Below are 54958 nucleotides of genomic sequence, written 5' to 3'. Positions count from 1 at the left end.
TCAACGCCTTCACCGCGGCCGCTGAAGTCATGATCCCGATCCAGTGCGAGTATTACGCGCTCGAGGGCCTGAGCCAGCTGCTCGGCAGTGTGCGGATGATCCAGAAGCACCTCAACCCCGGGCTGCACGTCTCCACGATCCTCCTCACGATGTATGACGGGCGTACCCGATTGGCGCAGCAGGTTGCCGAGGAAGTTCGGTCGCACTTCGCGGAGCAGGTGCTGCGGACGGTGATTCCGCGGTCCGTGCGCGTGTCTGAGGCGCCGAGTTTCGGGCAGACCGTCATCGCCTACGATGGGCAGTCCGCCGGCGCTGTGGCCTACCGGGAAGCGGCCGTAGAGATCATCCAGCGGGACGACACACACAACAGCGAAGGAACATCCTGATGGCGAAACGAACTGGTCTCGGTCGAGGCATCGGGGCGCTCATTCCCACGGCAGAGCCGTCGGAGGCCCGGCCGGTCGACGTGTTCTTCCCCGGCGTCTCCAGGAGGGCGGTCGCTGAGGCAGCTTTGCTCGAAGCGGATGCCGCGAAGAATGCGGATGCCACGGACGGCACCCCCGGCAGTAACGGCAGCGACGCCGCCACCGCGTCCACCGACGTGACCACGCCCGATACCGCGGACCCCGACGCGGCGGGCACCGACGCCCCCGACGCCCCCGACGCCCCGGAGGGCGCCGCCAACGGTTCCGCGCCCGAGGCGCCGGCCCCAGAGCTTCTCCCGATCCCCGGCACCCGGCTGATCCACGTCGACCCGAACGACATCGTTCCCAACCCGCGCCAGCCGCGCACGAACTTCGACTCGGACGACCTCGCTGAGCTCGTGCACAGTGTGCGCGAGTTCGGTGTGCTGCAGCCGGTCGTGGTGCGCACCAACGAAGACGGCCAGTACGAGCTGATCATGGGTGAGCGCCGCACCCGCGCGTCCCGTGAGGCCGGCCTCACCTCGATCCCTGCGATCGTGCGCGACACCGAGGACGAGCACCTGCTGCGCGACGCGCTGCTGGAGAACCTGCACCGCTCGCAGCTCAACCCGCTCGAAGAGGCATCCGCGTACCAGCAGCTGCTCGAGGACTTCGGCATCACGCAGGAGGAGCTGGCCACGCGCATCGGTCGCTCCCGGCCGCAGATCAGCAACACGATCCGCCTGCTGAAGCTCCCCATGCCGGTGCAGCAGCGGGTGGCAGCGGGCGTGCTCAGCGCGGGTCACGCACGGGCGGTGCTGTCACTCGAGGACCCCGAGGCGATGCAGCGCCTGGCAGACAAGATCGTCAACGAGGACCTCTCCGTGCGGGCCGCGGAAGCTGCCGCGAAGTCGGTGGATGCCGGTTCGACCCGTCGCGGCGCGACGAAGGCCGGAGCGCGTCGCGCTCACCTGGACGAGGTGGCCGAGCGACTGGGTGACCGCCTGAACACCAAGGTCAAGATCAACATCAGCGCACGAAAAGGCCAGGTCGTGATCGATTTCGCCACGATCCAGGACCTGAACCGCATCCTCGAGGAGATCGGCGAGACCGAGTTCGGCGCGCGCTGACGCCGACCCCGCCGGCCCCACGTAGGCTTGAAGAATGACAGCCCACGAGCACAACGTCCCTCGCCGGGCGAGCCTCGAGCTGCTGCGCGCCGAGGCGACGGACGAGCTGTCCGTGCTGGTACACGAACGGCTGCGCGCGGGCGAGGATCCCTGGGATTTCATGGAGGACCTGCCCAGTGTCGATGAGCTCGTGGTGCTGATCCTGCGCGCCGAGAACATCGCCGCAGACGGCGGCACGCGCCCCACTGAAGCGCGCAATTACCGGGTGCTGCGCCAGATCGCCCTGGACTATCCAGAGCTCACCCGCGCGGTGTGGCGGCTGCTCGGGTCCGAGCCGCATCGCCGGTGGGATGCCACGGTGCGCGCCGAGGCATCCTGACTCTGAGACAACGAAAAGGCCCGATCAGATTGAATCTGACCGGGCCTTCGCCGTGCGGCTGAATCAGCCGATGTAGGACGCGAGGTCCTGCTCGAGCGCGAACTTCGGCTTGGCGCCGATGATCGTCTTCTCGACCTCACCCTTGCGGAACACCTTCATCGCGGGGATCGACGTGATCTGGTACTTCATCGCCAGCTCGGGGTTCTCATCGACGTTGAGCTTGAGGATCGTGATCTTGCCGGGGTGCTCCGACTGGATCTCGTCCAGGATCGGCGAGACCATGCGGCACGGGCCACACCATTCCGCCCAGAAGTCGACGAGCACGGGGCCGTCGGCGTCGAGCACGTCCTGCTGCCAGTTGTCGGTGGTGGTGGCCTTGGCGGTCATGATGTCTCCTTCGGAAGTCTGTCTGTGAGGTAACGCCGACGTGCGGCGGATTGTTCCGTCAGGCGCCGACTGTGGCGGCGTCGGGGAGTCCGTCGATCTGCGCCGCGTCCGTCTCGGGCAGGGACGCCTCACCGCGCGCGGCGAGGAAGTGCTCGACGTCCAGGGCCGCCACCGTGCCGCTGCCGGCTGCCGTGACCGCCTGGCGGTAGGTGGGGTCGATCACGTCGCCGGCGGCGAAGACGCCGGGCACCGAGGTGCGCGAAGACCGGCCGTCGACCCACACGGTGCCTTCCGGCGTGAGCTTGAGCTTGTCGTGCACGAGGTGGGTGCGCGGGTCATTGCCGATCGCGACGAACACGCCGTCGAGGGGGAGTTCGCGGCGGGAGCCGTCGACGGTGTTCTCCAGCACGACACCGGTCACGGCGTCGTCACCGAGGATGTCGATGACGTCGCTGTTCCACACGAACTCGATCTTGTCGTTCTTGAAGGCGCGCTCCTGCATGATCTTCGAGGCTCGCAACTGGTCGCGGCGGTGGATCACGTAGACCTTCGACGCGAACTTGGTGAGGAACGTGGCCTCCTCCATGGCGGAGTCGCCACCGCCGACGACGGCGATGACCTTCTCACGGAAGAAGAACCCGTCGCACGTGGCGCAGTAGGACACGCCGCGCCCCGACAGGCGGGACTCGCCCTCGATCCCGATCTTGCGGGGCGCCGATCCGGTGGCGAAGACGATCGACTCGGCCTGGTGGACGGCACCGCTGCCGAGGGTGACCGTCTTGAGGTCCCCGTCCAGGTCGAGCGACACAACGTCGTCATAGAGCACTTCGGCGCCGAATCGCTCGGCCTGCTCCTGCATCTTCGTCATGAGGTCCGGCCCCATGATGCCCTCGGGGAATCCGGGGAAGTTCTCCACATCGGTGGTGTTCATCAACTCTCCGCCGGCTTCGACGGAACTGGCGACGACGAGGGGTTCGAGGTTGGCCCGCGCCGCGTAGATGGCGGCGGTGTAGCCGGCGGGACCCGACCCGATGATGATGACCTGACGCACGTGTGCTGCTCCTTCGACGGCGGGTGAGGATTACCCGCTCATGCCTCAACACATGCTAGCCGCGGTGCATTCCGGGTGCCCCCGGGCGCACCGGATCCGCTCAGGTCGGGCTCAGCGTTTGCCGGGAAGCACGCGGCGCACCAGGCCCAGCGCCACCTGCAGTTCGGGGGCGCGGAGCAGCGCGAGGATCCCGACATAGACCGCGGCGACGACGGCACCGATGAGCATGGTCCCGAGGGCACCCTGCAGCTTGTCCGCCACCATCCAGCTGTCCTGCGCGCCGAACATCATGAACAGCGCCCAGCCGGCCCCACCGGCGGGCAGCGCGGCGAGGATGAAGCGTCCCAGCGCCGGCAGCCAGTGGCCCGCCCCGATGCGCCCCAGCCGACGGCGCAGCAGCACCGCCGCGATCACCAACGCCACCGTCAGCGCCACAGACTGCCCGAGGGCTACGCCGGCGGCTGTCAGACCGACCGGCAGGGTGGCGGCCAGCACGGCGGTGACCGCCACGATGATTGCCTGCGCGAGCGAGAACAGGAACGGCGTGCGGGTATCGCCGAGTGCGTAGAACGAACGCTGAATCGTGAACAGCACCGCGATCGGGATAAGGCCGACGAGATAGCCGCCCAGCACGAGTGCGCCTTCGACGGCGGTGGCCGCGTCGTTCGTGAAGATGCGCGAGACGGGCACCGCTGCGGCGGCCAGCGCTGCGGTGGCGCCCACGATCAGCACTCCGATGGAGCGGATGCTGGTGTCGATGTCGCGTCGCATGTCGTCGATACGGCCGTCAGCGGCATGCTCGCTGATCTGGGTGAAGTAGGGGATGCCGATGGACAGCACGATGATCGAATACGGCAGCATGAAGATGAGGTTTGCGTTGCCGGTGACCATGTTCGCTGCCGCCCCGGCGTCCGAGGCATCCGACAGCACGTTCGACTGCACGATCGCGCTCAGCTGGCCGACGAGAACCATGAGGAACGTCCAGCTCGCCAGGCGCCCGATGACGCCCAGGCCCATACCTCGCCAGCGGAAGTCCGGGCGCAGATGCAGGCCGGTGCGGCGCCAGAAGAACAGCAGCAGGATGGCCTGCACCACGATGCCCAGCGTTGCGGTGCCGGCGATCAGTGCGATCATCGCGGCATCCCACCCCTCGACGCCGGCGTAGGTCCCGTAGATGAGGATGAAGGTGCCGAAGCCGATGATCGACACGACGTTGTTGATGACCGGCGTCCAGGTGTACGGCCCGAAAACGCGGCGGGCGTTGAGCGTCTCACCCAGCAGGGCGTAGAGGCCGTAGAAGAAGATCTGCGGCAGGCACCAGTAGGCGAACACCGTCGCGAGAGCGTGCTGCTGCGGGGAGAATCCGCCGCCGTATAGCGACACCAGCAGCGGCGCGCACGCGACGGCGATCACCGTGATGCCCAGCAGCACCACCGAACCCAGGGTGATGAGCTTGGAGATGAACGCCTCACCGCCGTCTTCGCTGCGGCCGGCCGCGACGATCTGCGGCACGATCACCCCGGTGAGGATGCCCATCGACACGATGAGGAAGATCGCATTGGGGAGCTGGTTCGCCACGACGAACGCGTCGCCGGCCATCGCGGTCCCGACGGCCGTCACCAGCACGACGGAGCGCAGCAGGCCGGTGACGCGGGAGACCAGCGTTCCGGCGCCGATCATGACGCTTGCCCGGCCGATGCTCATCGTTGTCCGTCCTCGCCGGGCCGGTCAGCCTGGTCTATCTGTGGTGTTGCGGCGTGGTCCGCCCTGGCGCGGCGGCGCCGGCGTACCGTGCGCCACAAGCCGATCACGAGCAGACCCCCGACGACCACCGCGAGGGCGGCGACGCCGATCACCTCCCAGTCGGCGCGCACCAGCACCGTCGCGGTCTGGGCGGTGCCGATCGGGATGTAGCTCGGCGAGAGCAGTTCGAGGCGAAGATCGACCTCGCCGTTGCCGACACGCGCTTCGACGGGGATCTCGATGCGCGTGTTGGCTTCGGGCTCCGCTCGCACGGGCGAGGCCCGTTGCACGAGCAGACGCGGCGCCGAGGGCTGGGCGATGAGGACGACGTTGACCGGCCACTCCAGGCTGTTGCGCACCCAGATGCGCAGCGGCACGTTCTGACCCACGAGCGTGATGTCGGTCAATTGCGGGATGCTCACCGAACCCAGCGTTTGCACTGTCGCTTCTCGGTGCCGGGCGAGGGCGGCCTGCCACGCCTCGGCATCCGCAATCCAGGCACTCCCGAGGATCTGCAGCATCCCCGCGCGCTCCGGCGCGGTCAGCACGGTCGGGTCGTCGAGGATCGTGGCGAAGTCGGTGAGCGCCGCCTCATCCGCGAGGAGGTCGGTGACGGCGGTGGTGCGGGCCTCATCGGAGGCCACATCGGCGATGGAAACCGCGGCAGGCTCGCCCGAGACGAGGCTCTGCAGGGTCGCGGGGACGACGCCGGGCGCGGCATCCACGGTCGACAGTGCCATCGACATCGCGAGGCGGGAACGACCGTCGGCACGGTCCAGCGTCACCAGCAGCGGCCGGCCGCCGCTTTCCTGCACCGCGAACGCGAGGTGCGCGGTGGCCTCGGTGAGGGTCGCCGCGCGCAGTGCCCTCTCCTCCAGCTGCGACGCCCGGCGCAGTGCGTCTGAGATCGCCGAGTCGTACACCAGTACGGATGCCGCATCGGCGCGGGCGTGCGCAGCCAGGGTCGCGTCGTTTGCCCCCTGGGTCGTGGTGGCCGAGGGGATGAGCGTGAGCGAGGCCTGGTCGTCGGTGGTGAGGCCGCCCAGCGTTGCGACGACGGGGGCGTTGGCGGTGCCGGTGAACGGCCAGTACACGCCTTGGCGACTCCCGCCGACGGACAGCAGCTCTTCCAGAGTCGGGTACTCCGGGGCGCCCGGCGTCGGCGTCGGCGTCGGGGTCGGGCTGGGCTCGGAGGGTGTCAGCGGGTCGAGCGTCGGGGTCGGGGTCGGGGTGGCGTCGGCATCCGGAACGAAGTCGTCCGCCTCCAAGTAGGGCTGCAGGCTCGTGGGAGCAAGCGGCTGCGGCAGACCCGAGTTCAGCTGCGCGGCCACGTCGGCGTCGCCGAACTGCAGCGCGAACCGCTCATTGGGGAGCTGCTCCAGTCGTTGCAGCCACGCGGTGACGGCCTCCGGTGCCGCCGTGCCGAGGGCACGGATGGCGGCGGGGATAGCGGGGTCGATGGCAAGGATCGCGCTGGTACCCGCCACTGACTCCAGCTGCGCGGTCAGTCCGCCCTCCGGGGCGGTCAGCGCGACGAGATCTTCGGCGGAGAGCAGCCCTTCCTCGAGCGCCGGCGCGGTGATGGGGACGGCAACGCCCACTCCGACCTCCGCCACGGCATCGTCGGCGATCACCACCACGCTCGTGGTGACCAGGGTCCCTGAGGCGTTGGTGGCGGTCGCGCGCAGGGGGTAGACGCCGGGGGCGCGACCGGCCAGGAGCGGGCTGTCGGCGGCGACGGTGATGCCGACAGTGTCCCGGTCACCGGCCGCCACGGCTTCGACGAGGGTGGTGCCGGCCGGTTCCAGGTCGCGGCCGCGGCCATCGCCGGCGACCCAGTCCGACAGGGCTGCGCGATCGGGGAGGGCTGTCGTCCCCATTTCGAGAACGATCTCGGCGGCAGGAATGTCCAGCAGGGTCCCGTTCGTCACCGTCGCCGACACTGTCAGCGCCGACCCGGCGGGCAGGGCACCGTCGCCGATCGGAGACAGGATGAGCTCGACCACGCCCGGAGCCGGTTCGGGCGTCCCGCTCGGGTCGGGGTCGGGGCTGCCTGCGGCCGACGTGGCCGCAGGGGCTGTCGGGACGGCAGCGGCGGTCAGGCCGGGCGCCACCGTGAGCAGCACCAGCAGTGCGGTCAGCAGCGCGACCAGCCACGGACGGCGTGGGGCGGCGGGGATGTCGGTCATGGTGGGCTTCGGCTCGGGTGCGATTCATGACCGCACGATCAGCCCGATTCTAGGCCGAGCGCCCTCCGAGGATCCCGAACGTCCGGGCGATCCGCCCGATGACGGTTGAATGGGAGCATGCCGACTCCTCCCGATCCCGCTGTGTGCCGCGCCCTGGCAGCCGACCTGCGGGGTGCGGGTTTCACCGCCGACGCCCTGCGCGAGGCGTGGGGCGAAGCGGCGGATGCCGCGATCGCGCGCGGTCTGCGCGGCCCCGCCGAACGGGCGCTCGCCGGCCGGGACGACGCCCTCGCGGTGCTGGCCCGGTTGTTCGTGCTCGGCCGGCAGCAGCAGGCAGCGGCGGTCGAGGCGGCTCTGCCGCGCACGACGGCGGCGGGGCTCGCCGCACTGGACCTGGCAGCTGCCGCGGCAGACGGACTGATCGCCCCGCGCGCGCTCATCCGGCCGCAGGAATTCTCCGATGCCGCCGGCGAGGTGCAGTGGTGGATCGCCAGCGACCTCGACGAGGCGGCGCTGGGCGGACCCCTCCCGGAGGGGCATGTGCTCGGTGTGGGCGGCGCGTCCCTGACGCTGGCGGGTCTGCAGCTGCCCGGGCGTGTCGGCCGGGTGCTGGACGTCGGCACCGGGTGCGGCATCCAGGCCCTGCGCGCCCGCCGCGATGCCGACCGCGTCGTCGCGACCGATTTGTCGGAGCGGGCGCTGCACTTCACGCAGCTGAACGCGCAGCTCAACGGCGTCGACGGCATCGAGATGCGGCTGGGGAGCCTGTTCGAACCGGTCACGGGCGAGCAGTTCGAACGGATCGTGTCCAACCCGCCCTTCGTGATCACGCCCCGCGCCGAGGGTGTTCCGGCCTACGAGTACCGCGACGGCGGGCTCGTCGGCGATGCGCTCGTCGCCGGGTTCATCTCGGGCGTCGGGCCGCTCCTGGCTCCCGGTGGGGTGGCGCAGTTGCTCGGCAACTGGGAGTACCGCGATGGCGTCGATGGGCTCGATCGCGTGCGGCAGTGGGTCGCGGCATCCGATATTCCGTTGGACGCATGGGTCGTCGAGCGCGAGGTGCTTGACCCGCTGGCCTATGCCGAGCTGTGGATCCGCGACGGCGGCACTACGCCGGGACCGGCGTTCACGCGCCTGGTCGATGCGTGGCTCGACGACTTTGCGGCGCGCGGGGTGACGGCGGTCGGGTTCGGATATGTGCTGCTGCACCGACCGGCATCCGCCGTGCCGACCCTCGCGCGGTACGAGCGGGTGACGCAGGCGGTGCCGGGGGCGCTCGGCCCGCATCTGCAGGCGGCCCTCGACGCGCATGACCGGCTCAGCCGGCTGGACGACGATCAGCTGGCGGCCTCGGTGCTGCAGGTCGCGCCAGACGTGACCGAGGCGCGCCATCACCTGCCAGGGGCGGAGGCGCCGAGCGTGATCGAACTGCGCCAGGGCGGCGGGTTCGGGCGCACGCTCGAGGTCGACCCGGCGCTGGCGGGACTGGTCGGCGCGTGCGACGGCGACCTGAGCGTCGGCGTGCTCATGGACGCGATCGCGCAGCTGCTCGAGGTGGATGCCGCGGCGTTGCGCGCCGACCTGCTCCCGCGGGTGCGGGAGTTGCTGTTCACCGGCTTCCTGACGTTCGCGTGAGCACGGCGCCCCGGTGGCGCTAGGTAGGCTCGACCGCATGCTCAATATGGCCGAGGGCCTCGTCCGCATCGGCGAGCTCGCCGCGTCGCCGGTGGTCGACACCCTGGCGACGGCGTTCGCGGATGCCGGATTCGAGCTGGCTCTGGTGGGCGGACCGGTCCGCGATGCCCTGCTGGGCCGCATCACGAACGACCTCGACTTCACCACGAACGCGCGCCCCGACGACATCCTGCGGATCGTCAAGCCGATCTCCAGCGCCCACTGGGACATCGGCCGCGAATTCGGCACGATCGGCGCGCGGGTGCGCGGCGAGCAGGTGGAGATCACCACCTACCGCGCCGACGAATACGACGGCACCACCCGCAAGCCCGTCGTCGCATTCGGTGGCGACCTCGAGGGCGACCTCGCCCGACGCGACTTCACCGTCAACGCCATGGCGCTGCGGCTGCCGGGACCCGCGCTGGTCGACCCGACCGGCGGCGTCGAAGACCTCATCACCGGCGTGCTGCGCACGCCCATCGACCCCGCCATCAGCTTCGGGGACGACCCGCTGCGCATGCTGCGAGCCGCTCGCTTCAGCGCGCAGTTGGGTTTCGACGTCGATCAGGCGACGGTGGCGGCGATGACGGCCCAGGCCCCGACGCTGTCGATCGTGAGCCCGGAGCGCATTCAGGGCGAGCTGGTCAAGCTGCTGCAGGCCGATGACCCGACGCGCGGCATCCGGCTGCTGGTCGACACCGGCCTGATGGCGCTGTTCCTGCCCGAAGTGCCGGCACTGCGCCTCGAGGTCGACGAGCACCACCATCACAAGGATGTCTACGAGCATTCGCTCACCGTGCTGCGCCAGGCGATCGAGCTGGAGCGGGAACGGCACCCGGATGCCACGCCCGACGTGCCGCTGCGCCTGGCCGCACTGCTGCACGACATCGGAAAGCCGGCCACCCGGCGGCTCGAGGACGGCGGCGGGGTCACCTTCCACCACCACGACATCAAGGGTGCGCGCCTGGCCCGCAAGCGCCTGCAGGCGCTGCGGTTCGACTCCGACACGATCGGCTCGGTCACCAAGCTCATAGAGCTGCACCTGCGGTTCTTCGGCTACGCCGAGGGCGCGTGGAGCGACTCCGCGGTGCGGCGGTATGTGCGCGATGCCGGCGACGAGCTGGATCGCCTGCACATCCTCACCCGCGCCGACGTGACCACCCGCAACAAGCGCAAGGCCGCGCGGCTGCGTTCGGCGTACGACGACATCGAGCGGCGCATCGACGAGCTCGCCGAGCAGGAGCAGCTGGGGGCGATGCGCCCGGCACTGGACGGCAACCGGATTCAGGAGATCCTCGGCATCCGCCCCGGACCCGCCGTCGGCGAGGCGTACCGGTTCCTGCTGGACGTGCGCCTGGACGAGGGTCTGGTGGACGAGGCCGAGGCCGAGCGCCGCCTGCTGGAGTGGTGGGCCGCCCGCCCCTGACCCGGCACCCAGACCGTGAGACCACAGCTGGTCGCCGAGACGATGGGAACTTCCCAGGGTCTCGGCGACCAGCTGTCGTTTCAGCGGGGGCGATCCCGATGAACGGCGCCTGGTCGATGTGCGGGCACTCGTACGGGAGTCGTGGCGTCGTTCGCTGGCCGGACTCGTGGGTGCCGAAGGCCTGCCGCCGCTGGAGCTGACCGCCGCACAGCTCGAGGCGTACCGGCTCGCGCAGTTCGAGTACTGGAAGCACACCCACATCACGATCGACGTCGTACCTGGGCGCGGCGCCGGCTTCTCGTACTTCGGGCTCGGGCTCGGGCCGGCACGGTGACCTGCGGCTACCCACGAACAGTCGGGCTACTGCACCACGCCGATGTCGCCGTTTCCAGTGGTGTCCCTGCTGAGCGCCTGTCTGAGAGTCGAGCGCTCCGGTAGCGGCCAGCGCTGTTCACGTGTCTTCTGATACTGCGCGCCCAGAACCATCAGCCTGCGTATGACGGGGACGCACGCGGCCGTGATCACCGCGGACACCACCGCCAGCGCGAGCATCGCGTGTCCCAGCGGTTGTTCTTCAGGGCGACTCCCGACGTAGATCGTGGCGGCGGCGACGCCACCCGCCAAGGTGCCCAGGATCGCCCACACTTGCAGGCACCTGACCGCGGTCTCCCAGGGGTGGGTGTCCTTGAGGAACCACCGCATCTGCCGGTCGCTCGGCCTGTTGCTGTGCAACCCGGTGCTGGCCGCGCGGAGCAGATCCCGGCGGCCGGCTGCTGTCCACGCCGAGTACAGCACGGCCAGAGGAAGGGAGCACGCTGCCAAGGCGGCGAGGGCTGCCAAGCCGACGGGGACCAGCTTTTCCTGCAACGTGCTGGGAATCGCGATGATGCTGTTCTCGTCCAGGAGGAGCAGCACGAACCAGGCGACCAGGGCGAGCGCGACGACCAGGGCAGCACCGCCGAACGCCGCCTGGGCCAGCCCGAGGGTCCGGCAATACCGGCTCAGGGGGAACGTTACGGGCGTCTTGGCATGAGCCGACTTCATTTCGTCTGCTGATCTCCCGGCGGGATCAGCCGCTCGATAACGGACTCCCGGTGGGACACCTTTACCATCCGCCGAATCCCAACACGTCCACGAGCCACACCCCCGCGATCACGGCCGTGATGACGACCGCGAGCCACGGGAACCCTCGGGCCAGACGGCGTCCCTGGGGCGCGACACCTGGAGGCGGGCGCAGGAGCCCTGCGGGAGGGACGAAGGGGAGGGATGCCGCGGTCGTGCCGCCCGTCGCAATGGGCGTGCCCGCCTGCGCGGCCAGGCTGCCGGTCGCCGCGGTCTGCAGCCGGTCGTCGCGCCAGCGCTCCCACTGGTCGAGTTTGTCGAGCACGGCCCCCACGGCGCCGAACAGCCACGCCCAGGTCTCCGGGTCGGTCGAGGAGACGGGCCGCTTCGTATAGAGGAAGAGCCAATCGTCCACGATCTCCACGTCCAGTGCGGCCGCGTTGTCGATGAACCGCGCCATGACGTCGGGGGTGAACAGATACAGCGCGTCCGGCTCGTACCCTTCGGGGCAGTAGAGCGCGAAGTGGCGGTCGAAGTCGCCTTCGAGACTCAGGCGCTGATCCTTGCGGTACGTCGTCGGCAGGTTGGAGCCGAGCAGGCTGTTGTTCCCGGTGGCATCCAGCACGATGTGTGGCAGCGGTACATCGAGCCTGACGGCGACGTATCCCCAGCGGTGGGTTCTGCGATGCTTGCCGGAACCGGTCGTATACACATAGTTCGCGAACTCGACGAACCGGGGCTCCTGACCGCGCACGACGTCGTGGCTTTGGCGGCTCGAGCCGATGTCGAAGATCATCCCCGGCAATCGTTTGCCCGCCACCTCCGGCACGTAGCTCATGCCATTCGCCCGCGCGAAGCGGTCCAGGCGGTAGCGGCGCGCCGCCGTGCGTCGCTCCGAGATGAACATGCCGAGCACGGCGATGCCGACGCAGGCTGTCAGCACCTGGAAAAAGCCCGTGTTGAAGGATGCCCCTGTCGTCACGGCTTCGAGGACCATCATGCCGACGAAGAGCGCGACGAGTATCGCGAGGGCGATGAGGCTGGATGCCAGCCCGTTGGTGGCGCGCCCCGACTTGTGCAGTTGTTTGGCGAACGCGCGGACGGCCGCGCGGTCCACGCGTTCAGTGAGCGGTCGGGCATCGAACGGCACGGGCGCCACGGGGGTGCTCATCGAGCGGATTCCAGCATGGTGCCCAGGTTAGCGAAGCGCGACGACGACGGCGTCAGTCGAGCCACACCTGGACAAGCCACACCAGGGCGAGCGCGACGCAGCCGATGGTCGCCAGCCACGGGAAGCTCGTCGCCAGGCGCCGACCCGGTGCGGCGACGCCGGGCGGCGGCCGCAGCAGCTCCGCCGGAGCGGCAAACGGCAGCCAGGTCGCGGCCATGCTGCCCGCCGCGGCGTGCCCGGTAGCCGTAGTGCTCAGCCGGTCGTCGCGCCACCGCTCCCACTGCGCGAGCTTGTCCAGCACCGCCCCGACTGCGCCGAACAGCCACGCCCAGGTCGCCGGGTCGGTGGAGGACGCGTCCCGCTTGGTGAAGAAGAAGAGCCAATCGTCGACGATCTCGACATCGAGTTCGGCCGAGTTGTCGATGAAGCGCGCCATGACGTCGGGGGTGAACAGATACAGCGCGTCCTGCTCGTATCCGGCGGGGCAGTACAGCGAGAAGAAGCGGTCGAAGTCGCCCTCCAGGCTCAGGCGCTGATCCCGCTGGAAGGTCGTGGGCAGGTTCGAGCCGAACAGACCGTTGTTCCCGGTGGCATCCAGCACGATGTGTGGCAGCGGCACATCGAGCTTGACGGCAACGTAGCCCCACCGGTAGCTCTTGCGACTCTTGCCGCCGCCCGTGGTGTACACGTAGTTCCCGAACTCGACGTGCCGAGGCTCCTCACTGCGCACCACGTCAAGGCCGCGGCGGTTGGATCCGATGCCGAAGATCATCCCCGGCAACCGCGTGTTCGCCGCCTCCGGCACGTAACCCATCCCGTTCGCCCGCGCGAAGCGGTCCAGGCGGTAGCGCCGCGCCGCCGCGCGTCGCTCGAAGATGAACATCCCGACCGCGGCGATGCCGAGGGCGATCGTCAGCAACCACAGGAAGAAGAGGCCGGCGTTGAGGGGTAACCCTGTCGTCACGTCGAGGAGCAGCATGCCGGCGAAGAACGCGACGGCTACCGCGAGGAGGATCAGGCTGGCCGCCTCCCCGTTGCGGGCGCGCCCCGACTTGTGCAGCTCTTTGGCGAACGCGCGGACCGCCGCGCGGTCCACGCGTTCGGTGAGCGGTCGGGCATCGAACGGCACGGGTGCCACAGCCGGACCCGTCATCCGAAGACGCCGAAGATGCCGGACATGGCGATCTGCAGGCCGAGCCAGACAACGCCGATCACCGAGAGGATGATGATCGTCGCCCACGGCACGCGGCGCTGCAAGCGTCGTCCGGTCGGGGAGACGCCGGGCGGCGGCTGCAGCACGCCGGGCGGCGCGGTGAACGGCAGCGCCTGAGCGCCACCGGCCGCCGCGTGCGCCTGCGCGTACTGGGCGTGCCCTTGGGCTTGGGCGTGCCCGTGATCGAGTGCGGGTGCGGGCATCGGTGCCACGAGCCGCTCGTCGCGCCACCGCTCCCACTGCTCGAGCTTGTCGAGCAGGGTCGCCACGACGGAGAACAGCCACGCCCACATCCGGGGGTCGAAGGTCGAGAAGTCGCGCCTGGCGTAGAGGAAGAGCCAGTCGTCCACGATCTCCACGTCCAGCGCCGCGGCGTTGTCGATGAAGCGGGTCATGATGTCGGGCGTGAACAGGTACAGCGCATCGCGCTCGTAGCCGGTGGGGCAATACAGCGTGAAGTAGCGGTCGAAGTCGCCCTCCAGGCTGAGCCGCTGCCCCTTGTCGAACGACGTCGGGAGGTTCGATCCCAGCATGCCGTTGTTACCGACGGCATCCAGCACGATGTGCGGCAGTGGGGCGTTCAGCTTGATCGCGATGTAGCCCCAGCGGTGGGTCTGCGTGTTCTTGCCCGAGCTTGTCGTGTACCGGTAGTTTGCGAACTCCACGAACCGCGGCTGCTCGCCACGGAGGATGTCGGTTGCGGTCCGCCCGTCCCCCTGCCCGAAGATCATGCCCGGCAACCCGGGCGCCTTCACTTCGGGGTACCAGGTGAGGCCGTTGGCCGCCGCGAACCGGTCGAGGCGGTACCAGCGCTCGGCGGCGGTGTGCGACGACCGCACGGCGATCACCACGACGATGGCGATCACCCCGCCCAGGATGAGAATCGGCACGAGCGAGAACAGGCCGAAGAGCCCACCGCCGGCCGCGATGAAGCTGAAGAAGATCCCGCCCATGGAGGCGAAGCTGCCGGCGATCAACAGCACGGCGACGATGGTCACCACCGTCGCCACCGATATCTCGCCAGCGCGCGGCGCGCGGCCCGCGGCGATGAGGTGCTTCTTGTGGGCGATGATGGTCGCCCGGTCGACCGGCTCGCTGAGCGCGCGCGGATCGAATTGCACGGATGCCGCAGGCGTGGTCATCGGAAGAGCTCCCCGAGGTCGTCGAAAAGGCCGGTCTGCCACACCATACCGACAGTGACGATCGCGCCGACCGCGCGCCAGGGCAGGTGGCGCCGCAGACGTCGTCCGGTCGTGGCGACGCCGAGTGGCGGCGGCGCGAGGATCGGGATGACCCGGCTGCCGCTGCCGAGTGAGTATTCACGCTGCCGAGTGAGTATTCGTGCTCCCGAGCGTCCCGGCATCCGCCCGCCAGTTCTTCGGGGATCTGCAGTTCTTCGGACCCCCGCGCGTGATGGCATCCGACGTTCTGTCGTTCTCCGAAGTTGCGGCGCAGGACGGGACCGGATGCCGCGCGCCGCCGGCCCGGAATCCTGCGGTGCCGTCGCTCAGCGGCATCCGCTAGACTGTCCAGGTTGTCTGTCCAGCGCCCCTGCGCGCGTACGGCCGGACACGTGCACATACCCTCCTGCTTTCGAGAAATGCTCGGAAGCCGTTCTAGTCCGAAGGAGGTGGGTCAGTGACGCACACACACCAGTACGAACTCATGGTGATCCTCACCCCAGAAATCGACGAGCGTCTCGTCGCCCCTAACCTTGAGAAGTTCCTCAAGGTCATCACCAATGATGGGGGCACGATCGACAACGTCGACATTTGGGGTCGCCGTCGTCTCGCATACGAGATCGAGAAGAAGACCGAGGGCGTCTACGCCGTCGTCAACTTCACGGCCACGAGCGAGGCCACGCAGGAGCTTGACCGCCAGCTGAAGCTGAGCGAGCAGATCATGCGTACCAAGGTTCTGCGCGCCGAAGAAGGCATGGCTCTGGTCGCTGCCGAGAAGGAGCGTTCCGACGCGAAGGCCGCCCGCAAGGCTGCCGCGCCCGCGAAGGCCCCGAAGGCGTAATCACCATGGCTGGCGAGACTCTCATCACCGTTGTGGGAAACCTCACGGCAGACCCCGAACTGCGTTACACGCAGGGCGGACTGCCCGTCGCGAACTTCACGATCGCGTCGACGCCGCGCACCTTCGATCGTCAGGCGAACGAGTGGAAGGACGGCGAAGCGCTGTTCCTCCGCGCGAGCGTCTGGCGCGACTTTGCCGAGCACGTGGCCGGTTCGCTCACCAAGGGCATGCGGGTCATCGCCAGTGGTCGCCTCAAGCAGCGTTCCTACCAGGACCGCGAGGGGCAGAACCGCGTCTCGATCGAACTCGAGGTCGATGAAATCGGCCCGTCGCTGCGTTACGCGACCGCTCAGGTCACGCGTACCAGCAGCAACAGCGGAGGCGGCGGCGCATCCGGCGGCGGCGGGGGCGGACAGCAGTCCCGCCCGCAGCAGCAGGTCGCCGACGAGCCTTGGGCAACGCCCGGTTCGGCAACTCCCGACGCGTGGAGCGCTCCCGGCGCTTACGGCGACGACACACCCTTCTGATCCTCGGATCACCAACTCTCGTAAGGAAACACCATGGCTGGAAAGTCGAGCGGCGACCGCCGCAAGCCGCGGAAGGGCGCGAAGAACGCGGCCCCCGCGAAGGCGATCCGTGTCGGCGTCATTGACTACAAGGACGTCGCCACTCTTCGCAAGTTCATCTCGGAGCGTGGGAAGATCCGCGCCCGTCGTATCACCGGGGTTTCGGTGCAGGAGCAGCGTCTGATCGCCAAGGCGATCAAGAACGCACGCGAGATGGCGCTCCTGCCCTACGCCGGCGCTGGCCGGTAAGGGGTCCCGATATGGCAAAGCTGATTCTCACGAATGAGGTCGCCGGGCTCGGAAGTGCCGGTGACGTGATCGAGGTCAAGAACGGGTACGCCCGCAACTACCTCATCCCCCAGGGCTTCGCAGTGGCATGGAGCCGCGGTGGCGAGAAGCAGGTGGCGTCCATCCGCGCCGCTCGCGAGTCGCGCGCGATCCACGACCACGAAGAGGCCGTGACCCTGAAGAACTCGCTGGAGTCGACCAAGGTGCGTCTGGCCGTCAAGGCCGGCGCCGAGGGTCGCCTGTTCGGTTCGGTCAAGACCGGTGACGTCGCTGACGCGGTCAAGGCCGCCGGGCTCGGCGAGCTGGACAAGCGCAAGATCCACATCACCTCCCCGATCAAGGCCGTGGGCGAGCACGAGGCGACGATCCGCCTCCGTGACGACCTCACCGCCGTGATCACGCTGCAGGTGGTTGCCGCCAAGTAAGCGGTAGCAACAGACGGATGCCGTGGACCTTCGGGTTCACGGCATCCGTTTTTTGCGCCCGTGGCGGGGTTTTTGCGTCGCTGATTCCACACCGAGGCTGTGTATAACCCCGCAACCGTCCCCAACCTTCAACATGCACTTCAACCACAAACTCATCCACAGGCTGTGGGAAGAAAAAGGCCAGATCAAACGGAGGATCAGTGTTCGCCCTCCACGTCATCCCGGGCGTTTTCCACAGGTGTTGTACACAGGCTAGGCGGCGTTTCGCGCAGGCTTTCCACAGAGTTATCCACAGGCTCAGTTGCGGGTGTCGGTGGCCATGCATAGCGTGAGTTCGTCCCACCCCGACATTCCCCCCAAACCCCACGGAGGTACGCGCGCGTGTCGATCGCTGATATCTCCGACGAACGTCTCGGCGGACGCCGTGAACACGAGCGCACCCCACCGCACGACATCCTCGCGGAGCAGAGTGCGCTGGGTGGAATGCTGCTGTCCAAGGATGCCGTCGCCGACGTCATCGAGACACTGCGCGGTGCCGACTTCTACGTCCCCAAGCACGAACTGATCTTCGAGGCCATCCTCAGCCTCTACTCGCACGGCGAGCCCACCGACGTCGTGGCGGTCACCGATGAGCTGATCAAGACCGGTGAGCTGCAGCGCGCCGGCGGCGCCGACTACCTGCACTCGCTCACCTCGATCGTGCCGACGGCGGCCAACGCCGGCTACTACGCATCCATCGTCTCCGAGCGGGCACTGCTGCGCCGCCTGGTCGAAGCCGGCACCCGCATCGTGCAGATGGGCTACTCCGGTCAGGGCGAGGCTGTCGAGCTGGTCAACAACGCGCAGGCCGAGATCTATGCCGTGACCGGCGCCGAGACCGGCGAGGACTACGTGCCACTCGAGATCGCCGTCACCTCGGCGATCGACGAGATCGAAGCCGCGCGAGGGCGCGACGGCTCGATGACCGGCATCCCCACGGGGTTCGCGCAGCTGGACGAGCTGACCAACGGGCTGCACGGCGGCCAGATGATCGTCGTGGCCGCCCGCCCCGCCATGGGTAAGTCCACGCTCGCGCTGGACTTCGCCCGGGCGGCGGCGATCAAGAACAACATGCCGACCATCGTCTTCTCCCTCGAGATGGGGCGCAGCGAGATCGCGATGCGCCTCATGAGCGCCGAGGGCGCGGTGCCGCTGCAGAACATGCGCAAGGGCACGCTGGACTCCCGCGACTGGACCACGATCGCGGCGACCCGCGGCCGCATCAACGACGCCCCGTTGTACATCGATGACAGCCCGAACATGACCCTCGTCGAGATCCGCGCGAAGTGCCGCCGGCTCAAGCAGCGCGTCGGGCTCAAGATGGTGATCATCGACTACCTGCAGCTGATGACCAGCGGCAAGAAGGTCGAATCCCGCCAGCAGGAGGTCAGCGAGTTCTCGCGTGCCCTCAAGCTGCTCGCGAAGGAACTGCAGGTCCCCGTGATCGCGCTGTCACAGCTGAACCGTGGATCCGAGCAGCGCACCGACAAGCGGCCGCAGGTGAGCGACCTTCGTGAGTCCGGCTCGATCGAGCAGGATGCCGACATGGTCATGCTGCTGCACCGCGACTCGGTCTACGACAAGGACACCCGACCCGGCGAGGCGGACCTGATCGTCGCAAAGCACCGTAACGGTCCCACCGCGACCATTGAGCTGGCGTTCCAGGGTCACTTCTCGCGCTTCACCGACATGGCGCCGGTGTAGGACTAGCGAATACGACCGAAAGCCCGCGGAATCCGCGGGCTTTCGTGGTTGCTCGGACTGACTGAGCCGTCAGGCGCGGTCGGCGCGGTTCGTGCCGTCGTCGTAGTCGATCTGTTCCTTGCGGACCTGCTCGGTGACCGTCTCCTCCTCGGTCACGGTTTCCGTTCCCAGGCGGACACGCTCGACCGGAACGGTCTCCTTGGCGATGACGGGCCGCTCCTCAGTGAGGACGACCTCGTGCTCTTCCTCGCTGATGGCTGGCCCGTCCATGGCATCCGAGACGTTGGCGTCGGTGATGGGTTCGCGTTCCAGCCGAACTTCCTCATGGCTCACGGGGACAGTGACGGTCTTCTCCTCGGTGACGACGTACTTCCGCAGCCGTGCGCGACCGGTCTGAACCTTCTCGGTGCCCACGCGGAGGCGCTCCTCGGACCGGGTCATCGCATCGTCGGTGGTCGGACCGGACGTGTCATACCCGGTGCTCGTGTCCACCGCCTCGTCACTGGCGTCACGGACGGTACCGGTGCCTTCAGCGGCGCCGGTGTTGCGGGAACCGTTGCCGTAGTAGACGTACAGCTCGTCTTCCTGCGCGTGCTCCAGCGCCCCGTCCGCGTCGATGCGCGGTGCGTTCTTGACGAACTCTTTCGCGTAGCTCACCCGGAGGTTCTCGCCCTCCTGGTTGGCGTCGTCGAGGGGCACGAAGGACCCCGAGGTGCCGAAGAAACCGGTGCGCACCGCCGCCCAGGTGGGCGCCCCGGTGTCGGTGTCGAGGTAGATCTGCTCGAGCGTGCCGATCTTCTCCCCGTCGGAGTCGATCACCGCTGCTCCCATGAGACCGCCGATGTTTTCTGTGCTGATCATGACTGTTTCCTATCGTTCGTTTGTTCGTACGTGTTGAGACCGGCGCGGGGCCCGCGACCGGGTCGTGTCACCGGGTTGTGGTGACCGGCACGGTAGTCGTGTCGGGGTCACGCTTGACGACGCTCCGCACGCCGAGCATCCCGCCGAGGGCCGCGATCACCGCGCCGAGCAGCAGGCCGGCGAAGCCCCACCACGAGGCGGCTTGAGCAGTCGCAGCGGCATCCTCCGCCGTCTGCTGCGCGTCCTGCAGCGCCTCATCGGTCTGCTCCTGCGCTTCTTCTTCGTCGACGTTGCTCTGCACGTCCTCGACGACCTGGGTGACGTCGGTCCCTGATAGTGCCTGGGTGGCGGAGCTGACGACGCCGCCGAGCAGGCTGGCGCTGAGCCACACAGTCAGGGCGAGAGCGACCACCAGGGACGTCGCCCAGGTCAAGAATCCGTGCAGCAGCCCGCTGCGCACGGCCAGTGCGCCGGCGACGAAACCTGCCGCGGCAAGAGCGATCACCAGGGCGATGACGCTCCAGATGGTCGCCCCGATGCCCGAGCCGCCCAGGCCGATGCCGGCGGTGACGAGCGAGAGCAGGATGGTGACGGCCAGAAAGGTCACCACCCCGGCGATGATGGACCCCCACGACACGTTCGCCGTGCGGCCGCCCCGTTCGGTGCCGATCAGCGACTCCTTCGCGGCGTCGTCATTGTGGTCCGTGATGATCGGGCGCGCGGCGGCGCTGTCGGGGTTGTGAGTGTGATTGTTTGCCATTGTGTCGATCCCTTGGGTCGGGGCGTCGGAGCCGCACGTGTCGAAACGTGCGGTCCGGCCACCTGCCCGCTTACACCGTAAGCAAGCTAGCGTGACAGTACAGCCCCGGGACTGACTTGGCGAGGGGGGTTGCGTGCGATGGGAGGGAAGGTGCCATGAGCGTCCGGGTGACGAAGAAGCCGACGGGTACGCAGTCCCGTCGCCTGAGCCGGGCCCTGATCATCGAGACCGCGCTTGCCCAAATCGACCGGCGTGGTGCGCAGGGGCTGTCGATGCGCTCCTTGGCGCAGGAGCTCGGTGTTGAGGCGATGTCGCTGTACCGGCACGTACACGGGCGAGAGGATCTGCTGGAGGGGGTGGTGGCGCTGCTGATGGAGAACCTGACCTCGGATCTTGACGATGAGCTCGCCGAACACTGGCAGGGGTTCCTGCAAACCGTCGCCCACCACGTCCGCCAGATCGCGATTGATCATCCGCTCGCGTTTCCGCTGGTCGCCACCCGGCACCCGGCAGCCCCCTGGCTGCGCCCCCCGCTTCGCAGCGTCGAAGTGGTCGACACGTTCCTCGGCACCCTCATCGGGCACGGGTTCACCGACCAGCAGGCCGTGGATGCCTACCGGTCCTTCAGTAGCTTCCTGCTCGGCCAACTGCTCCTGGAATCAGCCGTGCGCGGCGCGGAAACCGGCCCGGTCGAAGAACCTCTCGACGAAGGCGACGCCACCATCCCCGAAGGCGACGGGCAGGTCAGTCTGGAGGCCGCACCCGAAGTGAAACGCCTCCGAACCCTCCTCAGCGAAGACCGCAGCGACGAGGAATTCGAAGTCTCACTCGAGGCACTGCTGGACCGGTTGAATCGCGAGCTGACCCAGTAACGAGCAAGCCCTGCCGGCGATGTGGAAGTCAGCGTGGATCAGGTGCCGGTCGCAGCACACCGTCGCGTCAGTCGAAAATCGCCACTGATTCCGACAGCCGAGTCACTTCCTCAGAGGTGAGTTCCAGGTCGGCGGCTTTCGCGGAGTCCGTGATGGATGCCGCACGCCGCGCACCGGGGATCGGGATGACGTGCGGGTCGAGGGCGAGTTCCCACGCCAGCACGGCCTGCTGTGGGCTGACCCCGTGCGCATCGCCGACTTCACGGAAGGCCGAGAACCGGTCGCCCACGCTGCTGGCACCGCCGCCGGTACCGCCGAGAGGACTCCACGGCAGGAAGGTGATGTCGTGAGCGGCGCAGAAGCGCAATTCGTCTATGCTTCCCGGATGCTTCGGCGAGAACTCGTTCTGGACGCTGGCGAGGTTGCCTTCGCCGAGCACGTCGAGAGCGATCTGGATCTCTTCGACACTCGCGTTCGAGATGCCGATCGCGCGGACGAGACCGCCGTCGTGCAACGACTTCAGTCCCTTCATGATGTCGGCGTAGACACGGGTGCGGTCGGGACGGTGGTACTGGTACAGGTCGAGCTGATCGACGCCGAGGATCTCAAGTGACTTCTCCGCGGCCGAGCGCAGGTACGCCTCCGACCCGTCGCGTCCCTTGGCTCCGCCTTCCCCGAGCGTGATGCCGCCCTTGGTCGCGACGAAGATGTCCGACGAATCCCCGTCCCATGTCCGCAGCGCCTCGGCGACGATGCGCTCGTTGTGTCCCATCTCCTCGCCGTCGGGGGCGTAGATGTCGGCCGTGTCGATGAGCGTCACGCCCGCGTCGAGCGCGGCGTGCACGGTTGCCACGGCATCCTCGAATGACGGGTACTGCTTGTCGTTGTTCATCGACAGCGGCATGGCGCCCAGGCCGATCGCCGAAACCTGTCGTCCTGCCAGAGTGCGCTGCTTCATTGCTTCTCCTCGTCGCGTCCTTTCAAGACTGCCAGGCGCGGCCGCGCGCGTAGGGGGAACTGGACATTCTGCGGGACATTTCCAGGATGTCGCCGTGGACCGCGTGATCGTCATGGGGAGCGTACTCCTGCCGGGTTCTCATTCAGCTCGTCGAGCGCGGTGCGCCCTCCGCCGCGGCGTCGTTGAGGCTCTGGGCGATCGGAGGGACCTTGCGCTCGCCGCGCTCGTTCGACGACCTTCCAGACCAACGGGAGAATAGTTTGTAGTTAATCCTTGTATTCATTAGGACAGTTATATAAGTTAACGAGCGCTGGCTTTCCAAAGGAGGAAACGTGATCGGCAATCGCCGACGTTGCGCGAACGGCCTCCGGGCGATCGTTCCCCAGCTCGTGGACGCTATCGCAGCGAAACCCCGGACTTCGGCCCCGCAGCTGCAGCGATGGATGGATCAGGACGCCGCGCAGGTCGTCGAGGCCGCGGCAAGTGCCCCGTCCGGGCGTAGCCCGATCCACGCCGCCCGACTCCCCTCGTCTGCGTTGTTGCCGCGATCGAGGCGGTCTACCGACGAGGCGGGACCACCGTGCTCCACGTCGTGGTGGACCCCGACGGGTGCACCGTCACAGCGAATTACCGGTCCATGAGAAACCACCGCCCGCAGGGCGGGAATCAAACAGTCAGGAGAGTGTGATGGGGAAAAGAGCACGGAATCTCGTCGTGGGGTCGGCGCTGGCGGCGACGCTCGCTTTGACGGCGTGCGGCGGCGGGGATGCGACCGGGGAACCGGCGGATTCGGCGGTCTCCGATGAGCCGATCAAGATCATGGTGACCGAGACGCTGTCGAGCCCGACGATGTCCTTCGCGCAGTCGGCGGCCGGTGCGCAGGCGGCCGCCGCGGAGATCAACGCCGCGGGCGGTGTCGACGGTCGCAAGATCGAGGTCATCGAATGCAACGACGAGTTCAACCCGAACAAGGCCGCGGCATGTGTGCAGGCAGGAGCGGACGAGGGCGTCGTGGCCTTCGTCGGAGCCCTGAACATGTTCACGCCCCAGCTGTGGCCCGCCATCGAAGGCGCGGGGATTCCATTCCTCGCGCTGTCGGGCAACTCGCCCGATCAGACGCAGAACCCCCTGTCCTACCCGCTCACCTCGGGTCTTGCCGGACTCCATCTCGCCGCGGGCCGCATCGCCGTGGAAGAGGGCGGCGAGAGGGTCGCGATCATCAAGCCGGACAACGCCCAAGCCGATTACGTCGGCGACTTCGCCGAACGGGGGGTCGAAGCCGCAGGCGGCGAGGTCGCCGGTACGGTCCGGATCGATCTGGGCGCCCCTGACATGTCCGCAGCAGCGGCCCAGGTCGTCGCGCTCGGAGCCGATGGCGCCGTGTGTGCATGCAACCCGGGAGACGCACCGCGAATCCTCAAGAGCCTGCGCCAGCAGGGATATGAGGGCGTGTTCGCGACGTCCAACAGCAACTTCTACCCGGCGGACATCGAGGAGCTCGGTCCCCTCGCGGACAACCTGTACACCGTCGCCAACATCCGGCCGCCGAGCGATCCCGAGGCTGGGGAGTGGGTCTCGGCGCTGACTGAGCACGACCCTGAGGCCAAGCAGGATTCGGTCTCGGCAGCGACGTGGCTTGCCGTGCACATCATCGCGGACCTGGTCACGGGAATGGATTCCCCGACCGGGGCCAAGCTCATCGAGGCGCTGGACTCCGCGGGGTCCCTCGACACGCGAGGGCTCACGGGTGACACCGTCCTGACGTTCACTAAGCCGGGGCCGCTGGAGGGTGCAGAACGACTCACCGGAATGGGCGTCATGACCTTCGTGACGAAGGACGGCGTTCGCGAGGAATTCTCTGACGGATTCGTCGACGCGACAAAGTGACTCGAAGATGACGACCGCAGACAACAACGTGCTGCCGGAGGGGCTCCCCGCGCGGGAGCCCCTCCGGGCGGCGGTTCTGGAGGCGAAGAGCCTCTCAGCCGGCTACGGCGATCTGGCCGTGATGCGGGATCTGAACCTGACGATCGCTCCGGGGCAGATCGTCGCCCTGCTCGGACCCAACGGGGCAGGGAAAAGCACTCTGTTGCGCACACTGGCCGGACTGCTCAAGCCGTTGTCCGGCGAGGTGTGGTTCGACGGTCAAGTGGCCAAGGGTCCGCTGCATCGACGGGCACGGGCGGGCCTCGCCTACATCGCCGACGATCGGTCGCTGATCCCGGATCTCACCGTCCGGGACAATCTCCGCCTCGCGAAGGTCGACGTGAATGAGGTTATTGCTGAGGCGCCGGTCCTCGGCCGCCTCATCAATCGGCGTGCCGGGCTTCTCTCCGGCGGCGAGCAGCAGTTGCTCAGCGTCGTCCGAGCGCTCAGTCGCAAGCCCAAGATCCTGCTGGTGGACGAGCTCTCGCAAGGACTGTCACCGCTTGCGGTCGAGGAGGTCTGGGCACTTCTGCGCACCACGGCGATGCGGGGTACGGCCGTCTTGGCCGTCGAACAAGTCATCGGGCGCGCCCTCGACCTGTCTCACAGATTCGTCGTACTCCGTCAGGGGACGCTCGCCCTGGAAGGCGACTCCCTCGACTACCGAGACAAGCTCGCCGAGATCGAACGTCTGCACGTCGTCGCGGCGAGCGGGAGGTAACCCATGGACTTCTTGATCTACGCCGTCCTCGGGCTGGGGAGTGGGGCGATCTACGGCCTTCTGGCCCAGGGCATCGTCGCCATCTATCGAAGCTCCGGCGTGCTGAACCTGGCCCACGGCGCCATCGCAATGGCCAGCGCGTACCTCTTCGTCGACCTGCATGTGGACCGCGGGATCCCCGCACCGCTGGCGATCACCATCGTGGTGGTGGTGGCGGCGCTCTTCGGGGTGCTCGTGCAGGGTGCGGTCATGAGTCCGATGCGGACCGGGTCGACCATGACGCGCGTCTGCGCGACGCTCGGCCTCCTCATCACCCTGCAGGCCGCAGTCTCCCTGGTCTACGGGTCGGACGACCGTCTGGTCTCGAGCTATCTCCCGGCTGATTCGATTCAGCTGTGGGACGGGGCGGCAATCGGTGCCGACCGCCTGATCGTGCTGGGCATCGGCGTGGTGGTCACGGTGTCGCTGTGGTGCGTCTACAAGTTCACCCAGTTCGGTCGGCTGACCACCGGGGTCTGGCAGAACGCCGACGCCGTGGCGGCCCTGGGCGGTTCGCCGCGTCTCGTCGCCACCGGCAACTGGGCACTGGGTGCCGGGCTCGCGGGCCTGTGCGGCTGCCTCATCGTCCCGATCTCCGGACTCCAGATCGGCAACCTCTCGATGCTGATCGTTCCCGCGCTGGCAGCCTCGATTGCCGGACGGTTCTCCTCCTTTCCGAGCGCATTCATCGCCGGGTTGATCCTCGGATCGCTGTCCTCCGTCGTCAGCAGTTACACGTCCATCCCCGGACTCGCCAACGCGGTTCCGTTCGTCGCGATCATCGTGCTTCTGGTCGTGCGGGGCAGGAGCCTCCCGGTCCGGGGTGATCTGAACGAACGGCTGCCGTCGGTAGGGAACGCCCGGTTCGGACGCACCGGCATCACCATGGTCGCCGTTGTCCTCCTGGGTGCAGCAATGCTGGGACCGACGGCGTGGGTGGGACCGATCACCACGACGGCTCTCGTGATCCTGATCGCGATGTCGATCATCGTCATCACGGGGTACACCGGTCAGTTCAACCTCGCGCCGTACGCGTTCGCAGGCGTATCGGCCCTTCTGGGCGCGTACATCGCCAACTCGTGGGGTTGGTCGCTGATCCCCTCGATGCTCGCGGGGGCTGCACTGGCGGTGCCGGTCGGTCTCCTCGTCGCCATTCCGGCGATCCGTGCGCGCGGGGCAAATCTCGCTGTCATCACCCTGGCATTGGGGGCCGTCGCCGAGTCTCTGATCTTCAACAACAACAACCTCAACGGGGGCATCGCCGGCATCTCCACGGGCGAACCGTCCATCTTCGGTTGGCCTATCTCCACCGTCGTCGATCCCACGCGCTACGCAACCGTGGTGCTGGTAGTCGTCGTGCTCGTCGGGTTCTTGTTGGTGCACATCCGGCGCGGACCGTCGGGGAGGCGTCTTCTCGCCGTGCGCGACAATGAACGCGCCGCGGCTTCCGTCGGCATCGGCGTCTCGGCGACGAAGATCTTCGCCTTCTCGCTGGCGGCATTCATCGCTGGCCTCTACGGGGTGCTCGCGACGCAACGCACGGGAATCGCCACTTTCGGTGAGTTCAGCGCCTTCGGGTCGTTGGTGCTGGTCGGAACGGTAATCCTCGCCGGCGTCGGCTCGATCGGCGGCGCCGCGATGGCGGGCATCATCGCCAGTGGCGGCATCATCTACACGTGGGCCGGGTTCCTCGGCATCGACGAGGTCCTTCCCCTGATCAGCGGACTGATGCTGACTCTGACGCTCGTGCTGCAGCCCAGCGGCATCATTCCGAGCATCACTGAATCGGTGGGTGCACTCGGGCGCCGGCTGCGCCCCCGGCAGCGTCAACCGGCGGCCCTGCCGCCCGCGGACACGACGGCGCCGGTGCGCGTCAGTCCTCGGACCCTTCGGGTCGAGGGGCTCTGCGTCGAGTTCGGGACGGTCAAAGCAGTCAACGAGCTCTCCCTGACCGTCGAGCCCGGTGAGATCCTCGGTCTGATCGGCCCCAACGGCGCCGGGAAGACCGCCGCACTGGACGCCGTGACCGGTTTCATCCCCAGCAGGGGAACGGTGTCCCTCGGGGGTGTGGACCTGTCGAAACAGCCTCCGCACCGACGCGCGATCGCGGGCGTGGGGCGGTCCTTCCAGGGGATCGAACTGTTTGACGACCTCACGATTGGCGAGAACGTCATCGTTGGGAACGAGAGCGGCGGGATCGGTGCCCACCTGCGCGATCTGGTCACTCCCGCGCACAGTCGGATGTCTCCGTCCGCGCGGGCAGCGATCGAGCTGTTCAAACTCGAGCCCTACCTGGACGACAAGCCCAGCGAAGTGCCGTTCAGCATCCGCCGTCTGGCCGGAATCGCTCGAGCGGTGGCAAGCTCACCGTCGGTGGTACTGCTGGACGAGCCGGCTGCCGGCTTGGATGCCAATGAGGTGAGCGAACTCACGAGCCTGCTGCGGCTGCTCGCCGAACAGTGGGGCATGGCCATCATCCTCGTGGAGCATCACATCGACATGGTCGTGGCCGCCTGCGATCGGGTGCAGGTGATGGTGCTCGGGCGCACGCTGGTGACGGGCACGGGGCAGGAGATTGAGAACGACGAACGGGTGAAGGCGGCCTACTTGGGTGGCCAGCCCGTGATGGAGGACGGCGCGTGACTCGCGCCCGAAAAGAATGGAGACGCCATGGCTCTGGCCGCACTTGTCACGATGACACCTCAGCCGGGACGCCGCGCTGAACTCGAAGCGAAGCTCGGGGAGGTGCTGAACGAGGTCCGGAAGGAGCCCGGTAACCTCCTGGCTCTGGTGCTCCGGGACCCGAAGAACCCCGACAAGGTCTACGAGTTCGCGGTGTTTCAGGATGAGGCGGCGATCGAGGCGCATCAGCGGGCCGAGCACGCGGTGCAGTCCACTCCGATCATGAAAGCACTCCAGCAGTGGCCGTACGCGGTGCAGAGGTTCGAAACCGTCGATTGGATCGACGAGGTCGACCGGTGATCGCCCGGCCGGGGCGTCTGCGGTGACGGGGGCGCCGGCCGTCTTCTGATCGATGGGACGCGAACCCGGTGCCCGGTCTCGGCGAGCCGGGACGCGACGGCCGACCCGACGGGCCCGGCACGTGCGCTCGCCGACGCGCACGCACTCGTCCTGGGTGCCGACGGCGACAGCATCCGCATGGCGCACCCGTTCACGGCCACACACCGCGACCAGAATCAGTAGTTGCTCGACAGCGTGGGACTGACCGGGCCGTTCTGGCGGCTCCCCGGCGGCTGAGAAAGCCCCGGTCGGTGGGGGGCAGCAGGATACTAGACCCGCCGCCGGAGCGCGAGAGGGATCCGCCCGGAGGCTCAGAAGCGCAGGCTGAAGGTACGAATCCACTTTGGAGGCACTATGTACTTTCACGTTCAGCAATTGATCAACGAGATCGAGCAGGACGAGCCGGATCCCGCCGCCGCGAACGCGCTGCAGGAGGGCCTGGGCGGGCAGTTCGGTGAGATGCGCACGATGATGCAGTACCTCTTCCAGAGCATCAACTTCCGTGGTCCGTCGGCGAAGCCCTACAAGGACCTCATCCAGGGCATCGGCACCGAGGAGATCAGCCACGTCGAGCTGATCGGCACGACCATCTCCCGCCTGCTCGACGGATCGCCCGGGTACAAGGGCAAGCCCACCGATCCCGTCGACGCACCCGGTGCGGGCGGAGCGACGCCGTTGCAGATCGCCACGCACGAGAGCAACATCCACCACTACCTCGTCGGCGCGCAGGGCGCGCAGCCGGTGGATGCCGCAGGCAACCCGTGGCTGGGCAGCTACGTCTACAACTCGGGCAACCTCGTGCTCGACCTGCTCTACAACCTCATGCTCGAGTCGACCGGTCGCCTGCAGAAGTGCCGCCTGTACGAGATGACCTCCAACAAGACGGCCCGCAGCACGATCTCCTACCTGATCGTCCGCGACCAGGCGCACGAGAACGCGTTCGCCCGGGCGTTGGAGACCCTCGGCGTCAACTGGCGCACCGCCTTGCCCATCCCCAAGACCAACGCGGAGAAGTTCCCCGAGGTCGCGCGGCTGCTCGACATGGGCCTGCAGAGCAAGCAGTACTCCTTCGACCTCACCAACCTGTCCGAGGCGGGGAAGATCTTCCAGGGGCTGTCGCCCTCCAAGGACGGCACCCAGCTCGATGCCAGCGAGCAGGCGCCGGCCGGCGTGCCGATGACGATCGCCCCCGAACGCCCCGAAGAATTCTCGCCTGGCGCCGACGCCGACCTGCGGGAGCTCATCGAGGCGACCGCCGCGATGGAGATGAAGGACATCGATCGCACGTTCGGTGAGATGAAGTAACCAGCCGTTGATTCGGCGGGGTCGCGAGGAGTCCTCTCCCCGCGGCCCCGTCTTGGTTCAGCCGACGGTCGACCGCCGGGCCGAGAGAACCGTATCCAGCGAGTCGAAGGCGCGCTGCCAGCCGACCGTCGTGCCCTCGTATTGCTCGGGCGAGAGGTGACCGCCGGTCTGGCTGAACGTCATCTCGGTGCCGCCGTCGACGGCGGTGAGGGTCACGGTGAGAAGCTCCCGCGCATCGCCAGGTTCGTCGGTCATGGTCATCACGAGCTTGTTCGGTCGGTCGACCTCGAGGTACTCGCCGCGCCAGTGGAAGTCGGGCATGCCGTGGCCGAGGATCATGGTGGCCTTCCAGGTACCGCCCGGACGCACATCCAGCGACACGGAGTCGAGGGGGACTTCGATGTCACTGCCGCCCCACCAGACGACGAACGATGCCGGGGTCACCCACGCATCGAAGACGGCCTCGGGTGGTGCTGCGAACGTACGCGTGACTGTGGAGCCGGTTGGGTCAGTCATCGGTCGTGCCCTTCTGTTGTTCCTGTTCCTGTGTGAGGTGCTGATCCAGAGCATCGAAACTGCGATCCCAGAACCGGCGGTAGCCGTCGATCCACTCGGCGGCGGGGGCGAGGGTGGCGGCGTTCAATCGCGCCGGGCGCCACCGAGCCTCGCGTCCGCGAGAGATCAATCCGGCTTTTTCGAGCACCTGAAGGTGCTTTGAGACGGCCGGCAGGCTCATTGCGAACGGTGCCGCAATGTCGTTGACCGTCGCTTCGCCACGTGAGAGCTTCGCGAGGATCGCGCGCCTGGTCGGATCGGCCAGTGCCGAGAAGGTCCTACTGAGTTCGTCGACCGCCATAGCGGCGAGATTAAACCAAAAGGTTAAGCGTGGATAGGGGTTCTGTGGTCGAATGCCGGCACCGGCGGTTGCCGAGCTGCGGGGATCTGCCGACGTGCGGACGGTTCGCGCCCACGCATCCGCATTCCGGCAGATCTCCGCATTCGGGCGGCGGGTGCCGCGCGGGCTCGGGGGCCGGAGATCTCGGGCGGTGGATGCCGCGACGCCGCGGGAGTCCGTCAGTCCTCGTCGATCGCGCGCACGGCGTGACGGTCGGCGATGAGCGTGTCGCGCACCCGGCGGCGCAGCACCTTGCCGATGAGTGAGGTCGGCAGCTCTTCCCACACCCGGTAGGCGCTGGGTCGCTTGAATTCGGCGAGATGGTCGCGGACGGTGGCGCGTGCGGCATCCTCGTCGAACGTCGCGCCCGGTTCGAGCACGACGACCGCAGTCACCACTTCGGCGCCGCCGCCGCGCGGGATGCCCACGACGGCCGACGCGGCGACGCCCGGCACGCTGTTGACGACCTTCTCCACCTCGCTCGGCGAGACGTTGAAGCCGCCGGTGATGATGATCTCCTTCTTGCGGTCGACCACCGTGACGAAGCCGTCCTCGTCCTGAGTGACGAGGTCCCCGGTGCGCAGCCACCCGCCCTCGAGCAGCGCCTGCGCGGTGTCCTCGGGACGGTTCCAGTAGCCCTGGAACACCTGCGGTCCCTTGATCAGCAGTTCGCCGGTCTCACCCTGCGCCACCTCGCGGGTCGGCTCGTTCTGATCGACCACGCGGATGTCCGTCGACGGGAAGGGGATGCCGATCGTGCCGATCTTGCGCGACTCGGTGAACGGGTTCGCAAGCGCGACGGGGCTGGTCTCGGTGAGGCCGTAGCCCTCGTTGAGCATGCTGCCGGCAAGCTCCTCCCACCGGTTGACGATGGCAGGCGTCAGCGTCATGGCGCCGGAGATCGCGTACACGACGCCCGACAGGTCGAGCTTTCCATCGCGGGCGACCCGCGTGAGCCGGTCGAACATGGGCGGCACCGCCGGAATGAACGTCGGCGGGAACTTCTCGGCGGCTGTGGCGACCAGTTCGGGGTCGAACGTCGGGAACAGCACCGCGTTGGACCCGGTCTCCACGGCGTAGATCACCGAGAGCAGTACCCCGAACGAGTGGAACATCGGCAGCAGCCCGTAGATGCGGCCGTCACCGTGGCTGAAGAGTGGCATCCACGCCGCGCCCTGACGCGCGTTGGCCCACAGATTGCCGTGGCTGATGATGGCGCCCTTGGGGGTGCCGGTGGTGCCGGAGGTGTACTGCAGGCACGCGATGTCGGTGACCGACGGACGGGGAACGGATGCCGGCAGCGGCGCGGAGCCCTCCAGCCGAGTGAAGGGAATGGTCCCGGGGGCGGGTGCGGTGAGCTTCGCGCGCGAGGTCCGAGCTTTCTCGATCGGCAGACGCAGCGCCAGGCGCGTCTTCCACGGCATCGCGCGGGTGATGTCGACCGAGATGATGGTGCGGATGCCGAGATCGGCCGGCAGGGACTGGATGACCGGTGCCATCTTGTCCCACGTGATCACATGCGTGGCGCCGTGGTCGCGGAACTGCACCTCCAGCTCATCCCGGGTGTAGAGCGGGTTGTGCTCCACCACGATCGCCCCGAGCCGCAGCACGGCGTAGAACGCCTCAAGATGCTGGGGGGCGTTGGGCAGCACCAGGGCGACACGGTCGCCGGCGCCCACGCCCAGTTCGGCCAAGCCGTTGGCCACACGGGAGACCCGGTCGGCGAGTTCGCGGTACGTCAGCGAGGCGCCGAAGAAGGTGACCGCGGGGCGGTCGGCGTACTGGGCGGCCCGTTCGTCCAGCAGGTCGACGAGGGAGCCCGTCGGCGGCTCGATGTCGACGGGAGTCCCCTCGGCATAGAAGCGGTTCCAGGCCCGAGAGTCGTTCATCAGCACCTGTCCAGAGTACGGCGCTGCACGCGCGGTGGTCGGTCTGTCGCCGACCACCCCCGAACGCAGCCGAATCAGGGTTGGATGGTCGCAGACGCGACGGGCTTGCCGTGCGACGACGCGAGAGGACGACGCCGTGGATCTTGAGCGGGTGTTGCCGGAACTGCGCAGGCCCATGAAGCTGGCGCAGCTGTCCGCGCCACGTTGGCTCACCCGCACCACCACGAGGATGATGCCGGTGCCGCGGTCGCCGGCGGTGCGGGTGCGATCGGTGCGGGCGGGGTCCGTGCGACTCCGGGTGTATGCGCCGGCGGCGGGCCGCAGCGGGGCGGCCCTGCTGTGGATGCACGGCGGCGGGATGCAGTTCGGCGACGCGAGACAGGACGAGTCGCTGTGCTTGTCGACCGCGTCACGGCTGGGAGTGGTCATCGTCTCGGCGAACTACCGCTTCGCCCCCGAACACCCATTCCCCGCAGCACATGACGACGTGCGCACCGGGTGGCTGTGGCTGCTGGATCACACCGCGCAGCTCGGCGTCGACCCCGACCGGATCGTCATCGGTGGCGAGAGCGCCGGGGGAGGGCTCGCTGCCGGTCTGGTGCAGCGCCTTCACGACGACGGCGGCACCCAGCCCTGCGGGCAATGGCTGTTCGCCCCCATGCTCGACGATCGACCGGCGGCGCGGCACGATCTGGATGCCGCGAACCACTTCGTCTGGAACAACAGGCAGAACAGGGAGGCGTGGACGGCTTACCTCGGTGCGCCTCCCGGCGGCGCCGGCGTCTCGTCGTACGCGGCTCCCGCCCGCCGAGTGGACTTCACCGGGCTGCCGCCGGCCTACATCGCCTGGGGCGACATCGAGCTGTTCGCCGCCGAGGACCGCGCCTACGCCGAGGCGCTGGAAGCGGCCGGGGTGCCGGTGACCACCGATGTCGTCGCGGGCGCCCCGCACGGCTTGGAGAACTGGGGCAAGAACACCGAACCCGCGAAACGCCTCATCGAGAGAGCGCAGGCATGGTTGCAGCACACGACCGCGGCGGCGTGACGCACCCGCGCGCCGATCGCGCGGGCGGCTTGTCCGCGTTCACCGCCGGCCTGGACGCGCAGTTCTCGCGGGTGGATCAGTTCATGGACACTGCCGACCCTGCCGCCGCGCGGCGCGGCGCCCGCATCGTCACGGAATTCCTGCGCCCGCGCGTCCCGCAGTTGCGGGAGCAAGCCGGCTTGCCCGCCGGTCGGGGAACCGCGGCTCGGGGGAGGGGTCTCGCCGCCGCCGACCACGCGCTTGCCGCCGACGTCGACCTGCCGGTCTATTGCTATTGGAACTCCGGGATGGCTGCCGCCCCCGAGCTCGTGCGCGCCTGCATGCTCCAGCTGCGCGAGCATCACCCCGCAGCGCAGTTCCTCGATGCGGCATCCGTGCGCGATCTCATCGACATCCCCGACCGGATCGCGGCGGTCCTCGAGACGGATCGCCCCGCACACTTCGCCGACTTCGTGCGGGTTGCTCTGCTGGAGCGGTACGGCGGGATCTGGGTGGATGCCACGTGCTGGGTGCCGCACCGGCTGGAGCGCGTCATCCTCCCGTTTTTGGATGCCGGCGTCGTCTACCCGCGCTGGACGACAGGGCAGATCGGTAACTGGTTCATCGCCGCCGTTCCCGGATCGCTCGTCATCACGTTGCAGCGCATCGCGCTGGAGATGTGGTGGACCGAGCGATCCGACCTCCCGGACTACTTCCTCTATCACCGCATCTTCGAGGCCCTGCACTCGCTGGTCCCGGAGTTCCGCGGGGAGTGGTCGGAGGCGTCGTTCCTCTCCAGTGCGGCGAGCCATCTGCTGCAGTTGAGCATGATGCAGCCGTGGTTCCCCGCGCTGGGCGAGCTGATCGACGGGCTGTCGATCGTGCAGAAGCTCAGCTACAAGTACGACCCGGCAAGCGTGCCGGAGGGGTCAGTGCTCACTCACCTGCTGCAGACGCACTCGCTGTAGCGGGTCGGGTGCGCGGGGTCGGGTGGGTGGATGCCGCCGCCGTCCTTCCTCCCCAGTCGGGATCTCGGCGAGTTGTCCACAACCCCTGGTCAGAGGTTGTTTCGCGGCCCGCCGATGTCGGAGGGGGTCGGCAGAATTGACGACATGACCACCTCCCCGGCCTTCACCCGGATCGATACCCGATCCCGGAGTTCGGTGATGGCCGATGCGGAGAAGGCCCGCCGGAAGGCGGGTGCGGCTGCCGCTGATGAGCTGCAGTTGATGGCGCGGGCGGAGGTGATCGCGGCGGAGCAGACCGCCCGGATCCCGTCCAGTGCCGGCCGGGAGCGGGAGATGCCGCGGCGGGAGATCGCGGCGGAGCTCGCGGCGACGCTGCACGTGTCGGAGCGGGGCATGGTCGACCGGATGCATGATGCCTGGGTGCTGGTGGAGCAGTTCCCGTCGACGGTGGCGGCCCTGCGGGCGGGGCGGGTCGGTCGGGGCATGTGCGGCTGATCTTGGAGGCTGGGGTGCGGATCACGGACCTGGAGGTGCGGGCCCGGTTCGAACAGGCCGCGCTGGCGGTGTGTGAGATCGAGACGCCGGGGCGGGCCAAGCCGAGCATCGAGGTGATCGCGCAGAAGCTGCACCCCATCCCGCTGGACGAGCGGCACGCGGAGGCCGCCGCGGGACGGCGGGTGTGGGTGCGCGACCTGGATGACGGGATGGCGGAGATCACCGCCGCGCTGCCGGCACCGCTGGTCTACGCAATCCAGGACCGGCTGTCGCAGTACGCCTGCGAGATCACCGCCGCCCACCGCGAAGCCGCCAAGACCGCTGAGGCCGCCGACGGCACCGAGATCAATACCACCGCGGAGATCGTGGCGACCGACACCCGCACGATGGATCAGATCCGGGCGGACGTGTTCGCCGATCTGCTGCTGACCGGACACGCGACGGCGCCGATCTCGAACGGGAGCATCCCGGAGACGGCGGCGATCGTCGCGCAGGTGCAGATCATCGTCCCCGCCGACACGCTCACCGGCCGAGGCACCGACCCGGCGGAGCTGGTCGGGTACGGGCCGATCGATCCGGAGACCGCCCGACGCCTCGCGGCGACGGCGGAGGTGTGGGAGCGGGTGTTCACCTGCCCGGTCACCGGGGCGGTGGAAGAGGTCGACACGTATCGACCCTCGCGGGCGCAGCGAAGACACCTGGATGCGAGGGATGAGCACTGCCGGTTCCCGGGATGCCGCCGACCCGCACGCCGCTGCGACCACGACCACACGATCGACGCCGCCCGCGGCGGGCCGACCGCGCTGTGCAACCTGGCGAACCTGTGCACGAGGCATCATTCGATGAAGCACGCCACCGCGTGGACGGTCGTCCAGAAGGCGCACGGCATTCTGGAGTGGACCAGCCCCACCGGCCGGGTGTTCCCTGACATTCCCCCGCCGGGTCCTGGAATTCACCGCGCTCGCCGTCGCCGCGGCTGCCGAACCGGCACCGTTCTAGCGCCGCCCGCCCGTGCCGCAACCCGGCGTCGCCGACTCGGCGCTGGTGCTCGGCCCGGGCGCTGGTGCACGATGTCGTCACGCGATGGCCCGAGCGGACCTGCCGGAAGGAGCATTCCATGACGTCGTACGTGATCGTCCCGGGGATCGGCGGATCCGACGCCGAGCACTGGCAGAGTCGATGGGAAGCGCAGTGGGCGGGCCAGGGGGTGCGGATCCGGCCGTCGTCGTGGGACCTTCCCGACCTCGCCGACTGGCTCGCCGCGCTCGCCGCGGCACATCGCGAGGCATCCGCCCGCGATCCGCGGGTCGTGATCGTGGCGCACAGTCTCGGGTGCTGGGCGGCGGCAGCGTGGGCCGCGACGCAGCCGGGTGCGGCGGCGGCGATGCTGCTCGTGGCACCTCCCGATCCCCGTGGCCCGAGCTTTCCGCGCGAGGCCGCACCGTCGTTCAGCGGGGTGCAGCCGCGACCGCTCGGCGGACCGGTGATCGTCGTCGCGAGCTCGAACGACCCGTACGGTTCGCTGGACGCCGTCGCCCAGTTCGCCTCCGCATGGCACGCGTCGCTGCGCGAGGTCGGCGCGTGCGGACACCTCAACAGCGCCAGCCGGTTGGGGGACTGGCCGCAGGGGCGGGAGCTGCTGGTGGAGTTGGAGCACCTGCGTGCTGCAGCCTCACGGGAAATTTCCCTGCTCCCGGAGCCGCCGCTTCAGTAACCTGACCGTGGCGGAGAGGCGCGGCCGCTGAAGAGTGGCACTACGCGTTCACCAACACGCTCAGCCGCCGTCGACGGCATGAGCCAGCCGCTCAGTCGCGCACCGCGGCGATCGCCTCGATCTCGACAAGCTGATCGTCGTAGCCGAGAACCGTGACTCCCATCAGCGTGCTGGGCACGTCGTGGTCGCCGAACGCATCGCGCACGACGGCCCACGCGGTCACGAGGTCGGCCTGCACGGTCGACGCGACGAGCACGCGGGTACTGATGACGTCCGAGATGCTCGCGCCGGCGTCGGCCAGCGCGGTACGCAGGTTCACGATGCACTGCGCGGCCTGCGCGGCGTAGTCGCCGATGCCGATCGTCGCCCCTTCCGCGTCGAGCGGGCAGGAGCCGGCGAGGAAGATGAGCCGGGCATCGGCGGGAGCGGTCGCCGCGTACGCGTACTCGGCCTGCGCGAGCGAGCTGGAGCGGATGAGGGTGACGGCCTGGGGCATGGAGATCATTCTCCTCGCCGCGGCCGCTACGACCGCCCCGTGAAGTGGTCCATCGACGAGTACACCTGGAACACCCGCGCCGCCAGCACATCCCACACGCGGGTGGGCAGAACCCCGCGCGCCGCCATCGCGAGCTTCACCGTCCACGGGCGCAGCACCATCGGCGTGCCCCGCACCATTCCCTGCCACGCCGCCTGGGTCGCCTGGCGGGGAGTCATGATCGGCGTCAGCAGCGGGCCGCGGGCGCCCGCGAACATGCCGGTCGAGACGTAGCTGGGGCAGAACGTCGTGATCGCGACATGGCCGTGCCCGCTCTTGACGAGCTCGAGCCGCACCGACTCGCTCCAGCCGATCATCGCCCACTTGGATGCCGCGTAGACGCTCATGTTCGGGTTGGCCAGCGTCCCGGCCGCCGACGCGACGTTGAGGATGCGCTTGGGCCTGCTCGTGTCGGCGATCATCGCCGGCAGCACCTCGCGCGTCAGCCACATCGCGGCGAGGGTGTTCACGCGCATCGTCGCCTCGATGTCGCGCTGCGGATCGTTCTCCCAGAACACCCCGGCACGCACGATGCCGGCATTGTTCACCAGGATGTCCGGGACGCCGATCTCATCCCGCATCCGTGCCAAGGCCTCGACGATCTCCTCCTGCCGGGAGATATCCACCCGGTACGCCCGCACATCCACTCCGGAGCCGCGGAGGTCGGATGCCAGCGCGCTCGCCGCATCCTCGTCGACATCCCACAGCGCGATCGCGCGGGCGCCGCCGGCGATCGCGCGGCGTGCGAACAGCTCACCCATCCCTCGGGCGCCCCCGGTGATCAGCACCGTCGCGCCTGCGACGGGGTTCATTCCACTCAGCTTCGTACCCATGGTTCGGTTCTCCTCACGCCTCCCGCCACAGTAATCGCGGCGAGCGCAACCCCTGGCCTGTCTCCCGGCACGGTGTTTGCATCGAGGGATGACGACACACCTCACTCTGAACAACGGCATCGCCATGCCCTCCCTCGGGTTCGGCGTCTTCCAGACCCCGCCGGAGGAGACGGTCGACGCGGTGACCACGGCACTGGAGACCGGTTACCGCCACATCGACACCGCGGCCGCCTACGGCAACGAGCGGGAGGTGGGGGAAGGCATCCGTCGTTCGGGGCTGAAACGCGACGACGTCTTCATCGAGACCAAGGTGTGGATCAGTGACTACGGCTACGACCAGACCCTGCACGCGTTCGACAAGAGCGTGGGAAAGCTCGGCGTCGACACGATCGACCTGTTCATCCTGCATCAGGCCCTGCCCTCACGCTTCGACCTGACCGTCGGTGCGTATCGGGCGCTCGAGCAGCTGCTGTCCGATGGCCGGGTGCGGGCCATCGGCGTGAGCAACTTCATGCTCGATCACCTCGCCCGCCTGGCGACCGAGACCTCGGTGGTGCCGGCGGTCAACCAGATCGAGGTGCATCCGTACTTCCAGCAGCGCGCCGTGCAGGAGGCGGATGCCGAGGCCGCCATCCTCACGCAGGCCTGGTCGCCCATCGGCGGCATCACGGCGTACCGGCAGAATGGGCCGAGCGTCTTCGACGACCCCACGATCGCCGCCATCGCCGCCGCGCACGGCAAGACGCCCGCCCAGGTGATGCTGCGCTGGCACGTGCAGGAGGGGCGTTCGGCGATTCCCAAGTCGGTACGCCCCGAGCGCATCCGGGAGAACTTCGATGTGTTCGACTTCGAACTGGGCGCCGAAGACCTCGCCGCCATCGACGGGCTGGACACCGAGGTGCGCCGCGGACCCGATCCGGCCGACATCACGCTCGAGACCTTCGGGCGCGACATTCCGGAAGCGTGAGGACACAGCGATGACTACATGGGACCCCGACGAACTGCGTAAGGTCGGCGAAGCCACCGAACTGCGGGTGACGTCCGAGCGCGAGGACGGAACCCTGCGCCCCTCTGTGACCATCTGGAACGGCGTGGTCGGTGACGCGGTGTACATCCGCTCCGCAGCCGGGCCGAACAATGGCTGGTTCCGGCGGGCGGTGCGGTCCGGACGCGGCCGGATCAGTGCCGGCGGCGTGGAGAAGGATGTCACCTTCGAACGGGCCGACCCCGAGGTGCGGGAAGCGCTCGACGCGGTGCTGCACGCGAAGTACGACCGTTACGGTCCCGGGCCCGTCGGCGCCATCACTGGCGACGACGTGCTCGAGACCACGCTTCGGGTCATGCCGCGCTGACGGTCACCAGGTGGAATCCCCGCGGATGACGGCATCCGACCCGCCGTCGATGAAGATCATCTGACCGCACAGGTGCGCGTTCTCCACGCTGACGAGCCAGGCGATGAGATAGGCGACCTGGAGGGGGCCGAAGATACCGTTCAGTGGCATCGGCACCATTTGGAGCAGGGATGCCTTGGCTTCTTCCGTCGCGGTGAGGTCGGCCGTCATCGGGGTCGCCACGACGCCGGGTGCCACTCCGTTCAGCGCGATCCCCGCGCCCGCCCACGCGGGGGTGGGGGCGTTGCGGCGCATCCACAGTGCGAGCGCACGCTTCGAGGTGGAGTAGATCATGTTGGCTGTCTCAGGCGCGCCGGCGGCCAATTCGGCGGCGCGGGCGAGAGCAGCCGGTTCGTCGCCGGCGAGGAAGGCGGCCAGCAGCGTGTCATCGACAGGGAACAGCGATGCCATCGAGGCGGTCGCGACGGCGCGTGGTGCCTCGGCGGCGGCCATGAGGGGTCGCAGGCCCTCGAGCGTGGCGACGGCGCCGAAGTAGTTGACGGCGGCCGTGGCCGCCGTCGGGGAGGAGAGCCCGGCGTTGGCGACGACGACATCGACAGTGCCGCCGGAAAGCCTGGTCACCTCCGTGACCAGCGCCTCACGCCCCGCCGCCGTGGTGAGGTCGACATTGACGTCGGCCCCTGCGATGTCGACGCCGATCACGCGGTACCCGCGCTCGACGAACAGCTGCGATGTTGCCTTGCCGATTCCGCTGGCTGAACCGGTGATGACGGCCGTGCGGGCCATGATCTTCTGCCTTTCGCTCCGAGTTCTCCTCCGGCGGAGGGGCTCCTCGAGCACATCCTCCCACGTGGTCTGACCACGCGGAAGGGGCAGTGCGCACGGCTCTCAGATCACACGCTGAGCAGGACTTTCGTCGCCCGGCGCTCATCCATCGCGCGGTAGCCCTCGGCGGCATCCTCGAGGGGGAGGGTGAGGTCGAACACCTTGCCCGGGTCGATCTTGCGGTCCCAGATCATCTGGATCAGTTCGGGCAGGAACCGGCGTACCGGTGCCGGCCCTCCCTGCAGATGCACGAGCGCGAAGAACACCTCGTTTCCGGGGAGTGCGACATCGTGGGAGACGCCGACGTAGCCGATGTGTCCGCCGGGCCGGGTGGCGCGGATCGCCTGCATCATCGACTCCTGCGTGCCGACCGCTTCGATCACCGAATGTGCGCCGAGGCCGCCGGTGAGCCGCTTGATGCGGGCCACGCCTTCGTCGCCGCGCTCCTCGACGACGTCGGTGGCGCCATACTCGCGTGCCAGCGCCTGCCGGTCGGCGTGCCGGCTCATCGCGATGATGCGCTCGGCGCCCAGCTCGCGTGCCGCGAGGATGCCCATGAGCCCGACGGCACCATCGCCCACCACGACGACGGTCTTGCCGGGGCCGGCCTGGGCTGCGACGGCGGCGAACCATCCGGTTCCCAGCACGTCGGATGCCGCGAGCAGGGACGGGATCAGATCGGCATCGGGGTGACCCGGGGTCGCGACGAGGGTGCCGTCAGCCAGGGGGATGCGGGCGAATTCCGCCTGCGTGCCGATGGAGCCCATCGACACGGCATGCACGCAGCGGGACTGGTACCCCGCCCGGCAGATCTCGCAGGTGTCGTCGGAGGCGAAGAACGAGCCGACGACGAAGTCGCCGACCTTCACGGTGCGCACAGCGTCTCCGATCTCAGTGACCACGCCGAGGTACTCGTGGCCCATGCGCCTGGGGTGCGAGATGCGATCGGCGCCGCGGTACGGCCACAGATCCGATCCGCAGATGCAGCTCGCCGTCACACGGATGATCGCGTCGGTCGGTTCGACGATCGTCGGGTTCTCGCGGTCTTCGACCCGGACATCCCGGGCTCCGTGCATGATCACTGCGCGCATGCTCTGTCCTTTCGTCAGCGTTGCGGGACGACGGTGAGTACGCGCCGTACGAACAGCGAATACTGCTCCATGTAGATGCGGAGGAACTCGCGGGTGCCCTCGTCGGTCACCTCGCCGTCGGGGGTGAACAGGCCCTCGCGCATGTGGATGTATGCCTCGACCGAGTTGAACATCGGCGAATTGCAGAAGGCCATCATCCCCTTGAGACTCTGTTGCGCCACGGCCGTACCGATCGCTCCGATCGAGCCGCCGATCACCCCCGATGGCTTGCCGGCGAACGAGTTGGTGCCCCAGGGGCGACTGGCCCAGTCGATCGCGTTCTTCAGCGCGCCGGGGACGGAGCGGTTGTACTCCGGGGTGATGAACAGCACGGCATCCACGTCGGCGATGGCCTGCTTGAGCGCACGACCCTCGGGCGGATAGTCCGCGTCGTAGTCGTAGCTGTACAGCGCCAGGTCGCCGATCGGGATCTCCCGGAACTGCAGCTCGTCCGGCGCGACGGCGATGAGGGCCTTGGACAGCGTGCGATTGATGGATGCCTTCGCCAGGCTGCCGACGAAGTAGCCGACGGTGTACGGCGGCTCGTGCTGGATGATCTCGGTCATGGTGGCTCCCGTCGTCACACGCGGCTGCGCTCTTCCAGTCTTCGCCGCGCGACCACGCCGGCGCAGGGGTTGCCGGTGCCCCGCGGCAGTGCTAGTCGAGGGGCTGGCCGGCACGGGTGGGTCGATTCGAATCGATTCGATGGAAATCGATAGGATGATCCGTCGGCGCGCGAGTGCGCCCGCTCCCCGTCTGCTCCCGTCGAAAGCCCCGCATGTCCACGTCCCTGACCACTGGCACCCCCTGGCGCGTCATCCTCCTGTTCTCCGTGCCGTTGCTGCTGGGAAACGCGGTGCAGCAGCTCTACCAGTTCGCCGACGCCCTGGTCGTGGGCCGGCAGCTCGGCGTGCAGGCGCTCGCCGCCGTGGGGGCGACCGGAAGCATCACGTTCTTCCTCCTCGGTTTCGTGTGGGGTCTCACCAGCGGGTTCGCGATCCCCACGGCCCAGGCGTTCGGCGCGCGCGACCACCAGGGCGTGCGCCGGTCGGTCGCGGCCGGGACGCTGCTCACCGGCATCGCTTCGGTGATCCTCACCATCGCCGGGCCCCTGCTCTCCGAGCCAATGCTCGCGCTGCTGCAGACGCCGCCCGAGCTGATGGCCGAGGCGACGATCTTCGCGCAGGTCACGTTCCTCGGCTCCGGCGCGATGCTGTTCTTCAACTACCTCGCCGCGATCATCCGCGCCATCGGCGACTCCCGCACGCCGCTGATCTTCCTCACCGTGTCGTGCCTGCTCAACGTGGGTCTGGTCGTCCTGATGGTCGGCCCGCTCGCGTGGGGCGTCGGCGGTGCGGCTCTGGCGACCGTCATCGCCCAGGGCGTCTCGGTCGTGCTGTGCCTGAACTTCGTGCACCGCCGCGTTCCGGCGCTGCACATGCGCCGGTCGGACTGGCGCATCGTGCGCGCCGATGTCGTCGAGCACCTGCGGCTGGGCCTGCCGATGGGCTTCCAGGCATCCATCATCGCCATCGGCGCCCTCGCCGTGCAGGTGCGCCTGAACGAGCTCGGTGCCGACGCGGTCGCCGCGTACACGACGGCATCCCGCGTCGACGGTCTCGCCGTGGCGATGCTGCAGTCGCTGGGTCTTGCGGTGTCGATGTACGTTGCGCAGAACCTCGGCGGGCGCCGCCCAGACCGCATCCGTCGCGGCGTCGTGCAGGCGACGTGGATGACGATCGCCGCCTCCGTCGTGCTCGGCGCGCTGCTGGTGCTGTTCGGCAGCGGCATGGTGCGCCTGTTCGTCGGCGACGGTTCGGACCAGGTGGTCGACCTCGCCGCACTCATGCTCGTGATCAACGGCGTCAGCTACAGCCTGCTGGGCGTGCTGTTCGTGGTCCGCGGCGCGCTGCAAGGGCTCGGACATACGCTCATCCCCACCGTGACCGGAGCGGTCGAACTGGTCATGCGCGTGGGTGCCGCGGTGATCCTCGGCGGTCTCCTCGGCTTCGCCGGTGTCGCCTGGAGCAATCCGCTGGCGTGGCTCGGCGCGGTGCTGCTGCTCATCCCCTCGTACATCCGCGAGCACCGGCGCCTGGCCACCCTGCCTGTCGACCCCGAGATGCCGACCCCCACCGTCCCGATCCCCGTCGTCGGGCCTGTCGACGGCTCGATGGTGGTCGACGCGCTCGTCACCCAACCGGTGCCGGTGGTCGCTGTCGCCGCGAGCGACCGGCGGCTGCGGCAGCGGATGCAGCGCCGCCGCGAGCTGCGTCGGCAGCGGGATCGTTCCGGCCGCTGAGGTCCCACGCGGGGCGTGGCGATGCGCGATCCTGCGTGCCATCATCGGGACGTGACCTCCCGGACGCGGCAGGATCTGCAGACGCTCGTCCTCCTCCGGCGCGTGCGCGACCGCATGGATCGCGAGTACGCCAAACCGCTGGACGTGCAGTCGCTCGCGCGCGACGTGCATCTCTCGGCCGGTCACCTGAGCCGTCAGTTCAAGCTCGCGTACGGCGAATCGCCTTACTCGTACCTCATGACGCGCCGCATCGAGCGGGCGATGACGCTGCTGCGCCGCGGGGACCTGACCGTCACCGACGTCTGCTTCGCGGTCGGCTCCTCGTCGCTGGGAACGTTCAGCACCCGGTTCACCGAACTGGTCGGCGTACCCCCGAGCGTCTACCGCGAGCGGGGCGCGCCGTTTCGACCGGGCATGCTGCCTTGTATCGCGAAACAGATCACCAAACCGGTCAGGAATCGAGAAGCGCAGGACGCACCCGCGCTCGTAGCGTGACGGTCATGGACATCACGATTCAATCGAGCTTCCTGCCGCACACCGACCCCGAGGCATCCGTCGCCTTCTACCGCGACGTCCTCGGGTTCGAAGTGAGGCTGGATGTCGGATACGAGAACATGCGCTGGATCACGGTGGGCCCTCCGGGCCAGCCGGACACCGCGATCGTGCTGCACCCACCCGGAGTCGGGGGAGAGCTTTCCGACGAAGAGCGCGAGGTGCTGCTGGAGATCATCACCAAGGGCAGCTACTTCGGCGTGAACCTCGCCACCGACGACCTGGATGCCACGTTCGCGGCGATCGCGGCCGCCGGCGCCGACGTCGTACAGGAGCCCATCGACCAGGACTACGGGGTGCGCGACGCCGCGTTCCGCGACCCGGCCGGCAACCTGGTGCGCATCCAGCAGAACAGGAAGGACTGACATGGCCGACACCCGCACGAGCACCGACAGCACCTTCAGCGCCGACGAGCGCGCAGCGATGAAGCAGCGCGCCGAGGAGCTGAAGGCGCAGGCGGGCAACGGCAAGGGCGCCGCGAAGAAGCAGAAGGAGGCGCAGGCCTGCCTCGACGCGATCGCGGCGCTCCCCGAACCCGACAAGACGATCGCGGAACGCTTCCACGCCGCCGTCACCGAGACGGCACCCGGCTTGGATCCGAAGACCTGGTACGGCTTTCCGTCGTATGCCAAGGATGGCAAGGTGCTGACCTTCTTCCAGCCGGCGTCGAAGTTCGACACCCGGTACGCCAACATCGGCTTCAACGAGGTCGCGGCGCTGGACGACGGCGAGTTCTGGCCGACCGCGTTCGCCGTCCTCGAGTACACCGACGCCGTCGACGAGACGGTGCGGAAGCTCGTCAAAAAGGCCGTCGGCTGACCCGACGCGACGGGCCCGGCGCGCGCCGCCGGGCCCTTGCGCGTGCCGGGAGGCGGGCGGATGCTGGGCGGTGACGGCATCGACAAGGAGGTCTTCCGTGCAGAAAATCGTTCCCAACATCTGGTTCGATCGCAATGCGGCCGAGGCGGCCCAGTTCTACACCACGGCGTTTCCCGGCTCGACCTCGGCGGTCACGGCCCGCTACCCGAACGAGGGTCTGCCCGGGTTTCAGAGCGACTTCGCCGGCGCCGAACTGACGGTCGAGGTGGTGATCGACGGCTACAGATTGAGCCTGATCAACGCCGGCCCGGAGTTCCACCCGAACCCGTCGGTGTCGTTCACCCTCAACTTCGACCCGCTGCTGTTCCACGGCGACGCGGGTGCCGCCCGTGAGCGGCTCGACGCTCTGTGGGCGAGCCTGGCAGATGGCGGCAGCGTGCTGATGGAGCTCGGCGAGTACCCCTACAGCCCGCGCTACGGCTGGGTGCAGGACCGCTACGGGGTGAGCTGGCAGCTCTCGCTGACCGACCCCGAGGGCGACCCGCGGCCGTTCCTCATGCCCAGCCTGCTGTTCGGCGGCGCCGCGCAGAACCAGGCCCGGGAAGCGATCGAGCTGTACACGGCGCTGTTCGACCGGTCCCGCGTCGGCACGATCGTGGAGTACCCCCAGCAGACGGGGCCGGCCGCCGTCGGCGCGGTCATGTTCAGCGACTTCCAGCTGGAGGGGCAGTGGTTCACCGCCATGGACTCCGCCGTGCCCCAGGACGAATCGTTCACGTGCGGGGTCTCCCTCGAAGTGCTCTGCCGAGACCAGGCCGAGATCGACCGGCTCTGGGAGGCGCTGTCGGCGATACCGGAGGCGGAGCAGTGCGGCTGGCTGGCCGACCGGTTCGGACTGAGCTGGCAGATCGTGCCGGAGAACATGGGGCAGTTGATGAACCACCCCGGCGCCTACGCCCGCATGATGGAGATGCACAAGATCGTCATTGCCGAACTCTGAGCGCTCAGCGGATCACCTCGCTCACGTCCACCGACACGATGCGGTCGTCACTGGGCCGGGGGTCGCCCCGCCCGTCGGTGTTGTTGGTGAGCAGCCACACCCGGCCGTCGGGGGCGAGCAGCACGTCGCGCAGCCGGCCGTACTGACCGGCGAACAGGTCGACCGATGCCGCGGGGTCATCGACCGGCACGGCGCGCAGCACTTCGCCGCGCAGGTTGGCGATGATCACGGTGTCCGCCACGATCGCGATGCCGCTGGGGCTGGCCGCGGCGGTGGGCCACTGCGCGGCCGGGTCGATGTAGCCGGATTCGCCGGCGGTGCCCTCCACGACCGGCCAGCCGTAGTTCCCGCCCGGTTCGATGACGTTCAGCTCGTCCCAGGTGTTCTGCCCGAACTCGCTGGCGAACAGCCGCCCGTCGGCGTCCCAGGCCAGGCCCTGCACGTTGCGGTGGCCGAGGCTGTACACCGGGGAACCGGCGATCGGGTTGTCCGGCGGCACCTCGCCGTCGGGGGTGAGGCGCAGGATCTTGCCGCCCAGCGCCGCCAGGTCCTGCGCCGACTGCGGGTCGCCGGCGTCACCCACCGGCACGTACAGCATTCCGTCGGGGCCGATGGCGATGCGCCCGGCGTTGTGGTTGCCGGCGGCGGGGAGGCCGTCGATCACGGTGCGCGGCGTGCCCAGGCTCAGCGCCCCGGGGGAACCGGCCAGCGGATAGACCGCGACGCGGTTGCCCGTCGCGGTGGTGGCGTACACGTACAGCGCGTCGTCGGTGGCGGCGAGCCCCAGCAGCCCGCCCTCGCCGCCGTGGGCGACATCGGCGACCACGGCGAGTTCGCGCAGGTCGCCTGCGGCGGTGAATTCGAAGATGCGCGCGGTGTCGCGTTCGCTGATCAGCACCGAGTCGCCCACCGGCGCCAGCGACCACGGCGTGGTGAGGCCGGTAACAACGTCGTGTGGCGGCGCAGGCGGAGCGTCGGATGCCGATGATGCCGGCGGTGACGGGGGCACGGCGCTCGGAGTGGCGTCGGGGGCTCCGGTGCAGCCGGCCGCGAGCACGACCGCCACGGCGAGGCCGACGGCGAAGCACGAGCGACGGGTGCGGATCACAGGGACTCCCGGGGGACGGGAACGCCAGGCTACTGGAGCGCGGGCGCCCCACGACAGCCCGTCTCCCCGGCGGGGACGACCTACACTGGGAGGGTCCCGTTTCCTCGAGCCTACGAGTTCCGCCGTGTCTGACACCCCCGCCCGCACGTTCGACGTGCGCCATCTGCAATTGGCGCGCGCGCTGTTCGCGCTGACCGCGGGAATCATGATCACCTTCTCCGGCGACCACTCCGCCGCCGTCGGGCTCGCCGTCTTCAGCGGCTTCGCCGTTGCGACCGCGCTCGTGCAGCTGCTGTCGGCATGGCTGGTCTTCCCGGCCGGGAGCCGCTGGACCTCGGTGCTCATCGGCATCCTGACCATGCTCGCCGGCATGCTCGGCGGGGTGGCGGGGCTGCGCACGTCGACCATGTTCTTCGCGCTCGTCATCGTGTGGGCACTGGCCACCGGCGCCGCCGAACTCGCTTCGGGCATCGTCGCTCGTCGCCGCGCCCGCGCGTTGGGCGCTTCCGTCACCGATGCGCGCGATGCCATCGTCGTCGGTGCGGTGACCATCCTGCTCGGCCTGGCACTGCTCGCGGTGCCGGCCGGCTACCAGCTGGACTACTTCGTCGACGACGCCGGCCAGTGGTTCACCCTCACCGGCACGACCATCGGTGTCGGCATCTTCGGCGCTTACGCCGCGATCGTCGGCGTGTACCTCGGCATCGCCGGGTTCTCACCGCGGCGTGCAGAAACCGACACCGCTTCCCCGGTCGTCACCGAAACCGGAGGCCTGTCGTGACCGACCCCACCCGCCCCACCCGCCGCGAGCTGCTCAAGCCCGTACAGCTGCTGGGCCTCGCCTTCGCTGCTGCAGCGTTCGGGGGCCTCGTGACCCTCGTATCGATGGGGGCCCTGCAGGAAGGGCCGGCCGAGCAGGTGGAGCGCGCGATCGTGGTCGCGCTGATCGTCGCCGGCATCTCGTTCATCGTCACGCTCGTCGGGCTGGCGCTGCTGATCCTCGTCGTCGACCCCGCCCAGGTCTCCCAGCCGGTCGACCGTCCGGTGATGCGCACCGACCGCTCCGATCGGGGCGACCGGGACGACCAGGCCCCCGGCGCCGACCGCCGCTAGCCAATCGGCCCGGCTGCCGACGGCGACCGCCGCGAGCGACCGGCCGACTGCCGGCGTCGGCCCGGCTGCCGACGCCTTCGGTCGTCGCAAAGGGCCCCGTCCGGCCCGTGTTGGGGACGTTCATGACGACCCAGAGTGGTGCCCGTGGGTTCCGTCGCCGCAAAGGGCCCCGTCCGGCGCGGGTTGGGGACGTTCGTGACGACCCAAGTCACGGGGGACGGGGCAGCCGCGCGCCCGCCCCGGTCAGCCGAGGTCGTCGACCAGGCGGGACGCGAGACCGGTGTAGCCGGCGGGCGTCAGCGCCAGCAGGCGCACCTTCGCGGCGTCGCCGATGTCGAGGCCACTGATGAACTCGGCCAGCTCGACAGCTCCCACCCGGCGCCCGCGGGTGAGGTCCTTCAGCAGCGCGTACGGGTCGGTGATCTGCGAACGACCCGCGGCGATCTCGGCGCGCACGACGGTCTGGATGGCCTCCGCGAGCACCTCCCAGTTGACGTCGAGGTCGGCCAGCAGCACGTCTTCGGCCAGCGAGATCTCGCCGAGCCCGCGCTGCAGGTTGTCCAGCGCCAGCAGCGAGTGCCCGAAGGCGACGCCGATGTTGCGCTGCGTCGTGGAGTCGGTGAGGTCGCGCTGCATCCGCGACGTCACGAGCGTCTGCGCGAGGGTCTGGAACAGGCCGCCCGCGATCTCGAGGTTGGCCTCGGCGTTCTCGAACCGGATCGGGTTGATCTTGTGCGGCATGGTCGACGAGCCCGTCGCCCCCGCCACCGGGATCTGCGAGAAGTACCCCATCGCGATGTAGGTCCACACGTCGGTGGCGAGGTTGTGCAGGATGCCGCCGACGTGCCGTGCCCGGTCGTACAGCTCCACCTGCCAGTCGTGCGATTCGATCTGAGTGGTCATCGGGTTGAACCCGATCCCGAGGCCCTCGATGAACGTGCGGGACAGTTCGGGCCAGTCAACGTCGGGCTCGGCGACGACGTGCGCCGACCAGGTGCCGGTGGCGCCGGAGAACTTCGCGAGGTAGTCGCCGCCGGCGATCTGCGCCGCGACCCGCTCCAGCCGCCAGGCGAAGACGGCGATCTCCTTGCCCATCGTCGACGGGGTCGCCGGCTGCCCGTGGGTGCGGGAGAGCATCGCGGCATCCTTGTGCGCCACCGCCAGCTCGCGCAGCTTCGCGATGACGGCCTGCAGCTTCGGCAGCCACACCCGCTCCACGGCGCGGCGCACCGTCAGCGCGTACGAGGCGGAGTTGATGTCTTCGCTCGTGCAGGCGAAGTGCGCCAGTTCCGCGATGCCGTCCAGGCCCAGCGTGGACAGCCGGTCGCGTACCAGGTACTCGACCGCCTTCACGTCGTGCCGGGTGACGGCCTCTTTCTCGGCCAGCCAGTCGATCTCGGCCTGGCCGAAGTCGCGATACAGGGCCCGCAGCGACTCCTTGTCGGCCTCCGACACCGGAGAGGTGCCGAACAGCGACCGATCGGTCAGCGCCAGGATCCACTCGACCTCGACCTCGACGCGCGCACGGTTGAGTCCCGCCTCGGAGAGGTAGTCGGACAGGCCGGCGACGGCGGTGCGATACCGCCCGTCCAGCGGACTGAGCGGCTGAGGGGGGAGGGGCGTGGACACGAAGACTCCGATCGCTGGCGCGGTGAACAGATCGCTCAGCGGGGCTGACGGACCGCGGGTTCGAGCTGCCGGAAGAGGGCCCGGCACGCGCTCTCGATCATACCGAGCACCTCATCGAACATCTCGGGCCCGGCGTAGTAGGGGTCGGGCACGTCCAGCTGATCGCCCGCGGTGGCGTCGAAACTTCGCAGCAGCGCGATCTTGTCGGCGTCGTCGGGGGTGAGCGCCCACTCCAGCAGGATGCGCTCGTGACTGCGGTCCAGCGCGACGACCAGGTCGGCCTCGTGGAAGTCGTGCTGGGTGAACTGCCGCGCCCGATGCCGTTCGCCGTCGTAGCCGCGACGGGCCAGGGTGCCGAGGGTGCGCGAATCCGCGCGTTCGCCCACGTGCCAGTCACCGGTACCTGCGCTCCACGACGAGACGCGGTGTTCGAGTCCTGCCTGTCGCGCGAACGAGCGGAACACGATGTCCGCCATAGGCGAGCGGCAGATATTGCCGGTGCAGACGAAGACGACGCGGAACGGGTCCACGGCGACGGTCATCCCCCCATCATGTCGAAATCGTCGTTCCCTGCACAGGCCGGATTTCCGGCGGATCCTCCCGGATCGGCGGATGCCGCTCGTCACCGGTCCCTGTGGGGTGGGCAGAGTCAGAAGGTGACCGAGTATTTCCACGATGAGATCGCGCAGGTCGAGGCCGCGCGGGAGCGCCTGAGCGTGCTGCAGGACGACCTCGCGCGCATCCGGATGCGGGCGGCGGCGCTCGCCCACGACACCGACTGGCAGTCGACCGGGGCGCAGGCCTTCCGCGACGCCGTGGCCACGTGGCAGCAGGGCATCGCGCTGCTGGACTGGTCGATCGAGCGCCTGCGCGCCGGGCTGCTGCGCACCCGCGGGATGCTCGACTCGCTCTCCGGCGGCGACCCGTGAGCGACCTGGAGATCCGCAGCGGCGGCCCGGTCACCGTCGACACCGCATCGCTGGATGCCGCCGCGGCCGGCTTCACCCTCGTCGCCGCCGAGCTCGACGACGCGGCCGCGGTGTTCTCCGGGGTCGCGGCTGAGCTGGCGGGGGTGATGTTCGCCGACGACGACGTGGCCCGCGCGATCGAGGCCGATGTGGCGGGGTTCGCGCAGCGCGCACGCGAGCTCGCCGGCCGGCTGCGCGAGGCATCCGCGGTGTACGAGATCGTTGAGCTGCGTGCGCAGCTGGCGGCGGCCGAGGCCGGGGGTGACAGCACCGAGATCATGCGGGCGCGGGTCGCGCTGCTGCTGGCCCGCACCGCCGACCCCGACGCCGCGCGGGCCGCCGAGGTCACGCTGACGCAGTGGCGGGCCGATGCCGGTGCCGCCTTCGGTGGTCAGGTGCTGGCCCTGGGCATGCAGGCGGGCCCGCTGGCACTGGGTGCCCTCGCCGTCGGGCTGCCGGTGCTCGGGCAGGCCGTCGCTGCGCACGGCGGCGGCACGAACGATGCGGGGGAGCGGCTGCGGGGGTCGTCTCCACCGGTGACCGCGGTGCCGCTGCGGCAGTACGGCCGCGGGACGGCACCGGCGTCGCTGGCCGAGGCGGCGGCGCGGATGCCCGGCGCGGGCGAGGCTCGGGTGCGGGTGGAGAAGTACACGATGCCCGACGGCACGCGCCAGTTCGCGGTGTACATCGCCGGAACGCAGAGCGCGACCGCGGGAGGCGAGGACCCCTTCGACATGCGGTCGAACCTCGAGCTGTACGGCGGGGAGACGTCCGCCTCGTTCGCGTCGGTCGTCGAGGCGCTGCGGGCGGCGGGGGCCGGGGAGGGGGACGCCGTGCACGCGTTCGGGCACTCGCAGGGTGGCATGATCGCGTCACGCCTGGCGACCGAGGGCGGGTTCGACACCCGCACCGTGGTCACCTTCGGCTCACCGGTCGCCGCCGATGTCGGCGCGGGGACGCTGAGCGTTGCGGTGCGGCACGCCGACGATCCCGTCGTCGCGCTCACCGGCGGTGGACTGGCGGCCCCCACCGGGGCTGCGGGCAGCTTCGTCGCCGAGCGGGTCGCCGACCCGCGGGCCGACCTCGGCGACCTGCTGGCGCCGAGTCATCAGATGACGGCGTACACCCAGACGGCGGGGATGCTCGACCGCACGACCGATCCCCGGATGGACGCGGTGCGCGACGTGTTCGCAGACCTCTCGACCGCGGCATCCGTCGACACCACCCTGTGGGGGGCGGCCCGCCGCGACGAACGGGTCAGTCGCGGCGCTGCGGGCGCAGGATGATGCCGAAGATCCAGTTGATGATCGAGATCACCACGGCCGCCAGCACTCCCCACCAGAAATCCTCGACCCGCAGCCCCCACTGCCAGAAGGAGGTGATCCACGCCGTCAGCCACAACAGGAACCCGTTGATGATGAACGAGATCAGCCCGAGGGTGAGGATGTACAGCGGCAGGGCCAGCAGCTTCAGCACCGTGCCGATGATCGTGTTCACCAGTGCGAAGATCGCCGCGACGGCGAGCAGGGTGAGCACGAGCTGCAGTGTCTCGCCCGGGGGGAACGGGATGACGAAGACCTGCAGGGCGGGCAGCAGGGTCACGATCCAGATCGCGAAGGCGTTGACGGCTACGCGGATGATGAAACGCATGCCTTGCAGTGTGCCATGCGGCGTGGCCGGCCGCCCAGGAAATCGCGGATGACAGGTCCGGCGGTGTGCGCTTGTAGGCTCCTCTCGTGACAGAGGCCCCCTCGCCCGCGCCCGTTCGCATCCGCCCCGAGATCGCTGCACTCCCGCCGTACCGGCAGGGCAAGCAGGCCGGTGCCGACGCTTTCAAGCTCTCCAGCAACGAAAACCCGTTCGAGCCGCTGCCCAGCGTGATCGAGGCGCTGCGCTCCTCGACGGACGTCAACCGCTACCCCGACGCATCCGCGGCGCGCCTGCGCGCCCGGCTCGCAGCGCGCTTCGGGGTGAGCGTCGACGGCGTGCATGTGGCCGCCGGCAGCGTGTCGATCCTGCAGCAGCTGGCCCTGGCGACGGCGGGACCGGGCGACGAGCTGATGTACGCGTGGCGCTCGTTCGAGGCCTACCCGGGTCTGGCCGCGGTGGCCGGGGCAACGGCGCTGGCGGTGCCGCTGGCCGCCGACGGTACCCACGACCTCGACGCGATGGCTGCGGCGGTCACCGACCGCACCCGGCTGATCCTGGTGTGCAGCCCCAACAACCCCACCGGCCCGATCGTCACGCAGGCCGCGTTCGACGCCTTCCTGGCGAGAGTGCCCGGTGATGTGCTGGTCGTGCTCGACGAGGCGTATGCCGAATTCGTCACCGACCCCAGCGCCGTCGACGGTGCCCGCGTGCTCGCCGCCGGCCACCAGAACGTCGTCGTGCTGCGCACGTTCTCGAAGGCGTACGGGCTCGCGGGGCTGCGCATCGGCTACGGGGTGGGGCACCCGCGCATTCTGGATGCCGCGCGCACCACCGGCATCCCGCTGTCGGTCACCGCCCAGGCGGAGCGGGCGGCCCTTGCCAGCCTCGACGCCGAGGACGAACTGATCGCCCGGGTGGCGGTACTCACCGATCGCCGTGATCGGCTCGCGGCCGGCCTGCGCGCGGCGGGGTGGAACATCCCCGACGCCCAGGGCAACTTCGTGTGGCTACCGACCGGGGAGCACACCCTCGACGTGGCGCCGCGGTTCGAGGAAGCTGGCCTCATCGTGCGGCCGTTCGCCGGCGACGGGGTGCGCATCTCGGTCGGTGAGGAAGAGAGCATCCCGACGGTCCTGGAGGTCGCGGCATCCGCCATCTCACTGCTGCCGGAGGGGCATCCGGCGCGTACGCGCTGATCCCGCGGCTGTGGGCGAAGCACCGCGAAACATGGGATCCGTTGTGGGATCCCGTGCGGAAGGCCCGAGACGGGGCACGTTAGCGTAGGAGCATGACCCCGCCCGACGATCCTGGCCTCGTGCGCGTCCTTGCGGCCGACGGGTCGTTCGTGCCGACACCGGCCGCGGAGCCCTACCTCGAGATCGTCGACGCGCTCGACGATGCCGATCTCGAGCGGTTCTATCGTGACATGGCGATCAGCCGGGCGTTCGACCGGCAGGCGACCAACCTGCAGCGGCAGGGGCAGCTCGCACTGTGGCCGCCCTCGTTCGGGCAGGAAGCAGCCCAGGTGGGCTCCGCGCGGGCCGCGCGGGCGCAGGACCACATCTTCCCGTCGTACCGCGAGCACGTCGTGTGCACGATCCGCGGCGTGGATCCGGTCGACATCATCCGCATGATGCGCGGGCTGACGCACGGCGGGTGGGATCCGGCCGACCCGAAGAACGGCAACGCCCGGCCCTACACGCTCGTCCTCGGCGCCCACACGCTGCACGCGACCGGCTACGGCATGGGTCTCGTGTTCGACGGACGCACTGCCACCGGCGACCCTGACCGCGACGAAGCGGTCATCGTGTACTACGGCGACGGCGCGTCCAGCCAGGGCGATGTGCACGAGGCGATGGTGTTCGCGGCGAGCTATCAGAGCCCGCAGGTGTTCTTCCTGCAGAACAACCAGTGGGCCATTTCGGTGCCCGTGGCCACCCAGTCGCGCACGCCGCTGCACCTGCGTGCCGCCGGCTACATGCCCTCGATCGTCGTGGACGGCAACGATGTGCTCGCCAGCTACGCCGTCACCAAGCTCGCGCTCGACCAGGCGCGTGCCGGTGCCGGCCCCCGCGCCATCGAGGCGATGACCTACCGCATGGGCGCGCACACCACCAGCGACGACCCCACCAAGTACCGCACCTCCGACGAGGAGGCGGCGTGGACCCAGCGCGACCCGATCGTGCGCATGCGGGCGTTCCTGCAGGCGCGGGGCGCCGGCGATGCGCTGTTCGACGACGTGGATGCCGAAGCCCAGGCGATGGCCGACGACGTGCGCACCCGCACGAATGCGCTGGGCACCATCCCGGCGGAATCGATGTTCGCGCACGTCTACAGCGAGCCGCACCCCCTCGTGGACGAGCAGCGCCGCTGGCTCGCCGACTACGAGGCATCCTTCCAGGAGGACCCGTCATGACCGACACCGCCGTCATGCCGCTGGGCCGCGCCCTCAACGCCGGGATGCGCGCCGCGCTCGCCGCCGACGACCACGTGCTGCTCATGGGCGAGGACATCGGGCGCCTGGGTGGGGTGTTCCGCGTCACCGAAGGACTGCAGGCCGAGTTCGGCGACCGCCGGGTGCTCGACACCCCGCTGGCGGAGTCGGGCATCATCGGCACCGCGATCGGGCTGGCGATGGCCGGGTTCCGTCCCGTCATCGAGATCCAGTTCGACGGGTTCGTCTTCCCCGCGTTCGACCAGATCACCACGCAGCTGGCCAAGCTCACCAACCGGTCCGAAGGCGCCCTGCAGATGCCCGTCGTCATCCGCATCCCCTACGGCGGGCACATCGGCGCGGTCGAGCACCACCAGGAGAGCCCCG

At 69.0% G+C, this 54958-nt stretch carries 59 protein-coding genes and 1 pseudogene (2 of these 60 cut by a window edge); 37 read left to right on the top strand and 23 right to left on the bottom strand.

Annotated features, from left to right (window positions below; genetic code table 11):
* The 3 genes in view from NQ151_RS11215 to NQ151_RS11205 are tightly spaced (at most 34 nt apart) and all read left to right on the top strand, a layout consistent with a single transcriptional unit that may run on beyond the window.
* On the top strand, positions 1–386 hold the final stretch of the coding sequence (locus NQ151_RS11215) for a ParA family protein (protein WP_257507240.1). 556 nt of this gene lie to the left of the window's left edge; 386 of the gene's 942 nt are visible here — the last part of the coding sequence; the start codon falls outside the window, past its left edge; it ends in the stop codon at positions 384–386.
* On the top strand, positions 386–1534 hold the full coding sequence (locus NQ151_RS11210; protein ID WP_257528133.1) for a ParB/RepB/Spo0J family partition protein: 1149 nt from the start codon (positions 386–388) through the stop codon (positions 1532–1534). The genes NQ151_RS11215 and NQ151_RS11210 overlap by 1 nt, the downstream gene beginning before the upstream one ends.
* 34 nt (positions 1535–1568) lie before the next feature.
* Entirely contained in the window at positions 1569–1913 is a 345-nt protein-coding gene (locus NQ151_RS11205) for a tryptophan synthase subunit alpha (protein ID WP_257507242.1), read from the top strand.
* 63 nt (positions 1914–1976) lie between these two features.
* Here NQ151_RS11205 and trxA read toward each other — a convergent pair whose 3' ends face one another.
* The 4 genes from trxA to NQ151_RS11185 all read right to left on the bottom strand — a co-directional run bounded on the left by trxA (position 1977) and on the right by NQ151_RS11185 (position 7283).
* On the bottom strand, positions 1977–2300 hold the full coding sequence (gene trxA / locus NQ151_RS11200; protein WP_257507243.1) for a thioredoxin: 324 nt from the start codon (positions 2298–2300) through the stop codon (positions 1977–1979).
* A gap of 58 nt (positions 2301–2358) precedes the next feature.
* Positions 2359–3351, bottom strand: coding sequence for a thioredoxin-disulfide reductase (gene trxB / locus NQ151_RS11195; protein WP_257528132.1), 993 nt, complete (start codon positions 3349–3351; stop codon positions 2359–2361).
* A gap of 111 nt (positions 3352–3462) precedes the next feature.
* The gene (murJ, locus tag NQ151_RS11190) at positions 3463–5031 is read right to left on the bottom strand and encodes a murein biosynthesis integral membrane protein MurJ (RefSeq protein WP_502883241.1); all 1569 of its coding nucleotides are present in this window, start codon (positions 5029–5031) and stop codon (positions 3463–3465) included.
* Between the two features lie 20 nt (positions 5032–5051).
* Positions 5052–7283, bottom strand: coding sequence for a DUF6049 family protein (locus tag NQ151_RS11185; protein WP_257528131.1), 2232 nt, complete (start codon positions 7281–7283; stop codon positions 5052–5054).
* Positions 7284–7400: 117 nt separating this feature from the next.
* Here NQ151_RS11185 and NQ151_RS11180 point away from each other — a divergent pair, with 117 nt between their 5' ends.
* The 3 genes and pseudogenes from NQ151_RS11180 to NQ151_RS11170 all read left to right on the top strand — a co-directional run.
* Entirely contained in the window at positions 7401–8918 is a 1518-nt protein-coding gene (locus NQ151_RS11180; RefSeq protein ID WP_257528130.1) for a DUF7059 domain-containing protein, read from the top strand.
* Positions 8919–8955: 37 nt separating this feature from the next.
* Positions 8956–10383, top strand: a complete 1428-nt coding sequence (locus NQ151_RS11175) for a CCA tRNA nucleotidyltransferase (RefSeq protein ID WP_257528129.1) — start codon at positions 8956–8958, stop codon at positions 10381–10383.
* A 229-nt stretch (positions 10384–10612) separates the two neighbouring features.
* Positions 10613–10717 (top strand): annotated as a pseudogene (locus NQ151_RS11170) (DUF779 domain-containing protein); the annotation flags it as partial.
* A gap of 26 nt (positions 10718–10743) precedes the next feature.
* Here NQ151_RS11170 and NQ151_RS11165 read toward each other — a convergent pair.
* The 4 genes from NQ151_RS11165 to NQ151_RS11150 form a co-directional block, all read right to left on the bottom strand.
* Positions 10744–11427 carry a hypothetical protein gene (locus tag NQ151_RS11165; RefSeq protein ID WP_257528128.1) on the bottom strand — a complete coding sequence of 228 codons (684 nt, stop codon included), beginning with the start codon at positions 11425–11427 and terminating at the stop codon, positions 10744–10746.
* Positions 11428–11488: 61 nt separating this feature from the next.
* Positions 11489–12616 carry a hypothetical protein gene (locus NQ151_RS11160; RefSeq protein WP_257528127.1) on the bottom strand — a complete coding sequence of 376 codons (1128 nt, stop codon included), beginning with the start codon at positions 12614–12616 and terminating at the stop codon, positions 11489–11491.
* 52 nt (positions 12617–12668) lie between these two features.
* Positions 12669–13754 carry a DUF3137 domain-containing protein gene (locus tag NQ151_RS11155; protein WP_257528126.1) on the bottom strand — a complete coding sequence of 362 codons (1086 nt, stop codon included), beginning with the start codon at positions 13752–13754 and terminating at the stop codon, positions 12669–12671.
* 11 nt (positions 13755–13765) lie between these two features.
* Complete coding sequence (locus NQ151_RS11150; RefSeq protein WP_257528125.1) at positions 13766–14971, bottom strand: DUF3137 domain-containing protein; 1206 nt, start codon at positions 14969–14971, stop codon at positions 13766–13768.
* A 199-nt stretch (positions 14972–15170) separates the two neighbouring features.
* Between NQ151_RS11150 and NQ151_RS11145 the strand changes: the two genes are divergently transcribed.
* From NQ151_RS11145 to dnaB, 6 genes are all read left to right on the top strand, one after another.
* Entirely contained in the window at positions 15171–15353 is a 183-nt protein-coding gene (locus NQ151_RS11145) for a hypothetical protein (protein ID WP_257528124.1), read from the top strand.
* Positions 15354–15494: 141 nt separating this feature from the next.
* The gene (rpsF, locus tag NQ151_RS11140) at positions 15495–15851 is read left to right on the top strand and encodes a 30S ribosomal protein S6 (protein ID WP_257507716.1); all 357 of its coding nucleotides are present in this window, start codon (positions 15495–15497) and stop codon (positions 15849–15851) included.
* 5 nt (positions 15852–15856) lie between these two features.
* A complete protein-coding gene (locus tag NQ151_RS11135) occupies positions 15857–16378 on the top strand; it encodes a single-stranded DNA-binding protein (protein WP_257507255.1) in 522 nt (173 codons plus the stop codon).
* A gap of 33 nt (positions 16379–16411) precedes the next feature.
* On the top strand, positions 16412–16666 hold the full coding sequence (gene rpsR, locus NQ151_RS11130; protein ID WP_133541417.1) for a 30S ribosomal protein S18: 255 nt from the start codon (positions 16412–16414) through the stop codon (positions 16664–16666).
* 11 nt (positions 16667–16677) lie between these two features.
* The gene (rplI, locus tag NQ151_RS11125) at positions 16678–17130 is read left to right on the top strand and encodes a 50S ribosomal protein L9 (protein WP_257507256.1); all 453 of its coding nucleotides are present in this window, start codon (positions 16678–16680) and stop codon (positions 17128–17130) included.
* A 381-nt stretch (positions 17131–17511) separates the two neighbouring features.
* A complete protein-coding gene (gene dnaB / locus NQ151_RS11120; RefSeq protein ID WP_257528123.1) occupies positions 17512–18873 on the top strand; it encodes a replicative DNA helicase in 1362 nt (453 codons plus the stop codon).
* A 69-nt stretch (positions 18874–18942) separates the two neighbouring features.
* Here dnaB and NQ151_RS11115 read toward each other — a convergent pair whose 3' ends face one another.
* Positions 18943–19734 (bottom strand): DUF2382 domain-containing protein, encoded by a 792-nt coding sequence (locus NQ151_RS11115; RefSeq protein ID WP_257528122.1) that lies wholly within the window; start codon positions 19732–19734, stop codon positions 18943–18945.
* Positions 19735–19801: 67 nt separating this feature from the next.
* On the bottom strand, positions 19802–20494 hold the full coding sequence (locus NQ151_RS11110; protein WP_257528121.1) for a hypothetical protein: 693 nt from the start codon (positions 20492–20494) through the stop codon (positions 19802–19804).
* Between the two features lie 155 nt (positions 20495–20649).
* Here NQ151_RS11110 and NQ151_RS11105 point away from each other — a divergent pair, with 155 nt between their 5' ends.
* Positions 20650–21366: a TetR/AcrR family transcriptional regulator gene (locus NQ151_RS11105; RefSeq protein ID WP_257528120.1), complete on the top strand. Its 717-nt coding sequence runs from the start codon at positions 20650–20652 to the stop codon at positions 21364–21366.
* Positions 21367–21433: 67 nt separating this feature from the next.
* On the opposite strand, the gene NQ151_RS11100 is transcribed toward NQ151_RS11105, so the two are convergent.
* The gene (locus NQ151_RS11100) at positions 21434–22324 is read right to left on the bottom strand and encodes an aldo/keto reductase (RefSeq protein WP_257528119.1); all 891 of its coding nucleotides are present in this window, start codon (positions 22322–22324) and stop codon (positions 21434–21436) included.
* 687 nt (positions 22325–23011) lie between these two features.
* Here NQ151_RS11100 and NQ151_RS11095 point away from each other — a divergent pair.
* From NQ151_RS11095 to NQ151_RS11075, 5 genes are all read left to right on the top strand, one after another.
* The gene (locus tag NQ151_RS11095) at positions 23012–24211 is read left to right on the top strand and encodes an ABC transporter substrate-binding protein (protein WP_257528118.1); all 1200 of its coding nucleotides are present in this window, start codon (positions 23012–23014) and stop codon (positions 24209–24211) included.
* Between the two features lie 7 nt (positions 24212–24218).
* A complete protein-coding gene (locus NQ151_RS11090) occupies positions 24219–24971 on the top strand; it encodes an ABC transporter ATP-binding protein (RefSeq protein ID WP_257528117.1) in 753 nt (250 codons plus the stop codon).
* A gap of 3 nt (positions 24972–24974) precedes the next feature.
* Positions 24975–27653, top strand: a complete 2679-nt coding sequence (locus NQ151_RS11085; RefSeq protein ID WP_257528116.1) for an ABC transporter permease subunit — start codon at positions 24975–24977, stop codon at positions 27651–27653.
* A gap of 27 nt (positions 27654–27680) precedes the next feature.
* On the top strand, positions 27681–27992 hold the full coding sequence (locus NQ151_RS11080; RefSeq protein WP_257507265.1) for an antibiotic biosynthesis monooxygenase family protein: 312 nt from the start codon (positions 27681–27683) through the stop codon (positions 27990–27992).
* A 393-nt stretch (positions 27993–28385) separates the two neighbouring features.
* A complete protein-coding gene (locus NQ151_RS11075; RefSeq protein ID WP_257528115.1) occupies positions 28386–29336 on the top strand; it encodes a manganese catalase family protein in 951 nt (316 codons plus the stop codon).
* 57 nt (positions 29337–29393) lie between these two features.
* Here the strand turns inward: NQ151_RS11075 and NQ151_RS11070 are convergent, their stop codons facing one another.
* From NQ151_RS11070 to NQ151_RS11060, 3 genes are all read right to left on the bottom strand, one after another.
* Positions 29394–29852 (bottom strand): SRPBCC family protein, encoded by a 459-nt coding sequence (locus NQ151_RS11070; RefSeq protein ID WP_257507267.1) that lies wholly within the window; start codon positions 29850–29852, stop codon positions 29394–29396.
* Positions 29845–30192, bottom strand: a complete 348-nt coding sequence (locus NQ151_RS11065) for an ArsR/SmtB family transcription factor (RefSeq protein ID WP_257507268.1) — start codon at positions 30190–30192, stop codon at positions 29845–29847. Before NQ151_RS11065 ends, NQ151_RS11070 begins: the two co-directional genes overlap by 8 nt.
* Before the next feature lie 218 nt (positions 30193–30410).
* A complete protein-coding gene (locus NQ151_RS11060) occupies positions 30411–32120 on the bottom strand; it encodes an AMP-binding protein (RefSeq protein WP_257528114.1) in 1710 nt (569 codons plus the stop codon).
* 136 nt (positions 32121–32256) lie between these two features.
* On the opposite strand from NQ151_RS11060, the gene NQ151_RS11055 reads away from it, so the two are divergent.
* The 5 genes from NQ151_RS11055 to NQ151_RS11035 all read left to right on the top strand — a co-directional run bounded on the left by NQ151_RS11055 (position 32257) and on the right by NQ151_RS11035 (position 36321).
* Positions 32257–33165: an alpha/beta hydrolase gene (locus tag NQ151_RS11055; RefSeq protein WP_257507270.1), complete on the top strand. Its 909-nt coding sequence runs from the start codon at positions 32257–32259 to the stop codon at positions 33163–33165.
* Positions 33135–34112, top strand: coding sequence for a capsular polysaccharide synthesis protein (locus tag NQ151_RS11050; protein WP_257528113.1), 978 nt, complete (start codon positions 33135–33137; stop codon positions 34110–34112). Before NQ151_RS11055 ends, NQ151_RS11050 begins: the two co-directional genes overlap by 31 nt.
* Before the next feature lie 144 nt (positions 34113–34256).
* Positions 34257–34607, top strand: a complete 351-nt coding sequence (locus NQ151_RS16825; protein ID WP_257528112.1) for a DUF222 domain-containing protein — start codon at positions 34257–34259, stop codon at positions 34605–34607.
* Positions 34608–34621: 14 nt separating this feature from the next.
* Positions 34622–35728, top strand: coding sequence for an HNH endonuclease signature motif containing protein (locus NQ151_RS11040; protein ID WP_257528111.1), 1107 nt, complete (start codon positions 34622–34624; stop codon positions 35726–35728).
* A complete protein-coding gene (locus NQ151_RS11035) occupies positions 35725–36321 on the top strand; it encodes an RBBP9/YdeN family alpha/beta hydrolase (RefSeq protein WP_257528110.1) in 597 nt (198 codons plus the stop codon). The genes NQ151_RS11040 and NQ151_RS11035 overlap by 4 nt, the downstream gene beginning before the upstream one ends.
* Before the next feature lie 91 nt (positions 36322–36412).
* Here the strand turns inward: NQ151_RS11035 and NQ151_RS11030 are convergent, their stop codons facing one another.
* Both NQ151_RS11030 and NQ151_RS11025 read right to left on the bottom strand, forming a co-directional pair.
* Positions 36413–36817: a RidA family protein gene (locus NQ151_RS11030; RefSeq protein ID WP_257528109.1), complete on the bottom strand. Its 405-nt coding sequence runs from the start codon at positions 36815–36817 to the stop codon at positions 36413–36415.
* Between the two features lie 26 nt (positions 36818–36843).
* Positions 36844–37668 carry an SDR family NAD(P)-dependent oxidoreductase gene (locus NQ151_RS11025; protein ID WP_257528108.1) on the bottom strand — a complete coding sequence of 275 codons (825 nt, stop codon included), beginning with the start codon at positions 37666–37668 and terminating at the stop codon, positions 36844–36846.
* A gap of 109 nt (positions 37669–37777) precedes the next feature.
* Here NQ151_RS11025 and NQ151_RS11020 point away from each other — a divergent pair, with 109 nt between their 5' ends.
* Positions 37778–38656 (top strand): aldo/keto reductase, encoded by an 879-nt coding sequence (locus NQ151_RS11020; protein ID WP_257528107.1) that lies wholly within the window; start codon positions 37778–37780, stop codon positions 38654–38656.
* Between the two features lie 10 nt (positions 38657–38666).
* Complete coding sequence (locus NQ151_RS11015; RefSeq protein ID WP_257528106.1) at positions 38667–39041, top strand: DUF2255 family protein; 375 nt, start codon at positions 38667–38669, stop codon at positions 39039–39041.
* A gap of 3 nt (positions 39042–39044) precedes the next feature.
* Here NQ151_RS11015 and NQ151_RS11010 read toward each other — a convergent pair whose 3' ends face one another.
* The 3 genes from NQ151_RS11010 to NQ151_RS11000 form a co-directional block, all read right to left on the bottom strand.
* Entirely contained in the window at positions 39045–39827 is a 783-nt protein-coding gene (locus NQ151_RS11010) for an SDR family NAD(P)-dependent oxidoreductase (protein WP_257528105.1), read from the bottom strand.
* A gap of 107 nt (positions 39828–39934) precedes the next feature.
* A complete protein-coding gene (locus NQ151_RS11005) occupies positions 39935–40957 on the bottom strand; it encodes a zinc-dependent alcohol dehydrogenase family protein (protein ID WP_257528104.1) in 1023 nt (340 codons plus the stop codon).
* Between the two features lie 14 nt (positions 40958–40971).
* Positions 40972–41562: an NADPH-dependent FMN reductase gene (locus tag NQ151_RS11000; protein WP_257528103.1), complete on the bottom strand. Its 591-nt coding sequence runs from the start codon at positions 41560–41562 to the stop codon at positions 40972–40974.
* Between the two features lie 212 nt (positions 41563–41774).
* Between NQ151_RS11000 and NQ151_RS10995 the strand changes: the two genes are divergently transcribed.
* From NQ151_RS10995 to NQ151_RS10975, 5 genes are all read left to right on the top strand, one after another.
* Positions 41775–43298: an MATE family efflux transporter gene (locus NQ151_RS10995; RefSeq protein ID WP_257507281.1), complete on the top strand. Its 1524-nt coding sequence runs from the start codon at positions 41775–41777 to the stop codon at positions 43296–43298.
* A 21-nt stretch (positions 43299–43319) separates the two neighbouring features.
* Positions 43320–43793 (top strand): helix-turn-helix transcriptional regulator, encoded by a 474-nt coding sequence (locus tag NQ151_RS10990; RefSeq protein ID WP_257507717.1) that lies wholly within the window; start codon positions 43320–43322, stop codon positions 43791–43793.
* A 5-nt stretch (positions 43794–43798) separates the two neighbouring features.
* A complete protein-coding gene (locus NQ151_RS10985; RefSeq protein WP_257507282.1) occupies positions 43799–44215 on the top strand; it encodes a VOC family protein in 417 nt (138 codons plus the stop codon).
* 1 nt (position 44216) lies between these two features.
* Positions 44217–44669 carry an iron chaperone gene (locus NQ151_RS10980; protein WP_257507283.1) on the top strand — a complete coding sequence of 151 codons (453 nt, stop codon included), beginning with the start codon at positions 44217–44219 and terminating at the stop codon, positions 44667–44669.
* 97 nt (positions 44670–44766) lie between these two features.
* On the top strand, positions 44767–45669 hold the full coding sequence (locus tag NQ151_RS10975) for a VOC family protein (RefSeq protein ID WP_257507284.1): 903 nt from the start codon (positions 44767–44769) through the stop codon (positions 45667–45669).
* Between the two features lie 4 nt (positions 45670–45673).
* On the opposite strand, the gene NQ151_RS10970 is transcribed toward NQ151_RS10975, so the two are convergent.
* Positions 45674–46777 carry a PQQ-dependent sugar dehydrogenase gene (locus NQ151_RS10970; RefSeq protein WP_257528102.1) on the bottom strand — a complete coding sequence of 368 codons (1104 nt, stop codon included), beginning with the start codon at positions 46775–46777 and terminating at the stop codon, positions 45674–45676.
* 124 nt (positions 46778–46901) lie between these two features.
* Between NQ151_RS10970 and NQ151_RS10965 the strand changes: the two genes are divergently transcribed.
* Both NQ151_RS10965 and NQ151_RS10960 read left to right on the top strand, forming a co-directional pair.
* Positions 46902–47558 (top strand): acyl-CoA synthetase, encoded by a 657-nt coding sequence (locus tag NQ151_RS10965; protein WP_257507286.1) that lies wholly within the window; start codon positions 46902–46904, stop codon positions 47556–47558.
* The gene (locus NQ151_RS10960) at positions 47555–47890 is read left to right on the top strand and encodes an amino acid transporter (protein WP_257507287.1); all 336 of its coding nucleotides are present in this window, start codon (positions 47555–47557) and stop codon (positions 47888–47890) included. The genes NQ151_RS10965 and NQ151_RS10960 overlap by 4 nt, the downstream gene beginning before the upstream one ends.
* Positions 47891–48133: 243 nt before the next feature.
* Here the strand turns inward: NQ151_RS10960 and purB are convergent, their stop codons facing one another.
* Positions 48134–49519, bottom strand: coding sequence for an adenylosuccinate lyase (gene purB / locus NQ151_RS10955; RefSeq protein ID WP_257528101.1), 1386 nt, complete (start codon positions 49517–49519; stop codon positions 48134–48136).
* Positions 49520–49554: 35 nt separating this feature from the next.
* A complete protein-coding gene (locus NQ151_RS10950; RefSeq protein WP_257507289.1) occupies positions 49555–50061 on the bottom strand; it encodes a low molecular weight protein-tyrosine-phosphatase in 507 nt (168 codons plus the stop codon).
* A gap of 114 nt (positions 50062–50175) precedes the next feature.
* On the opposite strand from NQ151_RS10950, the gene NQ151_RS10945 reads away from it, so the two are divergent.
* On the top strand, positions 50176–50448 hold the full coding sequence (locus tag NQ151_RS10945) for a hypothetical protein (protein ID WP_257528100.1): 273 nt from the start codon (positions 50176–50178) through the stop codon (positions 50446–50448).
* Positions 50445–51773 (top strand): alpha/beta hydrolase family protein, encoded by a 1329-nt coding sequence (locus NQ151_RS10940; protein ID WP_257528099.1) that lies wholly within the window; start codon positions 50445–50447, stop codon positions 51771–51773. Before NQ151_RS10945 ends, NQ151_RS10940 begins: the two co-directional genes overlap by 4 nt.
* Here the strand turns inward: NQ151_RS10940 and NQ151_RS10935 are convergent.
* Positions 51745–52137 (bottom strand): phage holin family protein, encoded by a 393-nt coding sequence (locus NQ151_RS10935; RefSeq protein WP_257507292.1) that lies wholly within the window; start codon positions 52135–52137, stop codon positions 51745–51747. The genes NQ151_RS10940 and NQ151_RS10935 overlap by 29 nt on opposite strands.
* Before the next feature lie 86 nt (positions 52138–52223).
* Between NQ151_RS10935 and NQ151_RS10930 the strand changes: the two genes are divergently transcribed.
* The 3 genes from NQ151_RS10930 to NQ151_RS10920 all read left to right on the top strand — a co-directional run.
* Positions 52224–53333: a histidinol-phosphate transaminase gene (locus NQ151_RS10930; RefSeq protein ID WP_257528098.1), complete on the top strand. Its 1110-nt coding sequence runs from the start codon at positions 52224–52226 to the stop codon at positions 53331–53333.
* 92 nt (positions 53334–53425) lie between these two features.
* Positions 53426–54553, top strand: coding sequence for a thiamine pyrophosphate-dependent dehydrogenase E1 component subunit alpha (locus tag NQ151_RS10925; protein ID WP_257507294.1), 1128 nt, complete (start codon positions 53426–53428; stop codon positions 54551–54553).
* Positions 54550–54958, top strand: partial view of an alpha-ketoacid dehydrogenase subunit beta gene (locus tag NQ151_RS10920; protein ID WP_257528097.1) — the 5' end (the start) only. The gene runs 575 nt beyond the window's last position; 409 of the gene's 984 nt are visible here — the first part of the coding sequence; the start codon lies at positions 54550–54552; its stop codon lies off the right edge, out of view. The genes NQ151_RS10925 and NQ151_RS10920 overlap by 4 nt, the downstream gene beginning before the upstream one ends.

This window comes from Microbacterium sp. zg-YB36 (assembly GCF_024623575.2).
Taxonomy (GTDB): domain Bacteria; phylum Actinomycetota; class Actinomycetes; order Actinomycetales; family Microbacteriaceae; genus Microbacterium.
This window is presented reverse-complemented; position numbering and strand designations above follow the sequence as displayed.

What these genes read in the sequence shown, in the direction of transcription:
- NQ151_RS11050 (WP_257528113.1), top strand. Translation starts at nt 33,135, where the DNA reads ATGGTTGCAGCACACGACCGCGGCGGCGTGACGCACCCGCGCGCCGAT.
- murJ (WP_502883241.1), bottom strand. Translation starts at nt 5,031, where the DNA reads ATGATCGGCGCCGGAACGCTGGTCTCCCGCGTCACCGGCCTGCTGCGC.
- NQ151_RS11205 (WP_257507242.1), top strand. Translation starts at nt 1,569, where the DNA reads ATGACAGCCCACGAGCACAACGTCCCTCGCCGGGCGAGCCTCGAGCTG.
- NQ151_RS11015 (WP_257528106.1), top strand. Translation starts at nt 38,667, where the DNA reads ATGACTACATGGGACCCCGACGAACTGCGTAAGGTCGGCGAAGCCACC.
- NQ151_RS16825 (WP_257528112.1), top strand. Translation starts at nt 34,257, where the DNA reads ATGACCACCTCCCCGGCCTTCACCCGGATCGATACCCGATCCCGGAGT.
- NQ151_RS11110 (WP_257528121.1), bottom strand. Translation starts at nt 20,494, where the DNA reads ATGGCAAACAATCACACTCACAACCCCGACAGCGCCGCCGCGCGCCCG.
- rplI (WP_257507256.1), top strand. Translation starts at nt 16,678, where the DNA reads ATGGCAAAGCTGATTCTCACGAATGAGGTCGCCGGGCTCGGAAGTGCC.
- NQ151_RS11010 (WP_257528105.1), bottom strand. Translation starts at nt 39,827, where the DNA reads ATGGCCCGCACGGCCGTCATCACCGGTTCAGCCAGCGGAATCGGCAAG.
- NQ151_RS11020 (WP_257528107.1), top strand. Translation starts at nt 37,778, where the DNA reads ATGACGACACACCTCACTCTGAACAACGGCATCGCCATGCCCTCCCTC.
- NQ151_RS11105 (WP_257528120.1), top strand. Translation starts at nt 20,650, where the DNA reads ATGAGCGTCCGGGTGACGAAGAAGCCGACGGGTACGCAGTCCCGTCGC.
- NQ151_RS10985 (WP_257507282.1), top strand. Translation starts at nt 43,799, where the DNA reads ATGGACATCACGATTCAATCGAGCTTCCTGCCGCACACCGACCCCGAG.
- NQ151_RS11150 (WP_257528125.1), bottom strand. Translation starts at nt 14,971, where the DNA reads ATGACCACGCCTGCGGCATCCGTGCAATTCGATCCGCGCGCGCTCAGC.
- NQ151_RS11025 (WP_257528108.1), bottom strand. Translation starts at nt 37,668, where the DNA reads ATGAACCCCGTCGCAGGCGCGACGGTGCTGATCACCGGGGGCGCCCGA.
- NQ151_RS11095 (WP_257528118.1), top strand. Translation starts at nt 23,012, where the DNA reads ATGGGGAAAAGAGCACGGAATCTCGTCGTGGGGTCGGCGCTGGCGGCG.
- NQ151_RS11060 (WP_257528114.1), bottom strand. Translation starts at nt 32,120, where the DNA reads ATGAACGACTCTCGGGCCTGGAACCGCTTCTATGCCGAGGGGACTCCC.
- NQ151_RS11070 (WP_257507267.1), bottom strand. Translation starts at nt 29,852, where the DNA reads ATGACTGACCCAACCGGCTCCACAGTCACGCGTACGTTCGCAGCACCA.
- NQ151_RS11180 (WP_257528130.1), top strand. Translation starts at nt 7,401, where the DNA reads ATGCCGACTCCTCCCGATCCCGCTGTGTGCCGCGCCCTGGCAGCCGAC.
- trxA (WP_257507243.1), bottom strand. Translation starts at nt 2,300, where the DNA reads ATGACCGCCAAGGCCACCACCACCGACAACTGGCAGCAGGACGTGCTC.
- NQ151_RS11035 (WP_257528110.1), top strand. Translation starts at nt 35,725, where the DNA reads ATGACGTCGTACGTGATCGTCCCGGGGATCGGCGGATCCGACGCCGAG.
- NQ151_RS10950 (WP_257507289.1), bottom strand. Translation starts at nt 50,061, where the DNA reads ATGACCGTCGCCGTGGACCCGTTCCGCGTCGTCTTCGTCTGCACCGGC.
- rpsF (WP_257507716.1), top strand. Translation starts at nt 15,495, where the DNA reads ATGGTGATCCTCACCCCAGAAATCGACGAGCGTCTCGTCGCCCCTAAC.
- NQ151_RS10980 (WP_257507283.1), top strand. Translation starts at nt 44,217, where the DNA reads ATGGCCGACACCCGCACGAGCACCGACAGCACCTTCAGCGCCGACGAG.
- NQ151_RS11005 (WP_257528104.1), bottom strand. Translation starts at nt 40,957, where the DNA reads ATGCGCGCAGTGATCATGCACGGAGCCCGGGATGTCCGGGTCGAAGAC.
- NQ151_RS11135 (WP_257507255.1), top strand. Translation starts at nt 15,857, where the DNA reads ATGGCTGGCGAGACTCTCATCACCGTTGTGGGAAACCTCACGGCAGAC.
- NQ151_RS11090 (WP_257528117.1), top strand. Translation starts at nt 24,219, where the DNA reads ATGACGACCGCAGACAACAACGTGCTGCCGGAGGGGCTCCCCGCGCGG.
- NQ151_RS11000 (WP_257528103.1), bottom strand. Translation starts at nt 41,562, where the DNA reads ATGACCGAGATCATCCAGCACGAGCCGCCGTACACCGTCGGCTACTTC.
- NQ151_RS11030 (WP_257528109.1), bottom strand. Translation starts at nt 36,817, where the DNA reads ATGCCCCAGGCCGTCACCCTCATCCGCTCCAGCTCGCTCGCGCAGGCC.
- NQ151_RS10935 (WP_257507292.1), bottom strand. Translation starts at nt 52,137, where the DNA reads ATGCGTTTCATCATCCGCGTAGCCGTCAACGCCTTCGCGATCTGGATC.
- NQ151_RS11080 (WP_257507265.1), top strand. Translation starts at nt 27,681, where the DNA reads ATGGCTCTGGCCGCACTTGTCACGATGACACCTCAGCCGGGACGCCGC.
- NQ151_RS10925 (WP_257507294.1), top strand. Translation starts at nt 53,426, where the DNA reads ATGACCCCGCCCGACGATCCTGGCCTCGTGCGCGTCCTTGCGGCCGAC.
- rpsR (WP_133541417.1), top strand. Translation starts at nt 16,412, where the DNA reads ATGGCTGGAAAGTCGAGCGGCGACCGCCGCAAGCCGCGGAAGGGCGCG.
- NQ151_RS11100 (WP_257528119.1), bottom strand. Translation starts at nt 22,324, where the DNA reads ATGAAGCAGCGCACTCTGGCAGGACGACAGGTTTCGGCGATCGGCCTG.
- NQ151_RS11185 (WP_257528131.1), bottom strand. Translation starts at nt 7,283, where the DNA reads ATGACCGACATCCCCGCCGCCCCACGCCGTCCGTGGCTGGTCGCGCTG.
- NQ151_RS11085 (WP_257528116.1), top strand. Translation starts at nt 24,975, where the DNA reads ATGGACTTCTTGATCTACGCCGTCCTCGGGCTGGGGAGTGGGGCGATC.
- NQ151_RS11115 (WP_257528122.1), bottom strand. Translation starts at nt 19,734, where the DNA reads ATGATCAGCACAGAAAACATCGGCGGTCTCATGGGAGCAGCGGTGATC.
- NQ151_RS11075 (WP_257528115.1), top strand. Translation starts at nt 28,386, where the DNA reads ATGTACTTTCACGTTCAGCAATTGATCAACGAGATCGAGCAGGACGAG.
- NQ151_RS10995 (WP_257507281.1), top strand. Translation starts at nt 41,775, where the DNA reads ATGTCCACGTCCCTGACCACTGGCACCCCCTGGCGCGTCATCCTCCTG.
- NQ151_RS11065 (WP_257507268.1), bottom strand. Translation starts at nt 30,192, where the DNA reads ATGGCGGTCGACGAACTCAGTAGGACCTTCTCGGCACTGGCCGATCCG.
- NQ151_RS11210 (WP_257528133.1), top strand. Translation starts at nt 386, where the DNA reads ATGGCGAAACGAACTGGTCTCGGTCGAGGCATCGGGGCGCTCATTCCC.
- NQ151_RS10990 (WP_257507717.1), top strand. Translation starts at nt 43,320, where the DNA reads ATGCGCGATCCTGCGTGCCATCATCGGGACGTGACCTCCCGGACGCGG.
- NQ151_RS11160 (WP_257528127.1), bottom strand. Translation starts at nt 12,616, where the DNA reads ATGAGCACCCCCGTGGCGCCCGTGCCGTTCGATGCCCGACCGCTCACT.
- NQ151_RS11175 (WP_257528129.1), top strand. Translation starts at nt 8,956, where the DNA reads ATGCTCAATATGGCCGAGGGCCTCGTCCGCATCGGCGAGCTCGCCGCG.
- NQ151_RS11165 (WP_257528128.1), bottom strand. Translation starts at nt 11,427, where the DNA reads ATGAAGTCGGCTCATGCCAAGACGCCCGTAACGTTCCCCCTGAGCCGG.